Source organism: Ensifer adhaerens, from assembly GCF_013283195.1.
In the GTDB taxonomy this organism is placed as follows: domain Bacteria; phylum Pseudomonadota; class Alphaproteobacteria; order Rhizobiales; family Rhizobiaceae; genus Ensifer; species Ensifer adhaerens_G.
Window position 1 is genome coordinate 2,713,934 of record NZ_JABEKT010000001.1, and the last position, 54,744, is coordinate 2,768,677.

Consider the following 54,744-nt stretch of genomic DNA (forward strand, 5'->3'; position numbering starts at 1 on the left):
CCATCGAATCGGCCGTGTTCAGCATCTTGTAGGCAAGCAGACCGGGAAGGCCGGCAACCGCATACCAGAAGGCGGGAGCGACGACACCGTCGGAAAAATTCTCGGCAAGGCTTTCGATCGCGGCCCGGCAGACGCCGGGCGCATCGAGCGTCTTCGGATCGCGCCCGACGACCATCGAAACGGCGGCACGCCCACCTTCAAGGCCACCGTGCCGCAAGCCTTCGGCAACGCGCCCGACGTGGTCGCCAAGGCTCTTTTGTGCGAGAAGGACTGCAACGACGACGGCTTCGAGCAGAAAGCCAAGTACGCCCATCGTTCCGAACAATTTGTGCAGGACCGCCCCGACGACGGCGCTTGCAAGCAGCAGCAGGCCGATCGTGACGACACCACGCAGCTTCAAAGCTGCGGGTTCAATCGCATCATGCCTGTTCAGCGCACCATCCAAGACGGCAATCGCCTTGCCGAAGAAGACGACGGGGTGCGGCAGACGCGACCAGAGCCAGTCGGGATCGCCGACGACACGATCGAGCAGCAGCGCGAGCACCAGAATGACAAGGATCTCGCTCGACACTCAGCACTCCCCTGGGCGTGCTACGTCCCCGGGGCGTGCTACGTCCCCTGCACGCAGGGCGTTCCAGCGGCCCAAAGCGTCCGCCAGCCGCTGATCACCTTCGGCATCCGGCGCAAGCCCGATCCTGAGCCAACGGGCATCGTAGTCGAACTTGCGTGTCAGGATCTGTGCTTCGCAGAGATGCCGATGCAAGGCGCTCGCATCAGCATGTTCCACCAGCACGAACAGGCCAGTGCCACCGACGCGTTTGAGACCAGCATCGTCAAGCACTGCATCGAGGCCGGCGCGGCGCTCGAGAATTCCCGCAGCGATCGTTTCCGTTTCGCCTGACATCAGTGCCGTGGAGATGACCAGCGCCGGTCCGGACACCGCCCAGGGTCCGAGCCATTCGCGAAAAGCATCGAGCACGGCATCATCTGCCACGACGAAACCTAGGCGCAGACCGGCGAGACCAAAAAACTTCCCGAAGGAGCGGAAGACGACGAGGTTGTCGTTGGCGCCCACATGGCCGGCGACGCTCAAATCCGGCTGAAGATCGCCAAAAGCCTCGTCGACGACCAGCACGCCGCCGTTCGCCTTCATCACCGCCGCCATTGCCAGGATGTCTTCCGGCTGAAAGGCGCGTCCGGTCGGGTTGTTCGGGTTGACCACCACCGCAAGACCGTGGTCGGGTCCAAGCTCCTCGGCACGCTCAACCCGATCGACCGCAAGACCGGCTGCCATGAGCACGCGCGTATATTCGCCATAGGTGGGGCCGAAAACGGCAACCCGGCGGCCCGCCGGAACGAGGCGCGGCAGCAACTGGATCACCGATTGTGTACCAGGCACCGGCAAGGGCTGGACGCCGTTGGTGCTGTAATAGCTGGCGGCAGCCGCGCGCGCGCTGTCGATCGTCAGCTTGTCGGGCAGTCGATGCCAGGCCTGCTGCGGCACCGGCGGCAGCGCCACCGGCCGCGGATTGATGCCGGTCGACAGGTCGAGCCAATCCTCGAAGCGACCACCGAAGCGGGCGGCGGCTTCCGTGATGCCGCCGCCATGCACGATCGGCGCGCTCATGACCGATCCGCGATGTCGATGAGGTGCATGAAGGAACCGGCGACGTTGTCGCGCTTCAGGCCTGCCTGCCCGAGATCGACGCTGGCGGCATCGCTGACGGAAAACAACCGGTCGGCGTCACCTTCAGAGACGATGGTCGCGTAGTGGAATTCGTGCGCCGTCATGGGTCCATCGAAGAACGTGGTGTCGAGAGGCACGACACGGCGGTAGCCGAGGTGCCGCCTGCGCTCGGCAAAACTGGTGACGAGCGGCAGCAGGCCGAGCATCTGGTAGCGCGCGCCATCGGCGGCGACAAGCCCCTCGCCCAGCACCATGTAGCCGCCGCACTCGCCGAAGATCCGCGCGCCCCGCCTGGCGGCCGCGGCCATGCCGGACCGGAACGCTGTCGCCGCCTGCAGTCGGCCCGCATGAAGCTCCGGATAACCACCCGGCAGATAGACTGCGTCCGCAGCCGCGTCGGGACTTTCGTCGGCAAGCGGCGAGAAGAAGGAGATTTCCGCCCCGGCGCTGCGCCAGCCGAACAGGAGGTGCTCGTAACTAAAGGCAAACGCCACATCCCGCGCCACCGCGATATGCTGCCCGAACGGCTTGAACCTAGTGACTTCGGTCTGCGCCCGCTCGGAGGGCGAGAGGGCGGAGGCCGCACGGATCGCATCGAGATCGCAGGTCGCCTCGATCCGATCCGCCGCATAGTCGATAAATGTCTCGAGCGCACCATGTTCACCGGCCTGCACCAGGCCGAGATGCCGCTCGGGCAGTTTCAGGGCGCCATCCTGCCTGAGCACGCCGAAGACAGGCATGCCGACGCGCGTCAGCGCATCGCGCAGCATCATTTCATGCCGGTCGCTTCCGACCTTGTTGAGGATGACGCCGGCAACCCGGATATCTCCGCGGTAATCGGCATAACCGCGCACGAGTGCCGCGACCGAATGCGACATACGGGCACAATCGACCACCAGGATGACGGCAAGATCGAGCGCTGATGCAAGATCTGCCGGCGTGCCGCTGCCGTCAGCCGCGCCGTCATGCAAGCCCATCATCGCCTCGACAACCAGCGTGCGCCCGTCGCTTGCGGCGTGCGCAGCGTTTGCTGCCAGAAGGTCGGGGCGCATGGCCCACGGGTCGTAGTTGAGGCACGGCTCGCCGCTGGCGAAGGTGTGGAACGCGGGATCGATATAGTCGGGGCCCGCCTTGCCGGGCGCGATCACCATGCCCCGCCGCCGCATGGCGCGCATCAGGCCGAGTGTTACCGTGGTCTTGCCGGAGCCCGAACAGGGTGCGGCGATCAGCAATCCGCTCATGCGGGATCCCTGAGCTCGCGGCTTGCGAAGGGGTCGGCAACAAGCTGTCGCCCGCCAAGTGCGCCGATCCAATCTAGCGATGCCCTGAGGCGCACGACCTCGCCGACGACAACAATTGCCGGCGGCTGCAGACCGGAAGCGGTGACATCGACCTCGGCGCGCGCCAGCGTCGTTTCAAGCACCGTCTGTTGCGGTGTGGCCGCGTTGCAGACGAAGGCGACCGGCTCCTCCGGCGAGCGTCCGCCGGCAATGAGATTGGCGGCAATCGTGCCGATATGCTTCATCGCCATGTACATGACGATCACGGGCGAGCCCGAGGCGATGCCCTGCCAGTTGATCCTGTCCGGCACCAGGCCGGAAGAATCGTGACCAGTGAGGAAGGTGACAGCGTGGTTGACCTCGCGGTGCGTGACGGGAATGCCGGCATAGGCAAGCCCGCCGATCCCCGCGGTAATGCCCGGCACGATGCGGAACGGAATGCGGTTTTCAACAAGCGTAAGGGCCTCCTCGCCACCTCGCCCGAAGACGAAGGGATCGCCGCCCTTCAGCCGCAGCACGCGCTGGCCGGCGCGCGCCAGCTCGACAAGCCGCAACGAGATATCGCGCTGTTTTGGCGACGGCTTGCCGCCGCGCTTGCCAGCAAATTCGAGTACGGCGCCCGGCCGGGCGAGCTTCAGGCAATCCTCGTTGACCAGCGCATCGTGCACGATGACATCGGCCTGCCGCAGCGCATTGGCGGCATGAAGGGTCAAAAGGCCGGGGTCGCCGGGACCGGCACCGACGAGCCAGACACTACCGGGCTCAAGCTCGGGCAGACCGGAAAAGATCGTATCGCTCATGCCGCCACTCCTGCCATTCGCTTGTACGCTGCCGTTGACTTGCCTTGGCAACAAGCAGATTCAGACCGGCAAGAAATCCACATAGTCTTTTGAAATCGTTCGTACATTTCATGCAGGACATACCCAGGAAGAAAGCTCATGGCGCCACCGTTGTCGTCGTGCTCACCGGCAGGCGCTCGACAGGTCCGGCGATTGCAGCCGTCGCATGCGATGCGGTGAGTTTGCCAACGAGCAGCACACTTTTCGGCCCCGCACCGACGAGTGCCGCGCCTTCTGCAACGCCGTGGCAACCGGTGTGGGCAAAGACGATTGCCGAGGGGTTCTGCAGCCGGGGCGCCTCGGCCTCCAGTGTCTCCGCATCGAAGAACCGCGCCTCTACGGCAAAGTGTTCGGCGGCGGCATGAATCGCGGGCTCACCGCGCCTCGCATCAAGCGAGGCGACGAAGCCGATATCGGCTTTCGCGGCACCCACCTTCGCCAACGCTTTTTCGGCAAGGGCAATCACCTCATCTGCCGGCGTACCGCGCTCGCAGCCAAGCCCAAGCACGAGTGGTCCTGGCGGTGGCGGCGCTATGCTGGATGATATCATGCTCGACCTCGGCCCCCTCGCGGCAATCCACACGAAGCGCCGCCCGGCTCAAGTCCGGGTCGGTCTGGACAGCACCGGTTCAAGCCCCCTGCCTGGGTCGGCCGCACCGGACGCTCTTTCAGTCCGCCTGAAGCGGACGCCGTCGCACATCCCTCATTTTTACCGGAGGCAATCGCACGGGTCAAACCGGATTGCGCCATCGCCATGTCGCGTTTGGGGAAACCTGCCACCCACTTGCGGCGAGCGCAAAGCGCCAGAACCGGCAATCGACCGGAGACGGCAAAAGCCCACCAAGGCACGCAGAATACCAGAATAAGACACTGATTTTATGTGATAATCCACCTGTCTGGGCCGGCACAAAAGATGCGCCATGACAGAAGGCTTTGCATTTCGCCGCTGCCTCTGACACAAGGCGGGAAAGGCCTGCTTACTCCTCCCTCCCAGAGTCCCTCCCGTGCAAGATCTCGCTTTCCACCTGCTCGTGTTCCTTTTCGTTGCCGCCTTCGTTGCCGGCTTCATCGATTCGATCGCCGGCGGTGGCGGCATGATCACTATTCCCGCCATGCTGATTGCCGGCATCCCGCCGCTCCAGACGCTGGGCACCAACAAGCTGCAGGGACTTTTCGGCTCCGGCTCGGCAACGCTTTCCTATGCGCGCAAGGGCCATGTGAACCTGAAGGAGCAATTGCCGATGGCGCTGATGTCGCTGTTGGGCTCCGTGTTGGGCGCGCTGCTTGCAACCATCGTTCCCGGCGACGTTCTGAAGGCGGTCCTGCCCTTCCTGCTGATTGCCATCGCCCTCTATTTCGGCCTCAAGCCGAACATGGGCGACGTCGACCAGCACCGGCGCATCACGCCCTTCCTCTTCACGCTGACGCTGGTGCCGCTGATCGGCTTCTACGACGGAGTTTTCGGCCCCGGCACCGGTTCGTTCTTCATGCTCGGCTTCGTCACGCTTGCCGGCTTCGGCGTGCTCAAGGCGACGGCCCATACGAAGTTCCTGAACTTCGGCTCCAACGTTGGCGCCTTCGGTGTCTTCCTGTTCTTCGGCGCCATTCTGTGGAAAGTCGGCCTAATGATGGGCGTCGGCCAGTTCCTCGGCGCCCAGGTCGGCTCGCGCTATGCGATGGCCAAGGGCGCCAAGATTATCAAGCCGCTGCTGGTGGTCGTCTCGATCGCGCTTGCGATCCGGCTGCTCGCCGATCCTTCGCATCCGCTGCGGATCTGGCTGGGGCTCTGAGCCGGAGCGGCTTTGGCGTGGTTTGACAGAGCGCGGAGACCGGTCTTGCTGTCGCTGACGATGGCCGAGCGGCAGCCAGCGAAGACGTCGCAGCCTCGCGCCTCACCTCAGGGCACTCATGGAGATTTCGTGTAACCGGGCCGATGTCCGGTTTCTTCCTTCTGGCATCGTGGGACGCCAGCGCCCGGTGTTCGCCGCGTCCGCCGATCTGATGGGCTTGCCGGTTGAGATCATCGTCAGGCAATCTTCGATTGCTAAGGGTGAAGTCTCGCACGACGATATAACGCGACCGGGAAGCCAGGATGACCGCCGTGACGGAAGATCAGGTTCGGGCCGCTGGCCAGTCCGCAAAGTCCGCCAGCCGCCCCTTTTCCGCCTTCGAGCGTATGGTCGCCTGGCGCTATCTGCGCTCGCGGCGCAAGGAAGCCTTCATTTCGGTGATCGCCGGCTTCTCCTTCATCGGCATCATGCTCGGCGTTGCGACGCTGATCATCGTCATGGCGGTGATGAACGGCTTCCGAACCGAACTCATCTCGCGCATCCTCGGCATCAACGGCCACATGATCGTGCAGCCGATCGATGGTCCGCTCAATAATTATGCCGAGCTTGCCACGCGCTTTTCCGGCGTGAAGGGTGTGACGATGGCGATCCCGCTCATCGAGGGGCAGGTCCTGGCGCAGGGCGTGGGCGACAGCTCGACCGGCGCTCTCGTGCGGGGCATCCGCGCCGATGACCTCGGCAAGATGAAGTCGGTCTCCGAGCAGATCAAGTCCGGCGACCTCGTCGGCTTTGCCTCAGGCACCGGTGTCGCGATCGGTTCGCGCATGGCAGAAAAACTCGGCATCCAGGTGGGCGGCTCCATTACACTCACTTCGGCCACCGGCGACGTGACGCTGCCGCTCGTGAAAGCCTATACCGTTTCGGCGATCTACGAGATCGGCATGTGGGAATACGATTCGACCATCATCTTCATGCCGCTTGAAGAGGCGCAGCTGGTCTTCAACGCAGAAGGGCTTGCGCAATCCATCGAGATCTTCGTCGAGCACCCCGACGCCGTCGACGAAATGCGCCAGCCGGTCGAGGATGCCGCTGGGCGGCAGATCTTCATCAGCGACTGGCGCGACCGCAACCAGACCTTCTTCGCGACGATCGAGGTCCAGCGCAACGTGATGTTCATGATCCTGACGCTGATCGTGCTGGTCGCGGCGCTGAACATCATTTCCGGCCTGATCATGCTGGTGAAGGACAAGGGAAGCGACATCGCCATCTTGAGGACGATGGGGGCGACCGCAGGGTCCGTCATGCGTATTTTCTTCATGACCGGCGCAGCGATCGGTACGGCCGGAACCGTTGCTGGCGTGTTGCTCGGCGTTGTCGTCTGCCTCAAAATCGAAGCGATCCGGCAGTTTTTCTCCTGGATTTCAGGAACCACCATCTTCAGCCCGGAACTCTACTTCCTCAATCAGCTCCCGGCCGACATGGACGCCGCCGAGACCATGCTCGTCATCGGCATGGCGCTGAGCCTTTCCTTCCTCGCCACGATCGTCCCGGCCTGGCGCGCCTCGCGCCTCGATCCGGTTGAGGCCCTGCGGTACGAGTGACAAACCGAGCCAAAGCGCCCGCATTCGGTCGGCGTGATGACCGAGGCCGTGTGTCTCGCAGCTCTCGCGATATATCGGTTTGAGCGAACCTTCTGTCCGATACGTGGCAGCGCTGGAGCTCAGCAGCAAATGCCACGTGACGCTGGCGCCCCCGCGGACAGGCGGCTCGCGAGAGGTACACGACGACACCCGCCCGTGGCGATGATTTCAGCAAGAGGCAAAGCTGGGTCTGAAATGAAGGCGACTACCCTGCGCATAGGCGATGGTCATTGGGTGATCGCGATTGATTTCACACGAGGTTCGGGAGACAGAATGCGGCAGCAATCAGCCCGGCAAGAGTCGCATGGAAATCAACAGCATTAGAGACCGAGCCCAGGGCGTTACGGATGGACCGGTTTCTGAAGCCGAGGTTGAATTCGCGCGGGAGATTCTACGATCCCAAACTGGCAACATCGGAGACGCCCTCTATATCGTCGGCTATTGCGGTGCCCCAGCTGATGCTCAGTTGATCGAAACCTATCTCCATAACGAGGAGAAGGATGTCTACGGAGATCTCGCGCTCAAGGCACTTTGCCGCTATTTAGGCCTTGTTGTCTGGTACCGCGACCTGATCGTTAAGTTTGTTTTCGCGGATGATGATACTGACTTCTACGGAAGCAGGCTTGCCGGCATACAGGTGGCATCCGATTACCTGAAGAAAAGACGCGATAGCCTGATCACAGGCAAGCTTGTCTCCATTTTCTGCGATCTGCAGGATAAGGAGCGCGACGCGGCGCGTTATGCTCTTGTCGAGACACTTGGTCTGCGCAGTGTAATTGCCGATCCGTTCCGGCTTTCCGACGATGTTCCAGACGAAGACGCGCCTCGAATAGTCGAGGAAGCGTGCCGTCAGTTCGGACTCAGCCTTGGCGACCACGCAGCATTCTCGGCCTGAAAGCCTGGCCACCTCTCGCGGCCGCTGTCGAAATACGACACCTGCCGTATGTCGCCGGCTCGACAAGCGTCCTAGGCCAGATCTCCCGCACTCAGGCGGGAGGTCCGCATCCAGGAGATAAACAATGAAGATCATGATCGCCATAGTGGCATCCCTCGCGATGGCGAGTTCCGCCTTTGCCGCCGTCTCGTCGACGTCCGTCGAGAAGCGGGCATCGGTGAAGGCCAAGCAAGTTGAGTTGGCATTGGGCAAAAACCGTTCGGGCCAGACGACGCCTTCGAACGGCAGGACCTTTCGTTAGTCCGGCGTCATGCAGAAGGGCGGCCGAGGTCGCCCTGAATGTCTGCACTTTACCGCCGGGCGGGAGGCGGTGATGTCACCGCCAAGGCCGCGCGGGTGTCACCTTTCACCGGCAACTCGCCGGTGAAAATCTGGTAACCAAGATGAAAATCGAGTGAGTCAGCCCCTTGAACCTCTAGTCACTAGAGATTGCAACCTGCGAAAAATGCGTCGCGGAGAGTGGGTGGAGATCAGACAGGCCGCCTGACCACAAGCGCCGCATTGTCATTTCGCGCGCTCAGAGGTTCCGATGTTCACCACCCTTCCCGCCATCCTGATGCTCGTCGTCGGTCTTTTCACGCTGGCGCTGGCGGTCCTTCGCCGTCGACAATCCGGCCGCTCGCCCGTGGTCTTGACCTACGGCGACGACGCGGAAGGCTTTGCCGGGAAGCTCTTTCGCGTGATCGTGGCAGTGCTGGTGGTTCACCTGCTGGCAATTGCCGCCTTTCCCAAAGCAGTCAACGCCGCGCTCGGCCGGATCCCGCTGCTCGACACCCCGTCCATCTCCGCAATCGGCCTTGCCCTCATGGCGCTTGGCGGCGGGCTGACGATGCTGTCGCAATGGGCGATGCGGCATTCCTGGAAGATCGGCATCCCCGAAAAACAGGACGCGCCGCTCGTCACCTCCGGCCTCTACGCGTTCTCGCGCAACCCGATCTATGTCGGCATGGTGACGGCGCTGATCGGCACGGTGCTGGCCGTTCCCAACGTCATCTCGGTCGCGCTGGCGCTTTCCGCCTGGATCTCGATCTCCTACCAGATCCGCATGGAGGAGACGCACCTCTCCCGCGCCTTCGGCGAGGCGTATGGCGTCTATTGCCGGCGGGTCCGGCGCTGGGCCTGACGGATATCCCGCCCTCAGTCGGCGATGCATTCAGCGTCGGCCGAACGGAACGAATGGCCCCGGCGGATCAGGAAAACGGCCGAAAGACCGGCAACAACGCTGGACACGTCAAGCACGAGGAATGAGGTCACCGAAATCGGCACGACCTTCCACAGGATGCCTTGATTCAGGCTATGCGCGATCCCACCTCCGACGAGAAAGGCCGAGAGTGAGAGGATGACCACTGCAACACTCGACCGGACGGCTCTGTTCTTGAGAAAGTGATGGAGCAGCATTGTCATCAATGCCACGACCGCCCAGACCCGGTAATTCAAGAGCCATGTCTCGGCGGCGCCGACCTGCATAGCGCTGTCGAGGAACCACTGCGGCGCGATGCCAAGCATCGGTGCGGCGGCGGCGAAAAGACTGTAAAAGACCGCCGCTGCCGCCGGCGCAGCAAAGCCGGCGATCAGCAAGGCGCGCATCAATCCGCGCACCGAAGTGGCCTGCAGCGTACCCTGCTCGCCGATGCCGCGGCGCCCGGGAAACCAGATCGCGGTGCAGATGGCAGCTGACAGGGCACCGACAAGGCCACCGAAAGGCAATAGAAACGCCTGATTGCTGGCGGTGTCATCTGCGTAGTCAAACAGAAGCGTAAATATCGCGCCGACGTGCAAGCCGACGAAAAAGGCGAAAAGCCAGGCCGAACGGCGTGAGCGATTGGGTGTGAGCGCAAGAACCAGCGTGGCGCTGATTGCCGCCGCGTAAGCGCCACCGTAGTAGTATCGCAGCACTGCCCACAGCAGTTTCGATGCACCGAGGGCGCTTTCCGGACTGAAGAGCATCTCAAGAAACATCAGCGGGACGATAACGATCACGGGCCCAGCGAGAACGGAAAACCAGAAATAGCGCTCCTCCGCCCGCAGCTGGCGATTACGAACGAGGGCGCGCTCGCTAGGCGAAACTGGAGTGAGCCTCGAAGCGGTCGTTGCCCCCGGTTCGCCAGCGGCTCTATTGCGTTTTTGGTCCAGCCCCTCGCGCAGGAGCCATAGCGCCAAGCTCGCAGCAGCCATGAGCGCACCCACTCCAGCGATCACCTGGAAGCGAGACTCCAAAAAAATGTCAGTGAGCACCGGATAAGGTACGGCAAATCCACCCGGGTCCCAGCTCGCGAAACACATGGTCAGAACGTAGACCCCGATCAGGCCGGCAACAGCGGTGAAACCACACGCCAACGAAAGCGCCAGCAGCTGCCACGCGCTGCGGACATATCGACTGAGCGCGATCGTCAGCCGCGCCGCAATCATCGCCGGGAAAGTACTCAGGAAAGGAGCAAGAAACTCCGTAGGGTATCGCGCAGTCGATATCGCGACGTAGTAGACAGCAGCACAGAATGCCACCAGCGCTGCCGTCGTCCAGGCTGCAAAGGTAAGATAGTCCCTTTCAAGGCGCTTGCGCCAATCGTCATCAACCTGCATGTCGCCCCCGCTTGCCGCAACCATTTCGTGTATCAGGATTACGGCTTGACTGAGGCGAACATTCAGGGAACAAATTTGCGAGCGGCGCGTGATACCAAGCTCAAAACACCGCCAGCAACAGCGCCCCCGCAGCGATGAAGGCGACGCCGAGCCAGTTGATCAGGTTGAGCTTCTCGCCGAGAAACAAGACGCCGAAGATGGCGACCATGACGATCGAGAGCTTGTCGATCGGCGCCACCCGCGCGGCATCGCCGAGCTTGAGCGCCCGGAAATAGGCGAGCCACGAGGCGCCGGTGGCAAGGCCCGACAACGCCAGGAACAGCCAGGTGCGCCCCGGGATTTCCGAGGGCTTCTGCCATTGCCCTGTTGCAGCAACGATGCCGGCGAGCACGAAAAGGATGATGACCGTTCTGATGAGCGTGGCGAAGTCGGAGTTGATCTGCGCAACCCCGACCTTGGCAAACACTGCCGTCAGCGCCGCAAAGGCCGCCGACAGCAGCGCCCAGAACTGCCAGCTCTGGCTCATCAGAATTCGACGCCCTTCTGCGCCTTGATGCCGGAGCGGAAGGGATGCTTGATCAGCTCCATTTCCGTCACCAGATCGGCCGCCTCGATCAGATCTTCCTTGGCGTTGCGGCCGGTCAGGACCACGTGGGTCATGTGCGGCTTTTCCTCCTTCAGGAAGCGCACGACTTCGGCCACGTCGATGTAATCGTAGCGCAGCGCGATGTTGATTTCGTCGAGCAGCACCATCGAGTTGCGCTCGTCGCGGATCAGTTCCTTGGCCTTCTCCCAGGCCTTTTCCGCCATCGCCACGTCGCGGGCGCGGTCCTGTGTTTCCCAGGTGAAGCCTTCGCCGAGCGTATAGAACTGGCAGACATCGCCGAAATGTTTCTCGATCAGGTCGCGCTCGCCGGTCTCCCAGGCACCCTTGATGAACTGCACGACGGCGCAGGGCATGCCATGGGCGATGTGGCGGAAGATCATGCCGAAGCCGGCGGTAGACTTGCCCTTGCCCTTGCCGGTGTTGACGATGATGAGACCCTTCTCGTCGGTCTTCGTCGCCATGATCTTTTCGCGGGCGGTCTTCTTCTTCGCCATCTTCATCGCGTGACGCGCGTCGTCCTTCTCGGCGACGCCCTCACCCGTGCTCACCACATCTTCGCTCATGACGTTCTCCTGATCCTGTGATTCCATCGTCGGACCCGGGCGTAATGCTGACCGCGATCCCATTCTTTGCACTTGCGCAACTCCGTCCGGAAAACCGCTTCGCGGCTTCCCCTGACTTGCTCATTCGTTTCCGGCGCGAAGCCGCACTGCCGCCGTCGTGCGGCCGCTCAGTTCAAACCGCGCCGAGTTCGAGCGCGGGGTCCACAGATTGCGGTCGATCGCCTCCAGCAGCCTTTCGGACAGCTCGGCGAGCGCCGCCGGGTTCTTGTCGCGCAGGAAGTTCGACACGCGCTCATCGACGATGAAGGCCTGGTAGGCCGCCTCGAAATGATGGTCGCGCACCGCCCCCGTCGTCGCGGCAAAGGCGAACATGTAGTCGACCGTCGCGGCGATCTCGAAGGCACCCTTGTAGCCGTGGCGCATGACGCCATCGATCCATTTGGGATTGACGACGCGGGCGCGCACCACGCGACCGATCTCTTCCTCCAGCGAACGGATCACGGGCTTTTCCGGCCGGGAATGGTCGTTGTGGTAGATCGCCGGCTTCGCGCCGCTCAAGTGCTCTGCTGCAAGGCTCATGCCGCCTTCGAACTGGTAGTAGTCGTCGCTGTCGAGCAGGTCGTGCTCGCGATTGTCCTGGTTCTGGACGACGGCCTCGATCGTGCGCAGCCGCTCCTCGAAGAGGTCGCGCTCCGCCTTGCCCTCCTCGCCGGCGCCATAGGCATAGGCGCCCCAGGTAAGATAGGCGTCGGCGAGATCGGCGCGTTTGTCCCAACCCTTCTCGTCGATCAGCGCCTGCAGGCCGGCGCCATAGGCTCCGGGCTTGGCACCGAAGACGCGGTAGGAGGCGCGACGTGCGGCCTCCGCCGGCTCGACGCCCGACGCTTCCAAGCGCTTTGTCTCGGCGCGCATGCGCGCGGCGATCATGTTGTCGGCATCGTCTTCCTCCAGCGCGCCCACGGCGCGGATCGCCTTGTCGAACAACGCGATCTGATCCGGGAAGGCATCGCGGAAGAAGCCGGAAATCCTGAGCGTGACGTCGACGCGCGGTCGGCCGAGCACCGCAAGCGGCACGATTTCGTAGCCCATCACGCGGCGCGAGACCATGTCCCAGGTGGGTTTGGTGCCGATCAGCGCCAGCGCCTGGGCGATGTCGTCGCCGCCGGTGCGCATGTTGGCCGTGCCCCAGGCCGTGAGCCCGAAGGAGGACGGCCATTCGCCGTGATCCTGCAGGTAGCGGCGGATGAGCAGTTCGGCGGATTTCTTGCCAAGCTCGTAAGCCGCCGGCGTCGGCACCGAGCGGCTGTCGACGGAGTAGAAATTGCGCCCGGTCGGCAGAACGTCGGGCCGCCCTCGCGTCGGCGCACCGGATGGTCCGGGCGCCACGAAGCGGCCATCGAGGCCGGTCAGGAAACCGGCCATCTCGGCAGCACCGGAATTGACGATCGACGGCTTTAACCGTGTCTCGATTTCGCCGAGCACGGCGCTGGTGGCCGACCAGGCCGCCGGTGCCGGCGTCTCGCCGCTAACGAACGAAGCCGCCAGCAGTTCGATGCGCTCAACCGTATCGCCAGCCGTGCGCCAGGGCTGATCGGAAACCTCGGCAAGCAGGTGCGGGCGCAGCCCAATCCAGGCGTCGGACATCACGCAATCGAGCGGATCGAAGCCGAGGCCTGCATCCGCCGCGATCGCGCGCTGCAGGCTCTGGTCGGGGCCTTCGCCGAGGCCGCGCGGCACGCGGGCGAGCGCCACCGTCAAATCGGTCAGGAGCCGCCCCTCCGGCGCCACGCCGAAGATGTGCAGGCCGTCGCGGATCTGCATCTCCTTGAGGTCGCAGAGATAGGCGTCGAGCTTCTCCAGCGCCTTGTCGTCGCTGTCGCCCTTGTCGATGCCGGCGTCGTGGTCGAGGCCGATATCGCGCACCAGGTCGAGGATCTGACGGCTCAAGAGCCTCAGCCGGCGCGGATCGCCGCCGGCTGCATCGTAGTATTCGTCGACCAGCGCCTCGAGGTCTTTCAGCGGCCCGTAGGATTCCGCCCGCGTCAAAGGCGGCGTCAGATGATCGATGATGACGGCGCTGGTGCGGCGCTTGGCCTGCGTGCCCTCACCGGGATCGTTGACGATGAAGGGGTAGACATGCGGCAGCGGCCCGAAGATCGCCTCGGGATAACAGGTCTCCGACAGCGCCAAGGCCTTGCCCGGCAGCCATTCGAGATTGCCGTGCTTGCCCATGTGCACGATCGCCTGCGCGCCGAACCGGTTGCGCAGGAAGGCATAGAAAGCGAGATAGCCGTGCGGCGGCACGAGGTCGGGCGAGTGGTAGCTCTCCTTCGGATCGATGTTGTAGCCGCGCGCCGGCTGGATGCCGACGACGACGTCACCGAAGCGGGCGAGCGGCAGCGCAAACACGCCATCGAGGAAGAACGGATCGGCGTCCGGCGCGCCCCAGCGGCTAGTCACCTCATCCTGAATCTGTTTCGGAAGCGAATCGAAGAACGCTTTGTAATCGCTGATCGAAATGACTTCGCGGATCTCTCGGTCGCCGCTTGCGGCATTGGTCGGCCCGGCCATGAGATAGCGGATCAGCGCGTCGCCATCCTCCGGCACGTCGGTCACGGGATAGCCCTCGCTCGCCATGGCGCGCAGCACCTCAACTGTGCCGGCAGGCGTATCGAGCCCGACGCCGTTGCCGAGCCGTCCGTCGCGGTTGGGGTAATTGGCCATGATGATGGCGATCCGGCGTTCAGCCGGCTTGGCGCGGCGAAGCCTTGCCCAGTTGACCGCGAGCCGTGCGGCAAACCGCACCCGGTCGGCAAGCGGCTCATGCCCCACGATATTGGCTTCCACCTTGGGATCATAGATCGAGGCCGCCTTGAAGGAGACGGCGCGCGCGAGGATGCGGCCGTCGACCTCCGGGAGCGCGACATTCATGGCGAGGTCGCGGGCCATTAGCCCCTGCGGCGAGGTCGCCCATTGCGCCCGCGACGACCCCGAGAAGATCACCTGCAGCACCGGCGCGCCGGTCGATTCCAGCACGGTCGGCTGCCGGTCGGCGCCGGGAGACGAGACGGCAAAACCGGTGGCGTTCATCACCACGTCGGGTGCAGCCTCGGAAAAGATCGATTGCAGCGTGCCGACCGAAACGGCATCTTTCAGACTGGAGACGAACAGCGGCAGCACGCGCATGCCCTCAGCGGCAAGCGCCTCGATTAGCGCTTCAACGGGCCGCGTCTCGCCGCTCTGCACCAGGGCGCGATAAAAGCAGATCCCGATGGTCGGGGGTTCGAATCCCTCCCCGGCGACCGTCCTTTCCCGGACACGGATCTGCCATTCGCTGACGCCGATGACGCCCGCCCCCGGCCACCAGATGCCGGCCTTCAGAAGCGGCTTTGCAGGCTGGGGCTTCTCCGCGCCCGTGATCAGCGCCTCGGCATAGTCGAGGAACAGTCCGGCATTGTCGGCGCCGCCTTCGGTGAAATAGGCCCAGAGGCGCTGGCGGTCGTCGGCTTCCACCGTCGAAAACGGTTCGAGGCCAGGATCGGGCTTGTCGTCGCCCGGCAGCACCGCGATCTGGAAGCGGTGGGTGACGGCGGCGGCATGCAATGCTTCCAGCACGTAACGGAAATAGCTGGCGCCACCGAGCGGCCGGACCACAATGAGCCTGGCATGCCGCGCCGTGCGCTCGACGTAAGTGTCGACCGACATCGGGTGCATGAGGTTCATCAGGCTGGCGATACGCAGACCTGCCCCATCGTCGCGCCGACCATGGGCCGCGGCGATCGAGGAAAGCTCGGTGTCGGCGGCCGACAGGAAAAGCACGTCGGCCGGCGTTTGCCCCAGATCGATCGCTTCGTTGCCGTCGGCGATCGTTCCTTTCTGGGCGAGAAGCAGATGCATTGTTCTATCCGTTCAAGCCGTTCCAGGAAGGTTCGAAACGATCTTCCTGGAACTGCGTTGCTTCAAGGCGTCAGGCGAGCGCGGTGATGGCCGCGCGCACCGCAGCTTCGTCCATGTCGTGCAGGCCGATGACGACGAGGCGCGTTCCGCGCTTCTCGCCGGCAGCCCAGGCGCGGTCGTAATACTGGTCGATGCGGGCGCCGACAGCCTGGATCAAGAGGCGCATCGGCTTGCCGGGCACATCGGCAAAGCCCTTGAGGCGCAGCACGTCGTGCTCTGCGATCACGCCCTTGAGGCTGTCGATGAAGGCGGCCGGATCGGCAATTGCGCCAAGCTCGACGACGAAGCTGTCGAACTCGTCGTGAGAGTGCTCCTCGCCGGCTTCATGCTCCATCTCGTGGTGAGACTTGCGGTTGGCGATATCGCTTTCCGTGCCCACGCCAAGGCCGAGCAGGATGGCAGCGGCCACTTCGCCGTTCTTGGCTTCGATCATCGTCGGCTTGCGGCTGGTGCGCGAAGCCACTTCGTCGCGCACGGCCTTGAGGCCCGAGGCGTCGATCAGGTCGGTCTTGTTGAGCACGATCAGGTCGGCGGCGGTCAGCTGGTCCTCGAACAGTTCCTCGATCGGGCTTTCGTGGTCGAGATTGTCGTCCTCGACGCGCAGCGCATCGACCTTGTCGTGGTCGTCGGCAAAACGGCCAGCGGCAACGGCAGCGCTATCGACCACAGTGACGACGCCGTCGACAGTCACTTCGCTGCGGATATCCGGCCAGTTGAAGGCGGCGATCAGCGGCTGCGGCAGCGCCAGACCCGACGTTTCGATGATGATGTGGTCAGGACGGTTTTCGCGCTCGAGCAGCTTTGTCATGGTCGGGATGAAATCATCGGCAACCGTGCAGCAGATGCAGCCATTGGTGAGCTCGATGATGTCGTCTTCCGAGCAGGCTTCCGCGCCGCAGCCCTTCAGGACGTCGCCGTCGACGCCGAGATCGCCGAACTCGTTGATGATCAGCGCGATGCGCTTGCCGTCGGCATTCTGCAGCAGGTTGCGGATCATCGTCGTCTTGCCGGCACCGAGGAAGCCGGTGATGACGGTCGCCGGGATCTTGCCCTGGTTGGCTCTCGCAGTGGTCATGGATCAACCCTTCATTTTCAGCGGCAATCCGGCCGCGACAAAGTAAACTTCCGCGGATTTCTCCGCAACGATCTGGTGAAGCCGGCCGGCATGGTCGCGAAAGTCGCGGGCCATGCGGTTCTCGGGCACGATGCCGAGGCCGACTTCGTTGGACACAAGGATCAGGCGCGCCCGCGCCTCGGGCAGAAAGGCGGCAAGGGCAGCGAACTCCGCCGCCATGTCGCGTCCTTCCATCATCAGGTTGGTGACCCACAGCGTCAGGCAGTCGACGAGCACCACGCGCTTTTCGTCGTCGATGCGTGTCAGCAGCGAGACGAGATCGAGCGGCTCCTCATGCGTCGTCCAGCCTTCGCCGCGCCTTTCTTTGTGATGGTCGATGCGCTCGCGCATCTCGTCGTCCCAGGCCCGGCCGGTTGCGACATAGTGCATGGAGAGCCCGGAGGCTTCGACGAGCCTTTCGGAAAAACTGGATTTACCGGATCGGGCACCGCCGAGGACCAGAACCGGCCCGGCATGGGAATTGCTCATGTGCGTTGCGGCCTCACGTGCTCGGTCGCGAGTTCGAGCGGCAACAGCATCTCACCGCGCCAAAGGCGCGTTCGGAAAATGGTCGATAAGCCAAGACAACCTCCGTGATGGCGTGGGAAGCGGGCTTCCCTTCGGGCGGAATGCCCCTGTCGGACGGCAGGTCTCCTGGCTCACGGCGTCACGAGCCCAGACATCGCTTCGCGTCGTGACGCGAAAAACAACGCAAGGGCCCGAACGGCCCGCCTCACCTTCCCGGCGTTTTCATGTTTCGTGAAAGGCGGACGATTCGTAGAAGAAGAGGCGTCCAACCCGGCTGATCACGAAGCCACGCCAGTGGCTTTTCCGGCTGAATTCCAAACCGCCTTCGATTGCCCATGCAATCCAGAGGTAGCCGGTCTTCAGCCCGATGGCGAACCCTGACCGTTCTACAGTCGCGGGGTCGGCTGCGATAAGGATGCCCGATTTGGGTCCATCCGTCACATTCCCAATTATTCCCCCGCATCGCCACGATCCGGGGAAACCATCCAACGTCAGATGATTAGGAAGCGGGCGGTGCAAAGTCAATCGACGCGTGCGACACCTCCCCGGCCGAATTGCGTCGCGCGACGATTTGCCGAACGCGAAGTACCCCGGGGCCGCAAGTCGTCGTCACACGGCATAAGCGCTGCACCACGGCGGCGAACTTCATTTTAGCGATTGCAGATAATGCGATAAACTAGCCCAACAAGAGGCTTCGTTGATCCGGTAGGCAAATGGAACGCAGGCTCGCCGCCGTGATGATTGCCGACGTTTCCGGCTATGGACTGCTCACCCAAGCCGACGAGGAGGGTACATGCGCGCGATTTCAGGCCGATCTGCACGACCTGTTCGAACAACGGATCGCCGCGCACCATGGACGGCTGATCAAGACCATGGGCGACGGGTTGCTGGTCGAGTTCCACAGTGTCGTCGAAGCGGTCCGTTGCGCGGTGGAGGTTCAGCGCGCGAAATCCGATAGCCGCGGCTCCGAAGAGGGGCGGCTGGAATTTCGCATCGGCATCAATCTTGGCGATGTCATCGTTGAAGGCGACGACATTCAAGGCGATGGCGTGATCATTGCCGAGCGCCTGCAGAGCCTCGCCGAACCGGGTGGGATCGTCATTTCCGGCACCGCCTACGATCAGGTCGAGAAACACCTCGATGTCCGTTTCGTCTCTCTCGGCGAACAACGCCTGAAGCATATCGAAAAGCCGGTTCGGGCTTATCGCCTGGCGCTGAACGAAGCCCACGCGGGCAGCGCGAAAGCCGCAACGCGCCGCATGACGCGCTGGCCGGCACTTGCTACATCTGCTGTCGTGCTTGTGGCGGCGAGCGGCGTCGCCTGGTGGCAGCCGTGGGAGCCACCCGTGGAAACGCCCCAAGTCCGACTATCGAACCTGAGTGTTCCGGACAAACCGTCGATCGCGGTGCTTCCGTTTGCCAATGTGAGCGACGATCCGAGGCAGGAGTATTTCGCCGATGGCATGACCGATGGGCTCGTCACCGAGCTCGCCCAGGTCTCCGGCCTGTTCGTGATCGCGCGCAACTCGACCTTCACCTACAAGAACAAGGCGGTGACACCCAGGCAGGTGTCCAAAGAACTCGGCGTCAGATACGTGCTTGAAGGCAGTGTGCAGCGTGCCGGAGAGCAACTGCGGATCAATGCCCAGCTCGTCGATAGTCTCAGCGGCGGCCACGTCTGGGCCGGAAAGTTCGACGGTTCACTGTCCGATGTCTTTGCGCTGCAGGACGAAGTGATGCGGGGCATTGCCGACGCGCTGGCACTTCGGCTGGACCCGGACCAGCAGATGGCCTCCGGGCGCAAGGAAACGATGGTGCCCGCGGCCTTCGACGCGTTCCTGCGCGGCTGGGAGCATCACCGACGCACCACCCCGGAAGACTTTGCAAAGGCAGTGCCCTATTTCGAGCAGGCGATTGCGCTCGATCCCGCCTATGGGCGCGCCTACGCCGCCGCGGCCATGGTCTACGCGCGCATCTGCATGTGGCGCTGGCATTATCAGCTGGGCATCTCGCGGACCGAAGCGAGAGCCAAGGCGACGCAATATCTGCGGATCGCCCAGAAGCACAAGACAGCGCTCGCCTATCAGGCGTCCGCTCTCCTGTCCGAAGCGGACTGGCAATATGCCGACGCGCTGGCCGCACTCAAGGAAGCGATCGCGCTTGAACCGGGCGACTCCTGGAGCTACGCGCTGACGGCCCTCGTGCTGACCTCCGTCGGCCGTCCGGCGGAGGCTCTGCCCTACATCCGCACGGCCATGCGCCTCGATCCGCATTCTCCGTCCTTCTTCATCTACGTCCTTGGGCTGACGCAATTCGGCCTCGAGGATTTCGAGGCGGCAGCGGCAGCAACGAAGCGCAGCATCGAACTCAACCCTCAGGATGACGGCTCATTCCTTCTTCTTGCCTCCGCTTCCGGGCACCTCGGTCGCCGCGCGGAAGCGGAGGCGGCCATAACCCGTTTCAACGGGCTTCGCCTCGCACGCGGCGGCACTGCGGCCAGCATCGCGACCAGCCCGCCCCTGGACCTGGCAACGCAGGAGGACAGCGCACGCTTCTATCGGGGACTGCGGCTGGCGGGCCTGCCCGAGACCTTGATGAACACCGACTTCATCGCCGCCAACAGACTGGAAGCCGACGAAGCCCGCTCACTTCTCCTCGGGCATCGGCTGCATGGACGCATGCTGGATTCGGGCGAGGAACACGAGGCTGTGATTTCGATCGCGGGCATGGCCACTCTGACGGGAGACTGGGCCTCCATCGGCGCCGGTCGCATGACGGACGTCGAGGTCAAATTTGACGGGGACGAGGTTTGCTTCCTGTGGCTCAAGACAACGAACCTGTGCGGGACGGTGCTGCGAAATCCCGGAGGACTTCGCGCCAAGGAAAACGAGTTCATATGGTATCACGGCGACAGGGCCTTCACGTTCTCGCAGGTCCCCTAGCAGCTCGATATCGACACAAGTGCCCCTTGTGGCATCCCTGCGCATTTGCCGGCGTGCCAAACTTCAGGACACGCACTGCCGTTGACCGGAGCCAGATCGATCGCAAGCGCCTGCGGATGATTGTTGGCGGCCATATCGGGCCCCAAACGGCGCAGTCCGTCTGTCGAAACGCAGCGATCAAGCAGGAACATATGTCAACCTCATCACGTCTTCGCCAACGTGATCGGTGGAAACAAGGCGCAGTGGTGGTCGCGGGCCGGCGAAGAATGGCGTGCCGCTACCAAGCACGACGGGGTGGAAGTAGAGCCGATACTCATCGATAAGGCCGAGTTCGGTTAGGCTTCGGGCCAGATCCGGTCCGGAGACGGCAATCTCTCCAGTGAGCCGGGCTTTCAGGCCACCGATCACCGCCTCAACGTCACCTTCGACAAGCGTGGCGTTGGGGCCGACAGACTTCAGTGAGCGCGACACGACCCACTTCGGCTGGCGCCGCCACGCCGCCGCGAATGCCTGCCGCTCCGTGTCCCATTCAGGATGGTCTTCGTCCCAGTAACGCATGATCTCGTACATGCGGCGACCGTAAACGCTGCCGGTCAGGCCACGCACGTGGTCTATCCAGTGACGAAAGAGCACGGGGCCAGGCGCGAACCCCTGGTAGTCGACATAGCCGTCCAGAGACTGGTTCATTCCAAACACAAGCTTCGCCATGCTGCAAACCTCCCGCGGGGTGGTCAGAATAGCGTGAGGCGACAGGACGCAAAAGTGAGGTTGGGCATAAACGGTGCGCCGCCTTGTCGGAGCGACCAACGAACAAACAAACGCTACCGCCCCAGAAGCCCATCCAGCCAACGCCCGTCGAGCACGGCTTCAAGCTCGCCGGCGACATCGTCGAGCGCCGCATCCACCGACTGGCGATAGTTGGTCGCTCCGCCTTCGATGCCGAAACTCTTCAGAAGCGCCGCGCGATAGGCGTCGCTCGCAAACAGGCCGTGCAGGTAGGTGCCCATCACCCGGCCGTCGGCAGACAGCGCACCGTCCGGGCGGCTGTCGATGCGCACCGATGGGCGGTCGCAGTCTGCGCCTGTCGTCCGGCCGAGATGGATCTCGTAGCCTTCCAGCGCAACGTCGTGTTCCAGCGACCAGGCGCGGCTGTTGCGGAGCGTCTTTTCCGGCGCCATCTCGGTTTCGACGTCGAGCAGCCCGAGCCCGGCGACCTCGCGGTCGCTGCCCTCTATGCCGAGCGGATCGGTGACGCGCGCACCCAGCATCTGGTAGCCACCACAGATACCGATCACGCGGCCCCCGCGTCGCACATGGCGCTTGAGATCCTGGTCCCACCCCTCGGCCCTGAAATCCTTGAGGTCGCTGATCGTCGATTTCGAGCCGGGAATAACGACCAGCCCGGCATCGGCCGGAATCGGGCTTCCCGGCCTGACGAACACGAGATCGACCTCCGGCTCGGCAGCGAGCGGATCGAGATCGTCGAAGTTGGCAATCCGCGACAACACAGGAACGGCGATCTTGAGCGCCCGCCCCCCGCCGCGTGCCAGCCTTTCAAGAACCACCGAATCCTCAGCCGGCAGCCGCCCGGCGGCCTTCAGCCACGGCACGACGCCGAAACAGGGCCAGCCGGTGTAGCGACCGACAGCGGCGATGCCATCATCGAACAGCGTGACATCGCCGCGGAACTTGTTGATCAGATAACCGCTCACCATGCGCCGGTCCTCGTCAGGCAGGATCGCATGGGTGCCGACCAGCGAGGCTATGACGCCGCCACGGTCGATATCCCCGACCAGCACGACGGGCACATCGGCGCGCGTCGCAAATCCCATATTGGCGATGTCGCCGGCCCTCAGATTGATTTCGGCAGGCGATCCCGCCCCCTCGACCACGACGAGATCGGCGCCGGCTGAAATCTGCTCGAAGCTTTCCATCACCGCGCCAAGCAACTTCGGCTTCAGCGCCTGATACTCCCGGCCCTTCGCCTGCCCCGCGACCTTGCCCTGCACGACGATCTGGCTGCCGACATCCGACTGCGGCTTCAACAGCACCGGGTTCATGTGCACCGACGAAGGCACGCGCGCCGCCAGCGCCTGCAGCCATTGCGCCCGGCCGATTTCGCCGCCGTCATCGGACACTGCTGCATTGTTCGACATATTCTGCGGTTTGAACGGCATGACCTTCAACCCGCGATTGGAGGCGAGCCTGCAGAGGCCCGCCACCAATACCGATTTTCCGACATCCGAGCCGGTTCCCTGAAGCATGATCTTGCGTGTCATGGCGCCACCGGTAACACCGAATTGACCATCGGCAAAGGCCTGCTTTGACACGATTTCGCCGCATTTGCGGCGCGTCGATAACAGTCTGTTTCGGTCGCTTATCAAGCTTGTCGAGTTTCTCTCCGAAACTAGCGTAAATGCGACATCCTGTGACGAGTTTGGTATTCAATTTCGCGCGGCGCGAGCCTATATCAGCGCCACCGAAACACACCCGGATAACAACACGTCCGGCCTCTCAAGGTCCATGTCCATGCTGTACATCTTCAGCAAACCGAATTTCGTTCAGATTGCCTGGAACTCCAAGGCACCCGTCAGCCAGTCGCGCGTTCGCAACGTCGTGCTCGATGCTCCCTTTGGACCACTTGGGTTTATCCGCACGTCCAACGTCGGTTGACTTTGCGGCCCGTTGATCGGGCGCGCTTTTGGCAATGGCTTTGCACTCCAGCAGCTAACGCCTTCTCCTCCAGCCGTCTCCCCTGTGGAGACGGTTTTTTTTGGCCGAATGACCGGGAAACCCGAGGCTCCCGGTTTGTGCATGTCGATCTCACAAAACCGCGACGCACTTTTGCGCGACATGCCCGAAAACGCGAAAACCGCATCAACCTCCTTCGAGGGATGCGGCTTCCAAAAAACGCTGGTCACTCCGGCAATACACACCGAAGGCTCGCTTCACACCCGGGACGCACTACCTTGATCCGGGCCGGCGGCCGTTTCCCGCCGCGCAACAACAATTAGCCGGACATCGTTACCGGATGGTTATTGAGAATTTAACGAAAGATGAATCGCGGCTTTTTTTGAACTTTTTCGCGACATCGGCAGAAAATACCGGTGACGCATTCGCGACAGGAAAAGTCCTGATTGCAACAGATCAAAAATGGGCATCGCCGCGACCGCTATATTTTGCGGCACTAATTGTCGCAAATGCTTAAATTTGGGCGCCCTGAAGCCAAAAAATTCCTCTTCGATCATGTCGCAGACAGACGCCGCGGGCACGCGGACCCGGCCGTTTTCCGATTCAAGAGGTTGATTTCCCAACGAGAATACTTAGGCTTGCAGATCGGTATAGAGGAAATCCGGCCGGCGACAGGGTTCCGCGGCAAGGACACAAAAATTCCCATGACCGTCGCAGCGGGGGCTACCCTTGGCTTGTCTTTTGCCGAACCCCAGGCTGCTCATTTGGTTCGGGTGAACGGGATGCGAGGGCGTCCCCACGATGCCCGTTTGATCGTTGGCTGCAGTTAAAGACTGGGAGGTCTTGCAACATGAAGAAACTCCTCGCTTCCACCATCCTCGCCGCCGGCCTGTATGCCTTGGCGGGTTCCGCGCAAGCCGCGGAATGCGGAGAAGTCAGCATTGCCGAGATGAACTGGGCGTCTGCGGGCGTTGCCGCTCACGTGGACAAGTTCATCCTCGAAAACGGTTACGGTTGCACCGTGACGCTGGTCACCGGCGACACGATGCCGACCTTCGCCTCCATGAACGAAAAGGCCCAGCCGGATATGGCGCCGGAACTGTGGGTCAACGCCGTTCGCACGCCGCTCGACGCGGCCATCAAGGAAGGCCGGCTGATCGAAGCTGCCAAGATCCTGAGTGAAGGCGGCGTCGAAGGCTGGTGGATCCCGAAATTCCTCGCCGATGCCAACCCCGACATCAAGACCGTGCAGGACGCACTGAAACACCCCGAGCTTTTCCCGGCGCCGGAAGACGCCTCGAAGGCCGCCGTGCACAATTGCCCGTCGGGCTGGAACTGCCAGGTCTCGACCGCCAACCTCTTTAAAGCGATCGATGCTGAAAAGCTCGGATTCCAGCTGGTCGACACCGGCTCGGCCGCCGGTCTCGATGGTTCGATCGCCAACGCCTTCGCCAAGAAGACCGGCTGGCTCGGATATTACTGGGCACCGACCGCCATTCTCGGCAAGTACGAGATGACCCGCCTCTCCTTCGGCGTCGATCACGACAAGAAGGAATGGGACGCCTGCTCGGCCGTTCCCGATTGCCCGAGCCCGAAGGTCAATTCCTACCCGGTCTCCGACGTCTTCACGGTCGTGACCAAGTCCTTCGCCGACAAGGCGGGCGTTGCCATGGATTACGTCAAGGCACGCAAGTGGGACAACGGCACGGTCAACAAGGTTCTTGCCTGGATGGACGAGAACCAGGGTACGAACGAGGATGCTGCAAAGCACTTCCTCGAAGAGTTCCCTGATATGTGGACCCAGTGGGTCGCACCCGACGTTGCCGAAAAGGTAAAGGCTGCGCTCTGATTTCAGCTGATGTTGCAGGCGCCCGCGTGAAATGCGGTCGCCTGTATCTGCGCCTTCGCCTTCGGGAAAGGCAGACTGCATGGCGCTCGATGCTCCCGACGACGAACGGGAGCCGTTCGCGTCGCATTCAGGTAAGCGGGCGTCACGTTCCGCTGTCACATTCCTCACGCCGGGACCCGAAGAGGTCACCCGTTAAGTCTGCGCAAGGATCGGCAACGACCGGTCCACTGACGCAGTCGGCGTCATAAGACTTCCGGCCAAGAAGGGGAAAAATATGGCATCCATCTGCAGTGTCTTGCCAGCGTTGCTTTGCAAGTTCCCTGCCATTGACGACGGAACGATCCGGCTCGCCCGCAAAACCATCGACGATGGTTTCAAAGGGTTCGTTCGCTCCTATGGCGACGCCATCGATACGGTCGTGCAGCCGCTACAATGGTTTTTGAACTACCTCGAAGGCGCGTTCGTGGCGTCGCCCTGGATCCTCGTGCTGATCGTCATGGTGGCTGTGGTCTATTACGGCAGCCGCAACATCAACATCACCATCGGAACGGCGCTGTCGATGATCGCTATCGGCCTGGTCGGCCTGTGGAACGACACGATGATCACGCTGGCGATGGTCACCGTCTGTACGCTGATCTCGATCCTGATCGGCATTCCGATCGGCATTCTGATGGCCCGCTCCGACCGGGTGCAGGCGATCGTCAATCCTGTGCTCGACGTGATGCAGACGATGCCGAGCTTCGTCTACCTCATCCCGGTTGTCATGATTTTCGGCATCGGCAAGGTTCCGGGCCTGATCGCCGTCGTCATCTATGCCGTGCCGCCGATGATCCGGCTCACCAATCTCGGCATTCGTCTTGTCGACCAGGAAGTGCTGGAAGCCGCCGACGCCTTCGGCTCGTCCGCCTGGCAGAAGCTGAAGAACGTGCAGATGCCGCTGGCGCTGCCCACGATCATGGCCGGCATCAACCAGACCATCATGATGTCGCTGGCGATGGTCGTGGTCGCGTCGATGATCGGCGTCGGTGGCCTCGGCAAGAACGTGCTGCAGGCGATCGCCAACCAGTTTTTCACCGTCGGTTTCCTCAACGGCTTCGCCCTTGTCGGTATCGCCATCATTTTCGACCGTACCAGCCAGGCCTTCGGCAGGCGGCTGCAGAAGCATTCGGAGGTTATCCATGGCTAGTCACGCGATCGAGGTGAAGAACCTCTACAAGATCTTCGGCCCCAATGGCGGCGACTATGTCGATGCGGTCAAGCGGGGCCTGGGCAAGGCGGAACTCAACGAGAAACACGGCCACGTTCTCGGCCTGCAGGACATTAACATCTCGATGCCGGCCGGCGGCGTGATGGTGGTCATGGGGCTTTCGGGCTCCGGCAAGTCGACGCTGATCCGCCACATCAACCGGCTCATCGACCCGACCGCAGGCGAAGTGCTCTATGACGGCGTCGACGTCTGCAAGATGAGCGACAACGACCTGCGCGAATTCCGCCGCCACAAGACGGCGATGGTGTTCCAGAAGTTCGCGCTGCTGCCGCACCGCACCGTTCTCGACAACACCGTCTATGGTCTCGAGATCCAGGGCGTCGGCAAGGCGGAAAGCGAAAAGCGCGCGCGCGGCTGGATCGAGCGCGTCGGTCTCCAGGGCTTCGAGAACCATTATCCGAATCAGCTGTCCGGTGGCATGCAGCAGCGCGTGGGCCTCGCCCGGGCGCTGACCAACGACGCCGACATTCTCCTGATGGACGAAGCCTATTCGGCGCTCGATCCACTCATTCGCGTCGACATGCAGACGGTGCTTCTCGACCTGCAGAAAGAGCTGAAGAAAACGGTCGTCTTCATCACCCACGATCTCGACGAGGCGCTCCGGCTCGGCGACAAGATCGCCATCCTGCGCGATGGCCGCGTGGTGCAGCAGGGAACCGGCCAGCAGATCGTGCTCTCACCCGCCGACGACTACATCACCGCCTTCGTCAAGGAAGTGAACCGCGGACGCGTCATCAATGTCGAGACGATCATGCGACCGCTTACGGGCAATCCGGAGGGCCTGCCGCTGGCAATGGGCATGGTGCTGGAATCGGCAGCGCGCGCCATGACCGGTGCCCACGTCAACGCAGCCCATGTCGTCGATGAGAACGGCCGCCCGATCGGCGCGCTCGACCTGCCGACGATCATCTCGGCGATGGTGACGCCCACAAGCCACGAGGACAAGAGAGCCGCGTAAGGCTGCGGGTCAAAGCCCGACATCCAGGGCGCTCGGCTTTTTCCTCCTGGAGGATCTAGCCGCAGCGCCCTTCGCATTTCACGAAATTGGATCGTCAGGCGTGGCACGCGGTGTTGCGGGAACCGCATGCCGTTTTGTCAACCACGCGGGGCCAGTGCCAGCCTCGCGTTGACCGAAAATAGGGAACCCTCAGCCTTCAGTTGGTCTTCGTGGTTTCGGCTGCTGCCGGCTCGACGGTGCTTGCGGACGAGAGCGAATCGCTCCTGGCAGGGAAATACTTGTCGAGCAGGCCGATCATCTGGTTGTCGCGCTTCTCAGCGGTTTCGCCGCCCATGACGACGCCGACGAGGCGCTTGCCGTCGCGGGTTGCCGAGGTCACCAGGTTATAGCCTGATGCCTTGGTGTAACCGGTCTTGATGCCGTCGGCACCCTCATAGCGGTTCATCACGCCGTTGTGGCCGCGAAGTTTCATGCCCCTGAACTCGATCCTGCGGTTCGAAAACAGCGCAAACTCTTCCGGGAAATCACGCATGAGCGAGATGCCGAGCGTCGCCATGTCACGCGCGGTCGTCACCTGCTCCGGATCAGGCAGACCATTGGCGTTCTTGAACACGGTGCGAGCCATGCCGAGCTGGTGTGCCTTCTCGGTCATCACCTTGGCGAACGCCGTTTCCGTACCGGCCAGCTGCTCGCCGATGGCAATGGATGCATCATTGGCCGACAGCACGATCATGCCCATCACGGCTTCGCGCACGGACACGGTGCGTCCGACGCCGACGGCGAGCTTGAAGGGCTCCTTGCTGTTGGCATTTTCCGACATGGTCAACCGCTGGTCCCAGGTCAGCCTGCCGTCACGAAGGGCTTCGAATGCCAGATAGATCGTCATCATCTTGGTCAAGGACGCGGGGTAATTCAGCTCGTCGGCATTTTCGGCCTCGAGGACCGTGCCCGTCTGAGCATCGAGAATAAAATGGGCCTTTCCGGCAAAAGCGGAGGACGCACCGCCAAGCAGCAGACCGAGTGAAACCGCGGCCGACGCGAGTGTCCGGAGTGTAAAATGCATGATGTTCTTCTCGTTTGAGGCTATCGATCAGCGCGCGAGATCCGCGGGCAGGCTGGCGACTACATAAGTGCGCCCTTTTACAGCGATCGCCAGCAGGCCGCAATCGCCTATGGGCTGCGGCCTTTCGTCGTGAACACCCGCCCGGATTTGGCCACAATGGCTCCATTCGACGGCAGGCTTCCGCCCGAGATCGACCCCTTCTAACCGTTGCGCGACGCGACCGCCCTCGCCCCGAAAGGCCAGCCGGACAGAAACGGTTTCTCGATGAAACGATAGGTCAGATACGAGGCGACGAGCACTGCGGCCGTTGCTGCAAGCGTGACCAAGGTCGCGAAACCCTGGCCGAGCGCCAGCACCGTGTCGCCATCGGCGGCGACATGGGTCGGCACCTTCAGGCCGAAGCGCAGAACCTGGGTCACCACCCAACCGACGATGGAATGGGTCAGGTAGACGCTGTAGCTGACGGTGCCCAGCCACACGAAGAACGGCCACTCGAGAAAGCGTCGCAGGGACGTATCCGCCTCAAGGCTCGCAACGGCCACGATCGTCAGCGCGAAAAGCGGTGGCAGGAGAATCTCCGCGTGGGTACCGCCGAGACCCCAGATTGCCGCAACGACGAGAGCGAGCGTGCCGGCCGCCATCGGCGTGGCCGCCTTTCGGGGAACCCGGACGTGGAGCGAGGCGGCCCATGCCCCCAGGAAGAAGGAAAATACGCAGCGGATGATCGCAAAGATCGGATCGGTCTCGAGCCGCCCGCCCTCCAGGGCCAACAGGACGACGGCCGCCCCACCCGCCAGAACAAGGCACCAGCGCATTTCCAGCCGCGACAGCCCCATGGTCAGGGCGAAGATCAGATAGGTCCAGAATTCGACCGAGATGGACCAGCTCGGAATGTTGAACCCGAGTTCGTTCAGGACCACGCCCTGCAGCAGAAAAAGATTGGCAAGGAAGGCGCTCGCGTCGGAGACGACGAAGGCGGGGTTGTTGGAAACGATCCCGGTTCTCTGTTCAAAAACGTATTTGAGGCACTCGATGCCGAGGAAGATCAGCAGCGTGAACAGGTGAAGCGGATAGAGCCGCCAGAACCGCCGGCGCTGAAAGCTTGCAACCTCGGCGGGGGTCGACAGTCGGTTGGCATAGTTGAGCGCAATAACGAAACCACTGAGCACGAAGAAGAAGTCCACCATCAGGTAGCCATGCCGGATGAAGGCGTTTTCGCTGAGCAGGCTGCCATAGCGGAAATGGTGCACGGCAACGGCAAGGGCCGCGAATCCGCGCAGGGATTCAAGTGCCAGAAGCTTGGATTTCTTCGCCATTGGGGAGAATGCTCCATCCCTGACGGCTTGCGCCGCCATTTCATCTCGTTGCGCCGCAAGCTTGGATTTTCTGCTTCGAAGGATGCAGGCTCCGCAAGGACAGTCCTGCCGCAGTTTCGCCCGCGAAGGCTTAAAATCCGGTAATGAGCGTTGGCGCAACGCGGAAGCCTGACGGGTCCGGGCGAGGCAAAAAGAGGTCGGCCCTGAGGATACGGTCCCGGAATGAGCCGATGCGTCGTTTCACCCGACCTTAACCCAATTGCGCCATGCTTGATGGCAAGTCTTGGGCCCGCTCGGCGCGGCTGCAGACGTAGACTGCAAAACAGAAGGTGGCGCCCTGTTGGCGGCGTCCTTGCCCCAGTAATCCCGGCGCCCCCATGCAAGCGACCCCAGCCACGGCAAACTCTCCTTCACGACGGCACCTTGTGCCGGCGGGGTTGAGCGACGACGCGGGGCTTGCACTGCTGACACGGCATCTGGCGTCGCTCCTGTCCGGTTTCGGGCTCTTTCTCATGGTCTTCACGTTCATGCCCTTTCAGGGCGCGATGGAGACGGACCCGAACGCCGCCAACGACGGCAACATCATCAACCAGGTCGGCTACATCGTGCTCGGCGCGGTCTATCTCTTTGCGATGTTGCTCGTGGTCGACAAGCGGGTGCTGGCGCGGCTCGTCTCGCCGGCCTGGGTGGCAATCTTCGCTATCGCCTACTTCTCATGTCTGCAGTCCTACGATCCGGCAGCATCTGCCCGTGGCCTGACCCTCAGCCTCGTGGCGATGATCATGGTGGCGGGTGTGCTGGTATTGCCGCGCAGCGAAGAGGATTTCGTTCACGCCGGCGCAAATGCGATCCTGCTGCTCATCCTGATCGACTATGCGGCACTCGTCGTTGCGCCGGACCTCGCCATTCACTCGGCCGCCGGCGGCGAACCCTGGCATGCGGGCTTCTGGCGCGGACATCTCTTGCACAAGAACGTTTCGGCGCCGGTCTTTTCCATCCTGTGCATGTTCGGCATCTATTGCCTGCGCGCCGGCGCCCCGCTTCGCGGCTGGGCGATCACGCTCCTTTCCATCAATTTCGTGCTGCATACCGGCTCGAAAACCACCATCGGCTTCCTGCCGATCGCCATTGCGCTGGTGCTTGCCGGACGCGCCGTTCGCAGCCCGGGCCTGATGATCGTTGCCCATCTTGTCATGTCGGTCATGATCTTCGGCCTGACGCTCGGCACGATCTATTCCGACACCCTGCTCGCTGCCACCAAGGCCATCATCGACGACCCCACCTTCACCGGCCGCGACGATATCTGGAAGTTCGCCAGCGACAGCATCGCCGGGCACCCCTGGTTCGGCCAGGGCTACTCCAGCTTCTGGCTCTCGCCCGTCATCATGGGGCTCGAGGCGAATTTCGAAGCGAATTGGGACGTGCGCGGCATCGTCGCCGGCCACAACAGCTACCTCGACGCGGTGCTGACATTCGGCGTGCCGGGCGGCATCGCGATCAGCCTGCTACTCTTCGTCAATCCGCTTTTCGATTATATCCGCGCCTCGCGCCGCCCGGAGGGCCGCGCCTTTGCCGACTTCTGCGTGATGGTCGTGATCTTCATGACCTACAACGCCATGCTCGAAAGCTTCTTCCTCAACCGCGCCGACCCGATGTGGCTGTTGACCGCGCTCGCGATCTTCGGCCTGGGCCTTGCCGGGCGCATGGGCCTGCGCCGCCAACAATAGTCGCCGGCCGACCGCAGGGATGCTTGCAAAGACATAAAGATATCTTTATATCTCATTGCATTCATTCTAGCCGGGAAAAGCCGATGACCCTTGCCGCCAATGTTCTGTCCGATCTCATCGCCGAAAAGGGCGTCCTTCTTGCCGATGGCGCCACCGGGACCTCGCTGTTTGCGATGGGCCTCGAAGCCGGCGAAGCGCCCGAGATCTGGAACGAGACCCGGCCGGAGAACATCACCAAGCTGCACCAGGATTTCGTCGACGCCGGCGCCGACATCATCCTGACCAATTCCTTCGGCGGCACCCGCCACCGTCTGAAGCTGCACCACGCCCAGGATCGCGTCCACGATCTCAACAGGCGCGCAGCCGAGATCGCCCGCGCCGTCGCCGACAAGGCGCCGCGCAAGGTCATTACCGCCGGCTCGGTCGGCCCGACCGGTGAACTGCTGATCCCGCTCGGCGCGCTGTCCTACGAGGATGCGGTCGCTGCCTTTGTCGAGCAGATCGAAGGCCTGAAGGCCGGTGGCGCCGAAGTCGCCTGGATCGAGACCATGTCCTCGCCGGACGAAATCCGCGCCGCCGCCGAAGCCGCCGCCAAGGTCGGCCTGCCCTATGTCTATACCGGTTCGTTCGACACCGCCGGCAAGACCATGATGGGCCTGCACCCCAAGGACATCCATGATGTCGCCAAGGATCTCGGCGATGGCCCGGTCGCCGTCGGCGCCAACTGCGGCGTCGGCGCGTCGGACATCCTCTCCTCGCTGCTCGACATGACTGCGGCAAATCCTGAAGCAACCGTGATCGTCAAGGGCAATTGCGGTATTCCGGAGTTCCGCGGCTCCGAGATCCACTATTCCGGCACACCGCCGCTGATGGCCGAATATGCACGGCTGGCAGCCGATGCCGGCGCCAAAATCATCGGCGGCTGCTGCGGCACCACTTGCGGCCACCTCGCCGCCATGCGCGTGGCGCTCGACGAGCATTCGCAGCGCGAACGCCCGACGCTCGATATCATCATCGAAAGGATCGGCCCGTTGCGCAACAAGACCGCCAACGAAGGCCCATCGGCGCCCGCCCGCGAACGGCGCAGCCGCCGCGGCTGAGAAGGCCTCCGCTCAGACAAGAAAACGCTCCGGCATCATCCGATCCGGAGCGTTTTCATTTTCGGTGCTCTGACCCAACACGCGCAGGCGCTTGCTCCAAAGCAAGGTCGATCGACGCCATCACAGGAGTGACGGCGCCGGCGAAAATCAGGCGCTTCTCTTCATTGCACCGCCGCTCTGCAGATGCTGGCGCCATGCCGCGAGCCCGACTTCGATATCCTTACGGCCGAAACCGACACGAAAGCGATCCTGGGCGACCGGCAGCAGATCGGAGACGAACAGGCTCGAAGGCAACAGCAGGACACCCGCCTCCTCCACCAGCTGACGGCAATGGGTCTCGACGCCATCGGACCCGAGGTAGCGGGCAAAGCCGACGCAGCCACCGTCCGGCTCCCGCCATTCGTAGAGATCGGGGAACTCGGCAAAGAAGGCGCCGAGCTTTTGAAGGTTTTCGGCGCAAAGCGCGCGGTTGCGATCAAGCAAATGCTCGCGCGCCTTGAGCGCAATGGTCGCCAGCACTTCCGAAGGTCGCGAATTGCAGATCGACAGATAGTGCTTCATCTTCTCCATGCGTTCGAGCAGATGATGATCGCGGCAGGCGATCCAGCCTATGCGCAGGCCCGGCAGGCCATAGGCCTTGGACATGACGTTGAGCGAAATGCCACGGTCGAACAACTCTGCCGCCTGCGGCAATCGCAGCGCCGGGTCGCGCTCAAGCCCGCGATAGACCTCATCGCTGAAAAGGTGGATGCCACGTTCGGCGCAAAGTTCGGCGAGCGCCTTGAATGTCTGCTGATCGGCGATCGAGCCGGTCGGGTTGTTGGGGAAGTTGACGGCGATCAGCTTTGTGTTCGGCTTCAGCGCCGAATGAACGTCCGCAAGGTCCAGGCGCCAGTTGTTTTCCGGGCGCAGCGGCACGCCGGTGACCGAGGCCGCTATCGTGACCGGCAGCGTTTCCATCGATTGGTAGTTGGGCACGGTGACAATGGCATGGTCCTCAGGACCGAGCAGCGCAAGCATGGCGCAGTAAAGTCCCTCCTCCGCCCCGGCAAAGCAGAGGATATCCGCAGCCGAAAGCCCCTGATAGGTCGATGCAATTGCTAAGCGCAACGCCGGCGCACCATAGGTTTCGGTATAGCCGAGCGTCAGCTTGTCCCAGGCTTCCCGGTCCGTATCGTCGGCGAGCGCCAGCAATTCGCCTATGCCGATGGTTTCGGCGTCGCTGGCGGTCATATGATGGCGCGCCTTGAACTCCCAGCGGGAGAAATGCGTTTCGAGGCGGAAGTCTGGCAAGGTTGTCATATCGTGTCCTCCGGTCGCCGCGCCGCGCGGACGGGCGACATGATTGTCTTCGTCGTGATCAGGAAAGGTCGCTGCGGGCGGCAGTGAGATAATTATAGATCGAGGCGCGCGAGGTGCCGATCAGGCTGGCAAGGTGGTCTACGGCGTTGCGGGTCTTGAACAGGCCGCGCTCTTCGAGTGCCGCCACAAGTGCTACGCGATCCGACCGCTTCAGCGCAGAGAGCGCGAGCCCCTGCTCCTTCAGCCAGTCGTGCAGCGAGGCATTGATCTCCTCGCGCCAGTCGCGCGAAAACAGCGCCTGCGGCCGCGGCTGCTCGGCGCCGGCAAAGGCGGAAAGCAGCTTTACGGCGTTGTCGATCATCGAAACGTCGAGATTGATGCAAAGCAGACCCGCCGCGTCACCCTTGGCATCTCGCAGCACCGCCGAGACCGACTTGATGCGCCGGCCATCGGCGCCGGTCTTCTCATAGGACCCAAGCACGCTCTCCGTACCGGAAACTGTGCCGAACTCTTCCTCGATCAGCGAGTCTTCGCCGACGGCACGCCCCGACGAAGCGTTCCAGATGGCAGCGACTGTGCCGCTCTTGAGGTCATGCAGCACGACCTCGGCATGCGGATAAAGCAAGGCGCTGATGGCCGCAGCCGTTGGCGCGTGCATGGCGATGTCGAAGGCGATGGTGGGTTCAATGTTCATACGACAGGCATGATCGATTCTAGACTTTTTGTCAATTCTAGACATTTCGTGTAATTCAAATATTCACCAATGCTTGCGCACGCGGCCGGCCTGTCCTATCCCGAGGGAGACGAGATTCGCCTGGAGAGACTGACATGAATGCCGGACCCGCTTCCTTTCCCGACAGGGACACCGTTGCCGACAAACTCTCGGCATTTGGCGAGGCAGATCAGGCTTTTGTTCGGCTGCTGATGGAAAATCCCGAGCAGGACGATCGGCTGCTGGATGGCCTTTACCGTTATCTCGATATCGCCTCCGAAGCGCGCTTTCTCAATACGCTGAAGCTCGACAAACTCGGCCAATGGCTCGGCAATGAGGCGCCCGCCCGGCTGCAGATGCGGCTGATGGAAGCCGCCCGCGCGAGCCAGCATCCGGCCTATCAGGCATTCAAGACAGGCCTCACGAAATCCGGCGGGCTGGAGCGCGCGTTTCCGAAAGTGTGAGGAATGCCCTCGGAGGGGGAATAGCCCCTCACCCTAGCCCTCTCCCCGCTCGCGGGGAGAGGGAACGTGCCACGCGACAGGAGCTCACCTGCGCTGCCCCAAAAGAGGAGCGAAATCATCGCCCCGGATCCCTTCTCCCCGCAAGCGGGGAGAAGGTGGCGGCAGCCGGATGAGGGGCCGCGCCAGGCGTCACTATCGACATGTGTCGACGTTGACGCCCTAGCCTCAATTGGCCGAGCTGCCACCGCCGGAAAGTCCCTTGGCGAGCCGAACCAGATTGACGAACTCGCCGCGATAGCCGAACGGATCCGCCCCCTTCGATGCTGCCGCCAGCTCGATGACTGCGTCATAGGAATAATCCTCAACCGCCGTCACGCCCGAAAGCTTCTGCCCGAAGGCGGCCACCGCCACCGAGAAGCGCACATCGTTCGGTGCCTCGCCGAGCGAAGGCACGGCATTTCCTTCTGTCACCGGTGTGGTGATCAGTTCGCTACGGTCGCTATCCGGCTTCTTGTAGCGGATTTTCAGGAACGCCAGTTCGCCGGCATTGGCCGTGGCGCCAGCCTCCGGCTTATCGGCCGCCTTGTAGCGCAGGTCGTCGTTGAGCACCGCCGGGCTGCCCTTCGGTGTTACCTCGTAGATCGCGGTCACGCTGTGGCCCGAGCCGATGTCGCCGGCATCGACCTTGTCGTTGTTGAAGTCTTCCCGTTTGAGCGCGCGGGTCTCGTAGCCGATCAGCCGGTATTCGGCGATTGCAGCCGGGTTGAATTCCACCTGCAGCTTGACGTCCTTGGCGATCGGGAAGAGCGACGAGCCCGCCTCCTCCACCAGCGTCTTCTGCGCCTCCGCCAGCGTATCGATATAGGCGGCGGTGCCGTTGCCGTTCTGGGCGATCGTCTGCATCAGCGCGTCGTTGTAGTTGCCGCGGCCGAAGCCAAGCACCGAGAGGAAGATGCCGCTCTTGCGTTTCGCCTCGATCATCTCTTTGAGCTCGTCATCGCTGGCCGGACCGACATTGAAGTCGCCGTCGGTCGCCAGCATCACCCGGTTGACGCCGCCCTTGACGAAGGCCTTCTCCGCCAGCCGGTAGGCCGCATCGATGCCTTCGGCCCCGGCGGTCGAGCCCCCCGGCTGCAGCGTGTCGATTGCCTGGAGTATCCTAGCCTTGTCCTTGACCGTGGTCGGCTCCAGCACCGTGCCGGCGTTGCCGGCATAGGTGACGATCGACACCGTGTCTTCCGGCTTCAGCTTCTCGACGAGCAACCGGAAGGCGGCCTTCAAAAGCGGCAGCTTGTCCGGCTCGTCCATCGAGCCTGAAACGTCGATCAGGAACACCAGGTTCGCCTTCGGCGCCTCTGATGGCACCACGTCGTAGCCCTTGACCGCTACATGCATCAGCCGGGTGCCGCCGTTCCAGGGTGTCGGCATGACCGTCACCGTCGCCTTGAACGGCTCGGCGGCAGATGTCGGACGCGGCCAGTCATAGGGGAAGTAGTTGACCATCTCCTCGACGCGCACGGCATCGCGATCCGGCATCTGGCCTTCCATCAGCGAACGACGAGCGAAGGCGTAAGACGCCGTGTCGACATCGATCGAAAAGGTCGAGACCGGATCGGTGGCAACGCTCTTCATCGGATTGCTGTCAGCCTTGGCGAAGCGCTCGCGGTTTTCCGGCTGTACCGGCTGGATCTCACGCGAAACGACCGGCGCCGGCAGATAGGTCAGCCGGCCCTGCGCGCCGCCTTCCGCCGAAAGCTGTGCGGCGCTGTCACTCATCGCCTGGTTGGCCATGGCATCCGCTTCGGTCTCTGCGGCAGGCGCAGGGCTCGCGACTTGCGGCGCGGATTGAACCTCGACGGTCTTCTGTTCACGGGCGCGTGCAAGCAACTGGGCAATTTCCGGCTCGTCGGCCGTTGCCTGTGCCTTGCTGTCGGTGTCTTCAGGCGCAGGCGAGCCGGAACCCTCCAGCTTTTTGGCCGCCGCCAAGCTCTCATCCGCAGTCGCTGCCGTCGAGGACGGCTTCGCAACAGGCGCTGCCTTCTGCTTCGGCTCTTCCTTGACGGCGATTTCCGTGCCGATGTCGCCCGGCAGGGTCGTGCTACGCGTTAGTTCCAGCGTCAGAAAGGCGGCGGCGGGCACGACGAGCAGCGTGGCGAGTGCCGATCCGGCAAGCAGTTTCCTGTTCATGATGGGGCTCCATATCCGGTTGAAGATGGAGCTTTGACGAACCGGCGGCACCGATCCTTGGGTGGCGGTCGAATTTTCTTGCGTCTCGTCGAATGCCTGCATGGCGGCGGCAAGCGCGCGGACGCGTGCTTCGTTCGAAGCCTTTGGCGGGACCCGCCCGGAGAGCTTGTCGAATTCGTCGGTCATGATCACACGGCCTCCTTGCCAAGCACTGTCTTCAGCCGCTTGCGCGCCTCATGCACATGCCAGGACACGGTCGCTTCCGAGCACCCGAGCACGTCGGCGGCAGCGGCATGGCTCATCCCCTCGGCATAGACGAGCAACACCGCGTCGCATTGTTTTTCCGGCAGCGCCCTTACCGCCGTCCACAGCGCCTCCTGGCGCTCGTGCTCGTCCGTTTCGCCGCCGCCAAGAACCGCCTGCTCGCTGGCATAGGCCTGCATCCTGTTGCTGTCACGCATCTGGCGTCGCTTATGGTCGCGGGCGGCATTGAGGGTCAGCGTGTAGAGCCAGGTGCGAAAGCGGCTGGTGCCGCGAAAGCCGCGAATGGCAGAGCCGAGCCGCACACAGACATCCTGGGCGATATCTTCCGCATCCGCCGCATTGCCCGACCAGCGCCAGGCGACGGCATGGACAAAATCATAGTTCCGCTCGACCAGCTGGCCGAACGCCCGTCTGTCTCCAGACACTGCTTTTTCGACGAGTTCAGCGTCCAATGGCGTGCCCGCTCCCAACTGTTTCAAACCTTAGACGTTGCACGACGAGAATTCCTTGGGCCGCCGACGAAAAAAATCGTCACGGACCCATAAAGAAAAGCTAGCGCGGGAATTTCCCGACGACGGCAATCATCGGCCCCATCGGGAACAACCGGTCGTGCCGGTTGATATCGGGCGCATAGAGGCTGGAGATCGTGCCGTCGAGAAAGAGCGCGTTGGGGCAATCGAGCGCGTCGCGGAAGAGCGTCGCGAAGTCGTGAAACCGCACCGGCCGCTTCGACACGGCGAACACCACCTCGCCCGTTGCCGTCACGCCGACACCGTTGCGGGTTTTCAGGCTGGTGCTATCGGGCAGGAAACGCGGATGCAGCGCCCCGTCGATCACCAGCATCGGGCCGGACTGGGTGGCAAACCGCGGGGTAATCCTGGCATCGCGATAGGCATCAGCCGCCATCACGCCTGCCTTGCCGTCATCGACATAGAAGACGCCGTTCGGCAGCAAATGGAAATTGCCCCAACCGGTGTTGGTGTTGAGCGGCGCCTGCTCGCGCCCCTCCTCGATATGGAGACCGACGGGCGACAGGTCGTCGTGATACATGCCACCGTTCATGGCAAACAGCATGTATTCTTCGCGGTGGCGCAGCTCCAGCGACAAGGCCCGGAACGAGCGGAAGGGAACGCCCGCCTGGTCCTTGTTGTAGAGGCGGATGTCGTTGTCACCAGGGTCGACGGCGCAGGCGATATAGTCCTGCCCGAGATGGCTGACATCCCGGCAGGCACCGAGCGCTGGGCCGGCAAGACCAGCGGAGAGAACGGCACCGACGAGAAAAGGTTTTGGGAAAAGCGGCATGAAAAACACCCAATGGAATCAGTCGCCCAGCATCATCCAGATTGCGGCGGTTCTGGCGCAGGGACAAAGAAAAAGCTGATAGAGGTCAGCGACCTAGGTTGCCTTGCCAAAGTTGCATCAGGAACTTGTCTTCCCCGCTGAGTGGAATATCCTGAACGCATGATGACTTCTCCGTGTCCCGTTTACATTTTCCGAGGCGCAGGTTTCGCCCCGTCCGGCAACACAGTCATTAGCGTTGCGCCGCTGGACTGCGTTGTCGCGGTTTACGGTGACGGAGGCGTCGTTGGCGAAGGCAGCCTGTCTTCTGTCTTTGGTGGTGCGGCGGTCTTCAAGAACGATGCGTCCGGGGAATGCTTCGTCGGCGTATGGGGAGACCGCAACGCCTCACGCTTTCGCAGCGAGCTTCGGGCTCACATGAAAATTGCTGTCTACAAGGAAGCCCCAGATGCTCGACTTTCGTTCTGGGGAACGGAGAAGGAGCGCCCTAAAAGGCCTGCGCGCGAATGAGGGGCATCCAACACGCGGGACGTGCCGACGTTCAATCCCTGTGACAAGCACAGGGAATGAAGTGCCGAGGATGTCGACGGCAATGTTGTGCTGCACTCAACCGCCGGCAAGTAGCCCGGCAATGCCGGCCAGCGCGAAGCAACCGGCCGCCGCCGCAAGACCGAAAAGTGCCGCCAGACAAGCAAGGCCGGCAACGCCGCGGCGCAGGTAAGAGTTGGGATCGCTGGACAGGATCTCGCTCGAAAGCCTGGTCAGCAATCGTTTTTCCTGCAGCGTGAAGCGCAGGTTGCTGGCGTGCTTGCGCGCCACCCGCTGGACGTCACCGTAGTTGTTGGCGATGGCAAAGAAGGTGAGCAGCAGGCCGAGGCAACTGACGACAAGCGCCGCCTTGCGCAGAAAGTCGATTGCCTCGGGCAACAGATTGGCGCCCACAACGGAACGTTCGAACAGCCCGTCGAAGCCGGCGATACAGGCGGCGATCACGGCGGCATGGGCAACGCCAACGGCAAGGAGACGCTTGTAGGCCTCATCAAGAAGCTGCGAATTGGCAGCGTGGATGCTGTCCAGACGCGAGACCTGCGCATCGACTTCCTCCCGCGACAATCGCGGGGGAAAGTTGCTTGCCGATACCACTGGGCTGCGCGTCATGAGATGGTCTCCAATGCCACACCGTCCAAATCGATATAAATTTGGAAATTTTACGTTTCCAGAAAACCTCGAATTTTAGTCATTTCCGGCATTTGCACGCGGTTCTTTCCACAGTTTGGTGGCAGCAACCCACGCTCAAAGGTCCAGTGCGGCCATGTGAAAGTGTAGCTGATCGGGCGGATAGCGATAGTCCCGCCCAACGGGACAAGCATCACGGGAAAGACATCCGTGCACAAGACAGCCCTCCCTGCCCGCCTCTGTCCGGAGATAGCTGCGACAGCGGCCGACATCGAACTGCAGGCCTTCGAGCGCGCCGGCGGGACAGGCGGGAACGCACGGCTTTTCCACGCAGCTGTCGCAAGGATGCCCCGCGGACCAATCGCCGCCGGCGGGTAGAGACCTGTCGAAGGCCAATGCTCCGCGATAGCCGTGCCAGAGCCCGTAACGCGGGTGGATGAGAATGCCTGATGGAGACGCCTTCAGCCCTTCCGCGCGCATCGCCCATTGCTGGAACGGTTGCCAGGGCGGATCCGACGGGAAATAGGCGGTCGCCCCGTAGACCCCGGCGATCTCCCCGATCACCGTCTTCGACCAAGTGTCGAGCGGATCGGTCCCGCCACGATCAGGCGCCTCCTCGCGCCAGCGCACGAACGGCTGCCAGAGCGAGCCGCCGATATTGCCGATCAGCGCCACGCTTGCCGCCGGGCGGCCATCCGCCAGCAATGGTGCTGCATCGCCGGGCACAAAGTTCAGCGTACCGCGCAAAAAAAGTCCGTGCGGCCGGAGAGCCGCACGGACGGTTTCAAGATGAGTGTCCGCGGATGCGGAAGGCGCCGTCATTTCGGTTTCGGCCCCTGTAGATCGTAATGCGGGCGCCAGACCTCCTTCTGGATCATGTCAGCCACTTGCGCCGCGCCGCCTTGCTCCCTGGCTCGCTCGGGACCCTTTCAGGTGAAAGCGTCGGGCATCGAATCCTTGCGCTGATCGATGAAAGCCTTGAGCGCATCGTCGATCGCGGGATCGAGGTACGGCGCCTCATAGTGTTCGAGCCAGCTGCGGCAAAGCGCATTGGCGCGCTGCTCGATGCGCTTTTCGCCTTCCACTTCCCACTGTTCGTAGGAGTTGTTGTCGGCAAGCGGCGACCGGTAGAAGGCCGTCTGGAAGTTGGCCTGGGTGTGGGCGCAGCCGAGATAGTGGCTGCCGGGGCCAACTTCGCGGATGGCGTCCAGTGCCTGGGCGTTTTCCGAGAGATCCACGCCTTCGGCCATCTTCTGCATCATGCCAAGCTGGTCCTGGTCGATCATGAACTTCTCGTAGGACGAGACCAGACCGCCTTCCAGCCAACCGGCCGCATGCAGCACGAAGTTGGTGCCGGCAAGCAGTGTCATGTTCAGCGTGTTGGCCGATTCGTGCGCTGCCTGAGCGTCCGGCACCTTGGAGCCGCAGAGCGAACCACCGGTGCGGAAAGGCAGCTTCAGGCGACGGGCGAGCTGTGCCGCGCCATAGGAGACCAGCGACGGCTCCGGCGTGCCGAAGGTCGGCGCGCCCGACTGCATCGAGATCGAAGCGGCAAAGGTGCCAAACAGCACCGGCGCGCCCTTGCGGATCAGCTGGGTGAACGAGGCGCCGGCCAGAACTTCGGCCAGGATCTGCGTCAGCGTGCCGGCAACCGTGACCGGGCTCATGGCGCCCGACAGGATGAACGGCGAAAGCACGCAGGCCTGGTTGTGACGGGCGTAGACCTTAAGCGCGCCCACCATGGTCTCGTCAAAGACCATCGGCGAGTTGGCGTTGATCAGGTTCAGGGTGACGCAATTGTTTTCGACGAACTCGTCGCCGAAGACGATTTTCGCCATGGCGATCGTGTCCTCGGCCCGCTCGGGCGCCGTCACCGAGCCCATGAACGGCTTGTCGGAATACTTGATGTGGCTGTAGACCATGTCGAGGTGACGCTTGTTCACCGGAATGTCGACCGGTTCGCAAACCGTGCCGCCAGACGAATGTATCGATGGCGCCATGTAGGCGAGCTTCACGAAATTGCGGAAGTCCTCGATGGTCGCGTAACGCCTGACGCCTTCGAGGTCGCGCACGAAGGGCGGGCCATAGACCGGCGCGAAGATCGTCGCCTTGCCGCCAACCTGGGCGCTGCGGGCCGGGTTGCGGGCGTGCCAGGTAAATTCCGACGGCGCCGTTTTCAGAAGCTCGCGGCAAAGACCCTTCGGAAAGTGAACGCGCTGGCCGCGCACGTCGGCGCCCGCCTGCTTCCAAAGCTCAAGCGCCTCAGCATCGTCACGGAACTCGATGCCGATTTCCTCGAGAATCGTATCGGCATTGCGTTCGATAAGCTCCAGCCCCTCTTCGTCCAGGACCTCGTATTCGCGAATCTTGCGCTGGATATAGGGCAGCGACGGCCCTGCGCCGCCGCCGGTGCGCGAGGCACGCCGTGCCGCCGCTCCCCGCCCCTCGCCTCGCGAGCGGCGACCGCCACCCTCAACCGCGTCCTGATCTGTCACGTCGCTCATTTACTCATTCCTCTCCCGCGCATTTCGATATCTTGCGCCTTCAAGCACCGATTGGCCCTAATGCTACCAAGCCGCAGTTACTGTACGGGTCTCAATGCGCCAACGAGTGGCGCAACTCGAACACTGCGATCTGCGTCATGGCCGACCAAAAACCGCATGGCGCGAATATATTGTTTTTGTTAAGAATATACAGGCCTCGAAAGAAGCTGCCCTGCCGTCGCTTTTTGTCATATGCGACGTCGCTTTCGAAAACAGATTTTTACACGTCGACCGCTATTGATTGATGAACGTGTCCGGATTTTAGCCCGGCCGTGCCAGGAACCGAGGAACCCTACTATGGCAGACGATGAAATCATTCTCGAGGACCTTTCCGACGAGGAACTTGTGCAGCAGATGCATGACGACCTCTATGACGGCCTCAAGGAGGAGATCGAGGACGCAACCAACATCCTGCTCAAGCGTGGTTGGACGCCCTACGACGTCCTGACGCAGGCACTGGTCGAAGGCATGCGCATCGTCGGCGTCGACTTCCGCGACGGCATCCTGTTCGTGCCGGAAGTTCTGCTGTCGGCCAATGCGATGAAAGCCGGCATGTTCATCCTGCGGCCGCTTCTCGCCGAAACCGGCGCGCCGAAGCTCGGCAAGATGGTGATCGGCACCGTCAAGGGCGACATTCACGACATCGGCAAGAACCTCGTCGGCATGATGATGGAAGGCGCCGGCTTCGACGTCGTCGACCTCGGCATCAACAACCCGGTCGAAAACTACCTGGAAGCGATCGAGCGCGAGCAGCCCGACATCCTCGGCATGTCCGCGCTCCTGACCACGACCATGCCCTACATGAAGGTCGTGATCGATACGCTGAAGGAAAAGGGACTGCGTGACGACTACGTCGTTCTCGTCGGCGGCGCGCCGCTCAACGAGGAATTCGGCAAGGCTGTCGGCGCCGACGCCTATTGCCGCGACGCGGCCGTGGCTGTCGAGACCGCCAAGGACTTCATGAAGCGCAAGCACAACCTGCTCGCTGCCGGCTGAGGCCTCTTCACGAACACGAAAGCCGGCCGCAGCAGTGACGCTTGCGGCCGGCTTTTTCATTGACGGTCATGAAAACGGTAGGCCTTTGCGACGGGGGCATCCGCCGCGGGGCGACCGGCGCGATCTGAACATCGGCGGCCGTTCCACGTCAAAGAGGACGCGGAGCACCGGGAATCAAAGCGCTGGCAAGATCGCCGCGCGGCAGGCTACGGACATCAGTTGGCGGCGTTGGCCACCTTCTTGCCGGCCGACTGTGTCGCGTTGACGGTGTTTGCGGTATCCTGACCGATGCCACGGATTGTGTTGCCGCAGGCGCTGAGCGTCGCCAGAGCGATCAGGATGACACTGACGGTCGCAACAGTTTGTTTTTTCATGACAAGCTTCCTTCATAATGGTGGGCAAGTGGAATCGAGATGGAAAAAGTATCGCGCACAATAGAACGCACACAACCGGAAAAAGTTCACGTCATCGGTTGCGGCGCAATCGCGCGCGAAATTCTCGCCATCTGTCAGGCAAACCAGCTCGACCATGTCGACCTCGCCTGTCTTCCCGCCATCTGGCACAACACACCCGACAAGATCACCCCGGGTGTCAGGGAGGCGATCGTCAAGGCGCGGCAGGAGGGCTTTCAGCGCATCTTCGTCGCCTATGCCGATTGCGGCACCGGCGGCCACCTCGACCGGCTCTGCGAGGAGGAAGGCGTCGAACGCATCCCCGGCCCGCACTGCTATTCCTTCTTTGCCGGCAACGATGACTTTGCCAGCCGCTGGGACGATGATCTGACGGCGTTCTTCCTCACCGACTTCCTCGCCCGCCAGTTCGAGGCCTTCGTCGTCGAGCCGCTCGGGCTCAAACGGCATCCGGAGCTTCGGGACATGTATTTCGGCCATTACCGCAAGCTCGTCTACCTCTCGCAGCAGGAGGACGAAGCGCTGCAGGCAAAGGCGAAGGAGGCAGCCGACTATCTTGGCCTCGAATACGAATACCGCTTTACCGGCTATGGCGATCTGACGGCATCGCTCCTGAGCGCGTGATCCGGCAACCGACCGACGCCACGATGTGGCCGAGACACAAACAGCTGGCGTCAGCTCGCGAGCAGGATCGAAGCCTGCACCGTGTCGTCCGCAGAGCCTGACCCGGTCGGCCCGCGCCATGTGCCGTCAAAGATCGAGACGGTGTTGCGCCCACCCCGCTTGGCTTCATAGAGCGCGGCGTCCGCCGCGCGAAGCAGGTCTTCCAGAGAGGCTTCAATCGGTTTTCCCAAGGCGACCCCGAGGCTTGCGGTGACGACCTGCCCATCGGCAAGACCACGATTGCGGATCCCAAGCGCCTCGATCGCGGCCCTGATCCTCTCGGCCACGTCGCTTGCCTGCTCCCGTTCGACATCGGTCATCAGCACCAGGATCTCTTCGCCGCCAAAGCGGAAGGTTTCGCCCGCGCCAGCAACCTCGCGCAGGATGCAGCGGCAGACGGCACGCAGGCAATCGTCGCCTTCGATATGGCCGTGAACATCGTTGAACAGCTTGAAGCGATCGATATCTAGCATGATGACCGCGACCGTGGCCGCGGCATCTTCCCCGCTCCAGATCGTCTGGCGAACCCGCGCCAGCGAATGGCGGTTGAAGAGACCGGTCAGCTCGTCGCGCTCGGATTTGCGCTCCAGTTCGGCGTGCAGCAGGCTGCCGCGCAGCTGATGGAGGAAATTCAGCCGGTCCTTGTGCTCCATGAAGTAGGCGCTCATCGCCAGAAAGATCGTCAGCGTCACGTAGAAGGTGATGATGCCGGTATAGGTCACGTCGTCGAAGGAGCCGTTCAACTTGGTGGTCGTGAATTGTACGGCGCACATGAGCGCCAGACCGAGCACGATGGTGGCAAACCTTGGACGTAGAGCAATGACGAAGAACAGGAATGCGGCGACATTGCCGTTCTGATAGACGAACAGGTAGGGACTGCTGCTGAAGACCGCGACCGACATCGGCAGGGAAACCCCGAGCACGGCGACGGAGATGGACAACAGATCGTAGTTGCGGGCACTCGGCCAGCGCCTGAGCGCCAGTACGCTGATCAGGGCGAAGGGCGTGAAGATGCCGAACCGAACAAGCACGAGCTGCCAGAACACATCCGGCATCATCGTCGCGTCGCCGAAATACACGCTGTCGTAGATCAATGTCCCGATAACCGCCCAGACAACGGCGAGCCTGCCCCGGCTTGCGGCGTAGTCACGAAGGAAGGCCGCCTCGATAGCGGGCGCAAAACGCAGGAGTTTAAATCCGCGGCCGATCTGGCGGTCAACGTCTCCTAGCGTCACGACGCTCATCATCGGTTCTCCGGCCTTTTGAAACGGGCAACCGACTGGTGACACAAATAACTGAAGATGCCCTAAAGAGACGCCACCCTGGTTGATACCTGCTCAAGCTCAAGCACGTTTCCCTCGGGGTCCCGTGCATAAGCGATCAGAAATGGCTTTTCCGGCGTCCCGAAGTCGGTGATTTCACCGATCTGCACTCCGCCGGCTTGGATGATGTCCGAGAGCGCGGCGCTGATATCATCCATCTGAAATGACAGGTGCCCAAAACCAGGTTCGTTCACCCTTGGCTGATCCCGGTCATGCGTGACCTTGTGCTCATGTATCTCCAGGAAAGGGCGTTCGAGTTCGGGGAATTTGAGCCATATCGCGTATATCTCGCAGTTCGAAAGGCCATTGCCTCGAGAGACTTTTTCACCTGACAGCATCCTGGGTTCACGCAGGGGTTCGCACTTCAGGACATCGATGTAGAATCCCGCGAGCGCGCCCGCATCTCGGGCGACCAGGTTGATGTGAGCAAGTCTCATGACGGTTGATATCCTCGGCTATGAGGCAACCATATCCATTGGTGAAGGATGGCGAAAGACGTCGGTTCGGCGCGGACTGCGGTCAACGGCGCCATTTCATCCCGCCGAAGAGAGGGCTCGAAAAGAGCTTGATCGCGAGATGCCGATCGGAGATGCGCCAGTGGCGGGCCAACAGCATCGTGGCGACGTCGACCGCGAGGGAACTCTCCATCGCGGTCGAAGAACTGCGGACAGCATTGTGTTTACGGGCGGCTATCCGGCCTTCTTGACCGCCGGGATGACCCAGGAACCATCCAGGATGGATGGCGGACTGTCGTCGGGCCAGTAGAGCCGCATCATCAGGATGAATTTGTCCTTCGGCGCAGGCAGCCAGTTGGCTTCCTTGTCCGCACCGGGGGTTTCGTGCTGGATGTAGATATCCGTCGATCCGTCCGGATTTACCTTGGGGTTCTGCCGCGCGCTGATCGAGTAGCGGTTGATCGGGTTTTCCACGAAGAAATACTGATCGTTGTACATCGTAATCGACCAGAACCCTCGTACAGGCGGCAACTGCCCCTTGGGAAAGTTGACGACGTAGTTGTTCGACCCGTGATAGCTGCGAGCGATGAGGCCATCCTTCGACTTCAGTGACGTCGGATAGACCGCGTCTTGCGGACGATTGGCGCCAAGGCCGATGGCGGTTATCAGCGCGCGCTGGAGATAGTTGGTCCCGTAAATGCCGGTCGCGGTCGTGTAGCCCCAACCGTTGATGTCCTTGATATCGCCATCGCTGAACTTGAAGTGCAGCATGATGCGGTGGAAAGCGAACTCGGGAATGCGCTTGACGAATGCCGCATCCAGCTTGTCCTTGTCGAAGGCTTGGCCCGGAACGATACCGATCTGCGCGAACTTCGCGACCGTCCCGGCGTCCGCGGCTGTCGGCGGATTGGCCTTCATCAGTTCGCTCAGAAGGGTGAAATACTCGACCGCATCCATACCGTTGACCTGCTCGCGCACGGCGGTCTTCATGTCGATACCGGGGTCGACCTTGCCGGGCGGTGGCGTCCAGTCCTTGCCGTAAGCGCTGAGCGGCACGAGCTTGCACTGGTCCTGCAATGCGTGAACGGCCTTGTAGTCTTCCGGTGTACCGTCGCAATAGATGCGGCCGAGAATCCAGATCAGGTTCGTTGCCGACCTGTACTCGGTGACGCCGTCGGGCAGTTGACCCTGCCAGCCGGGGCCGGTGATGGCGTAGGATTGCGCGTCGCCGCCTGTCGTTCGTTTTCCCGGCACCTGGAACACCGTCGTCCATCCGTCGAGCATCGGAAACAGAAAGTAACGATCCTTCATGTCCGGGATCGAGAGTACCCACGGCTCCTCTTCGACATTGACGAACGCGGTCGTATAGAGCGTGTCGGCATTCGGCGCGGTGACGTCCTTGAAGGACGCGTTCGGATATTCGCGAAGCTTGATGATGTGGCCCATCGGGCCTTTGCTACCCACGGGCTTTTCGACATTGGTGACGACGCGGCGTGTTATTTCCATCGTCACCAGGGGGTATCCATAGATGTAGGCTTCGACCGCGAGCCAGAATTCGTCGGCAGCTTCGATCGGATCGATAAGCGGTGATTCAAAGGCATTCGCTGGTGAAAATGAAGCGCTGGCAAGTAAACCCATTGCTCCCATCGCGACGGTGCGTCGTGTCAGATCCATGTTCGCCTCCTATTTGCCCTCATGGCGCCAGGACGTTAGCACATGCTAATCAATACCACTAGGCATTGTGCACCGCGAAATCACATCCTGAAAACGCAAGCGCCGAATTCGGCTTTGCACTGGCGGACATCATAGCAAGCGTGCCGGTGCATCCGATCACTGAAAGCCAAATGGTTCAACGCGCATACGACGCCGACGGTCTGGAGCCCACGACAGCAGACCACGACCGGAAACGGCGCAAAACACCGATGCCGAAAGAAAAGAGCGTCATGATAACGCAATGAATGAACATATTTTTATGTAATTTCGAGCACCATCCCCCGAATGAACAATACGGATAAAGATCATTTCCGATATTACACAACGCTGAATATCAACTTCAGAACAAGATTTACGACAACATTCCCAAGACAATAAGAATTTTTGGAGAATTGAACTTCGCGTCCATGAGTTTCACCATTCGATATTTTTTGGGAACCAAGTTCTGCCCAGTCCGTTTAGAAAGGACACATACCTTTCTGACGCTTCCTCTGCCGCCTGACAAATGGCCGTCTTTGCGCCGAGATCCGACACGCGGGAGCGTTCAATGACAAGGCATATCAAATATGAAAAAGAGGCGCTGCTGCGCGGCTGGGATGCCGTCTACGATCTGGAAGAGTTCATTCTGGCCTACAGCCTGGCGCCGCTCGCGGCGCGTGAAATCTTCGCGAAAGCCGGCCCCCGCAGGCTCGATCTCGCTAACGCTATGGACGCCCGAAAGCTGGTAACGGCACGACACTCGATGATAACGCGCTTATGATCCGCGCTTGACTGATGTCGGTTGCCTCCGTGCGACATTGCGCGCAGGGTATTTGGTCGACAGCGATTGAAGCGGGCGCTGTCGCGAACGGGTCTATGTGCCCGTGCCCCAACAAAAGGAGGACGTCATGTCTTCCAGCCATCCCAAATATTATCTTGATGCAGACGACCTCAACCTGTTGGTCGAGGTGCTCACGGCCGCCGGCTTCTATGGAACCACGGCCAAGGCAGATCCAAGCGGAAGGAACGCCGCGACGCGCTTCCTGATGGCAGCGCTCGAAAACGGCATCAATAGCCGGGAAATGCTCGCTGCAGCGCTTGTCGAGCGTGGCAGTGCGTCGAACGGAGAGCATCAGACGCCGGCGCAGACGAAAGCCGAAGCGATCGATCGATGGGATGATGAAGGCGGCGCAGTCTCAATCGTCCCCGAGATCTCCCGCCGGACCGCCCCTTGAACGTCAACGGGGCGGCCATCAGCTTCTTTGTTCCAAACGGGAGAATGCGATGCACACACTACCCAGCCTGACGGGCCACCATCTCAGCCCCAGCGAACTTTCAGTGGTGCGGCGGGTTTTCGAAGCGACCTGTTTGAAGACACGACTCCAGGAACGCGGCATACGGGCCGATCGCCTGGCGAGGTTCATCATGGATGAACTCCGGTTCGGCAACACCGATGAATCGTCTCTTCTCGAATGTGCCCTTTGGCACGAGACGCGGCGCATTCCATCCGCAGCCAAGAGCCATTCGATCGTCGACATCCGTACAGCAAGAACCCGCGAGGGCCGCGATCCCGGCCAAACGGTAAAAACGGGTGCTCCTCATCATCGAGACACTCGCTAGCCGTCTAGCCCCACGCAGCTAGCGCCGTCCTCCAACCATCTGACCTCAAATTACCTGGCCGCCCCTCACGGGCAGCCAGCACGACCAGGCACGTCGCCTGGAGCATGGCAGAGAACCCTCTAACCACAGGAGCCATCATGGCCAAGGAAATCAAAACACTGGACGTGCTTTTTCACAACACATTGAAGGACGTCTACTTCGCCGAGAGCAAGATCATCGACACGCTGCCGAAAATGCGGGATGCCGCCAAGAGCAAGCCGCTCAAGGATGCGTTCATCAAGCATCTCACAGAGACCAAGGTTCACGTCGAGCGGCTGGAAGAGGTCTTCAAGATCATCGGCAAGAAGCCAGAAAAGAAGACATGTGACGCCATCATGGGCATTACCAAGGAAGGCGCCTCGGTCATGGACGAGTACGAAGGCTCGCCCGCGCTCGACGCCGGATTGCTTGCTGCCGCACAGGCTGTCGAGCATTACGAAATGTCACGCTATGGCACATTGCGCACCTGGGCGCTGGAACTGGGCATGAAAGATGCCGCCAAGCTTCTTCAGACGACGCTCGACGAAGAACAGGCAACGGACATTGCTCTGACCGCGATCGCCACCAAGGTCGTCAACCAGAATGCAGAAAAAGCGGCTTAGCCCAAAAAGCCGGCTTGACCCTATAGAGCCGGCCAAATGCCTAGTATCGATCAAGGCCTGAATCTCAAGCAGGCATCAAGCAACGAAGGGCGGCCCTGTGGCCGCCCTTCGTCAATCGGGTTTTAAGTGTCGGCAATTTACTTGGCGCGGCGCCAGACACCGTTGACGCCGTCACCCTTGACGTCTCCGGCCTTCTTGTCTTCGGCATACGTATAAAGCGGCTTGCCGTCGTAGGCCCACATTTCCTTGCCGGCCGTGTCCTTGACCAGCGACCACTCGCCTTCCGCCTTCGATTTCGCGGCGGCATGGAACGCCGGCCACATCTTCAGGCAATCGGCGTCGCAGTTCGACTTGCCCTTGGTGTCCTTGTCGAACGTGTAGAGGGTCATGCCGTTTCCTGTGGTCATGACCTTGCCCACCTTCGTGTCGACCATCTTGGCCGGTTCGGCGGCATAAGCCGACCATGACGTAGCAGCGGCTACGCCCAATGCGATTAGAAGCGTTTTCATGATTTTTTCCCATCGGGGATGCCAGCGGAATGCCGGTAGTGCCCGAAGTCTAACGCACAGGAACGCGTAGCTTCAGTGGCGGTTCCATGACGGCACCAACTTGACGGGCTGAAAGCAAGCCCGCACCTGTGCAGAGACGGGCAGAACCAGACAGGCCCGCAGGTCGGCAACGTTCTATGATGTTCACTGGGTCAGGCTGTCAGACTGCGTTGTCGGCGCGGCCCCTGTGAACATGATAGTCACAGGCCTGAATGCCCAGACCAGTAGGATAGTCATGGTGACGATGAGCAGAGAGAAAACGAGACGAGTTGACATGGCGCCTTCCTCCATATTCGGAGCGCTGTGAATGCAGGTTGCAGCATTCGTCGCCGTTGTCAGGTCGAACTTTTCTGGCAAGGAGACGCGCGGGCGCCTTCCTTATGGCCTCGCGGTCCGTGCGGTCCAGGAGCATTTTCAGGTATCCGGTCGCCGCATAGCAATGGAAGAAAGTGTACCACATTTCTTGCTTGCGAGGGGCGGCAGAATTACCGGGTCAAACGATCAATTGCACGATGTGGGAGAACGGCGTCATCGCCCACCGGCCGTTATCGTCCTTGGCCGTTCTGTAAATGATGAAATCACGGCCGATGGTGAATTTCCCATGCATGGTGATCTCGTTACCTGTTGAGAGCACGGCTCGAAGCTCGGTTGCTTGACGTTTCTCAATTTGGTCACTGATCAAATCGGCGAGGACCTGATCCACAATACCAGGCTTTGAATCAATCAATGGACCACCCCCGATTTTTTTTGAGACACCGTGCGGATGCGACGACGTCGGCACGGCAAACGTGACCACCCGGAATTTGCCGCAACTCATGTTTGAGCTTAGAGCATCCTGCTTTCAAGTGGAATCACCGGCCGCGGCCAAGATGCTCCGGAATCAACTTGGCGGAATGTCCCCGGTTCTGAACCACCCTCGCCCTGGCCAGGTGGCCCCCACCGTTCGCTCGGGAGCTTCTGGTGGTTCATCGCCACGTCGATCCGGTCTTCGTCGCATTCCAGGCCACAGAGAACAGCTGATCCCTCGGCGGAGAAAGCTGCAACTCCAGAGGGATATCGATCAAGCCGGACGAATAGCAGAGCGCACTTCGGCCAGCATGCACGACCGCCTCAATTGAAACTCAATCGACGCGCTATGGTAGAACCAAGTTGATTTGGCCGAATGTGGCTTTCGCGGTATCAGAACGTCGAACCGCCCCAATCCCCTAAATTCTCGACAGACAGCAAGCTCGGTTTCAGTGCTTGCGGCAAGCGCTTCGTGACGAGGCAGATCTCTTTCGATCCGTTTGTTCGTCCGCTCCATTGCAACGAGCATCATTCATCCGTCGGCAGCCAGCGCGAAAGTGCGCGACGGCTGTTCCTGCCGGTTGCTCTTACGAACGCTTGAGGAGGATCGAGACTACTATGAATACGCTCTCTTTCACGAAACGCATCATCCGCGGCCCGGCCGACGCGCCGCCGATCCACCGTTTTCACGTTGGGCAGCTCGTGCGCTCCAAGGGGGCGTTGACGCGGGAATCGATGACCGGCGAAACCTACCGCATTACCGCGACCCTGCCGATCCGCGACAATGCGCTCCAGTATCGCGTGCAGAGCAGCCGCGAAATCCATGAGCGGGTGACGGATGAGGGCAATCTCGAAATGATCGTCGGCACCGGCAAGGATGGGCCAGCCCTCGCCGAACGGACGTTCAGGCGAACGCATATCCTGTGAGGACCAACGTGCAGGCCATGCGACGGGTTCAGCTACAGGAGGCGATCATGAAGTACCACATACCGGCTCAGATCTACCTCTTCGACTATCGTGGCCTGTTTGCCTGGATCGCCGTTGCGGTCGCCATCGCTGTCGTCATTGCCACGATCCTTTTTGGCCGGATCCTGTGACGGCACATCACGAAGCCGAAGACCTATCCGCACTCACCACCCGGCCGACCGCTTGCCGCGGCGGTCTATAGCCTGAAAGGACCATCCCATGACGCTGAGCTTCCCAAACCAAAGCCGAAGTTTCGACGATACAAGAAAAGCCGTTCGCTTCCTCGGCCACGATGGCATGTTGGAAGTGCCCTTCTACGTCGAGGCGGAAGCACTCGCGCACGGCGCACCGACCCGAACGACCGAGGCGGCCTGCCTGAACGCGTTCGACGCCGCACGCACCAAGATCTACGACGTCGCAAAAGCAGCCTACGCCCACGGGCGCCGGACGATTTACGTCCTGACGGCCGCGGACTTCCGCTAGGATCAACACCACAGCACATCGCCGGCCTGCAGGCCAAAACCTGTATCGCCTCCGATGGGCCCGTCCTTAAGCCGCCGGTAACGGGGCAGCCGCCATACCTGTTGCTTGCAACGCATCAGGGACCGGCATGGTGGACGCACAACACGAAACGAACACAACCGGCAAACAGCCGGGCCGCGTCGTTATCATGACGGCAGGCGGTGAAAATCCGTGGATCATGATCAATGCGCTCGCCGCGCGTTTTGACGATATCGTCGTTCTCCAGGAACAGCCGGAATCCAAGGGACTATTCCTGCGCCGGCGGGCACGAAAGCTCGGCTGGCCGATGGCCCTCGGACAACTGGCGACCATGGTTGCCTCGCGTTTCGGCAAGCGCTTTACCCGGAAGCGGGCGCACGAAATCCTGCGGCTCTACGGCGCATCGGCAACACCCGACCCGCGTGTGCCAGTGCGGCAGATCGTTTCCGTCAATGACAACGAGGCGGTCGCCCATATCCGGGAGCTCGCACCAAAGGTCGTCTTTCTGATCAGTTGCCGCATGCTGAAGCCGGCGGCCCTGGCGCAGATCCCCTGCCCTGTGATCAATTTCCATGCCGGCATCAATCCGCGCTATCGCGGCCTGATGGGCGGCTATTGGGCCCGCGTCAGTCACGACGTCGGCAATTTCGGCGCGACCGTGCATCTGGTGGACGAAGGCGTCGACACCGGCAGCATCCTCTACCAGTCGCGCCAGACGCCTGATCCCCGCGATACCATGCACACCTATCCGCTGCTGCAGACGGCCGCTTCGACCGACATCGCCATCGCCGCCCTCGACGACGCCCTCAAGGGCCGGTTGCGGCCACTCGATGTCGCAGGCCCGTCGCAACAATGGTATCATCCACCGATCTGGACCTGGCTATGGACCGGAATTCGGCGCGACATCTGGTAGGAAAAACGCCCGCAATCGACCGCTGGTTGCTTGCCGCATCTGGCCGCCCGCTGGCCCTAAGACCCTGAAATTTCTGGTACTCCCCAGGCGATGGATATCCCGAAGCGCGGGCTTGTCCGCATCGCCGCAACGCGTAAAGTGCCAGGGGCTTGCGACGTTCTGGGCCGGCGTCGTTTTTGGACATATCCAACGTCGTGGCGAGATGAGCCACGACGCCCGGACATAAGCATTGTCGCAGGAAGAGGAGAACGACACCCGATGGCAGATCGCATAATCGTCTACTGGCGCGACATCCCGGCCCAGGTCATCATCAAGAAGGGCCGCACGACCGCCAAGCGCGAGCTTTCGCTGCGCTTCACCGAGGCGATCGACATGTGCGCCATGCGCACGGGTGCCGCCGAGACCGACGACTACCTCGCGGAATGGCGCAAGGCGGAGCCCGAGCCCGTCTCCGACGACCTGGAGGCGGAAGCCGATCGCGCCGCCGCCGAACTCGAAGCGGCCTTTGATCGTGAACGCCTGGTCGCTCTCGTCAAATCCGGGGGCCGCGACAATGGCTGAGCCGAAGGTTGCAGGAGCGGCGGAGGCGAAGATCGTCAAGGGCAATGCAGCGGCCGCCGCCAAGGCTGCGACCGGCGCCTTTACGCCATCAGGCGTCTCGCCGAGCCGTCGCTCGCGCCACAAATACACGGTTCGCCTCTGGGCCGTGCGCAACTCGCGCTTCCTCGAATGGTTCTACAACCGCTTCGCCGACCTGTTCCTGCTTCTGCATCCGCTCTGGAACGCGATCGGCTACGGACGCGTCGAGCGGCCGGTGACCTTCGTCGAACG

Annotated in this window: 55 protein-coding genes and 1 riboswitch (2 of these 56 only partly in view); of the genes, 26 read left to right on the forward strand and 29 right to left on the reverse strand. The window is 62.0% G+C overall.

Features of this window, described 5'->3' with window-relative positions:
- From cbiB to LPJGGPFB_RS12910, 5 genes are all read right to left on the reverse strand, one after another.
- Positions 1–571, reverse strand: the 5' portion of a protein-coding gene (gene cbiB, locus LPJGGPFB_RS12890; protein WP_173420264.1) for an adenosylcobinamide-phosphate synthase CbiB. 404 nt of this gene lie to the left of the window's left edge; the window shows 571 of its 975 coding nt (coding positions 1–571); it begins with the start codon at positions 569–571; its stop codon lies off the left edge, out of view.
- Positions 572–1,627, reverse strand: a complete 1,056-nt coding sequence (cobD, locus tag LPJGGPFB_RS12895; RefSeq protein WP_173420265.1) for a threonine-phosphate decarboxylase CobD — start codon at positions 1,625–1,627, stop codon at positions 572–574.
- Complete coding sequence (locus LPJGGPFB_RS12900) at positions 1,624–2,928, reverse strand: cobyrinic acid a,c-diamide synthase CobB (protein WP_173420266.1); 1,305 nt, start codon at positions 2,926–2,928, stop codon at positions 1,624–1,626. Before LPJGGPFB_RS12900 ends, cobD begins: the two co-directional genes overlap by 4 nt.
- Positions 2,925–3,767, reverse strand: coding sequence for a uroporphyrinogen-III C-methyltransferase (gene cobA, locus LPJGGPFB_RS12905; RefSeq protein ID WP_173420267.1), 843 nt, complete (start codon positions 3,765–3,767; stop codon positions 2,925–2,927). Before cobA ends, LPJGGPFB_RS12900 begins: the two co-directional genes overlap by 4 nt.
- 136 nt (positions 3,768–3,903) lie before the next feature.
- Positions 3,904–4,356, reverse strand: coding sequence for a cobalamin biosynthesis protein (locus LPJGGPFB_RS12910; protein ID WP_173420268.1), 453 nt, complete (start codon positions 4,354–4,356; stop codon positions 3,904–3,906).
- A 454-nt stretch (positions 4,357–4,810) separates the two neighbouring features.
- On the opposite strand from LPJGGPFB_RS12910, the gene LPJGGPFB_RS12915 reads away from it, so the two are divergent.
- From LPJGGPFB_RS12915 to LPJGGPFB_RS12935, 5 genes are all read left to right on the forward strand, one after another.
- Complete coding sequence (locus LPJGGPFB_RS12915) at positions 4,811–5,596, forward strand: TSUP family transporter (RefSeq protein WP_173420269.1); 786 nt, start codon at positions 4,811–4,813, stop codon at positions 5,594–5,596.
- A gap of 302 nt (positions 5,597–5,898) precedes the next feature.
- Entirely contained in the window at positions 5,899–7,197 is a 1,299-nt protein-coding gene (locus tag LPJGGPFB_RS12920) for a lipoprotein-releasing ABC transporter permease subunit (RefSeq protein WP_173420270.1), read from the forward strand.
- A 343-nt stretch (positions 7,198–7,540) separates the two neighbouring features.
- Entirely contained in the window at positions 7,541–8,131 is a 591-nt protein-coding gene (locus tag LPJGGPFB_RS12925) for a hypothetical protein (RefSeq protein ID WP_173420271.1), read from the forward strand.
- A 124-nt stretch (positions 8,132–8,255) separates the two neighbouring features.
- Positions 8,256–8,432: a hypothetical protein gene (locus tag LPJGGPFB_RS12930; RefSeq protein WP_173420272.1), complete on the forward strand. Its 177-nt coding sequence runs from the start codon at positions 8,256–8,258 to the stop codon at positions 8,430–8,432.
- A gap of 288 nt (positions 8,433–8,720) precedes the next feature.
- Positions 8,721–9,314, forward strand: a complete 594-nt coding sequence (locus LPJGGPFB_RS12935) for a methyltransferase family protein (protein ID WP_173420273.1) — start codon at positions 8,721–8,723, stop codon at positions 9,312–9,314.
- Positions 9,315–9,328: 14 nt separating this feature from the next.
- Here LPJGGPFB_RS12935 and LPJGGPFB_RS12940 read toward each other — a convergent pair whose 3' ends face one another.
- The 6 genes from LPJGGPFB_RS12940 to cobU all read right to left on the reverse strand — a co-directional run bounded on the left by LPJGGPFB_RS12940 (position 9,329) and on the right by cobU (position 17,501).
- Positions 9,329–10,771: a hypothetical protein gene (locus tag LPJGGPFB_RS12940; protein ID WP_173420274.1), complete on the reverse strand. Its 1,443-nt coding sequence runs from the start codon at positions 10,769–10,771 to the stop codon at positions 9,329–9,331.
- Positions 10,772–10,871: 100 nt separating this feature from the next.
- Complete coding sequence (locus tag LPJGGPFB_RS12945) at positions 10,872–11,297, reverse strand: EamA family transporter (RefSeq protein ID WP_173420275.1); 426 nt, start codon at positions 11,295–11,297, stop codon at positions 10,872–10,874.
- A complete protein-coding gene (gene cobO, locus LPJGGPFB_RS12950) occupies positions 11,297–11,941 on the reverse strand; it encodes a cob(I)yrinic acid a,c-diamide adenosyltransferase (RefSeq protein ID WP_112815655.1) in 645 nt (214 codons plus the stop codon). The genes LPJGGPFB_RS12945 and cobO overlap by 1 nt, the downstream gene beginning before the upstream one ends.
- Positions 11,942–12,061: 120 nt before the next feature.
- A complete protein-coding gene (cobN, locus tag LPJGGPFB_RS12955; RefSeq protein WP_173420276.1) occupies positions 12,062–15,838 on the reverse strand; it encodes a cobaltochelatase subunit CobN in 3,777 nt (1,258 codons plus the stop codon).
- Positions 15,839–15,908: 70 nt separating this feature from the next.
- Positions 15,909–16,973, reverse strand: coding sequence for a cobalamin biosynthesis protein CobW (gene cobW, locus LPJGGPFB_RS12960; RefSeq protein ID WP_173420277.1), 1,065 nt, complete (start codon positions 16,971–16,973; stop codon positions 15,909–15,911).
- Between the two features lie 3 nt (positions 16,974–16,976).
- On the reverse strand, positions 16,977–17,501 hold the full coding sequence (gene cobU / locus LPJGGPFB_RS12965; protein ID WP_173420278.1) for a bifunctional adenosylcobinamide kinase/adenosylcobinamide-phosphate guanylyltransferase: 525 nt from the start codon (positions 17,499–17,501) through the stop codon (positions 16,977–16,979).
- Positions 17,502–17,639: 138 nt separating this feature from the next.
- A riboswitch (cobalamin riboswitch) is annotated at positions 17,640–18,041 on the reverse strand.
- Between the two features lie 212 nt (positions 18,042–18,253).
- Between cobU and LPJGGPFB_RS12970 the strand changes: the two genes are divergently transcribed.
- On the forward strand, positions 18,254–20,482 hold the full coding sequence (locus tag LPJGGPFB_RS12970; protein ID WP_173420279.1) for an adenylate/guanylate cyclase domain-containing protein: 2,229 nt from the start codon (positions 18,254–18,256) through the stop codon (positions 20,480–20,482).
- A 177-nt stretch (positions 20,483–20,659) separates the two neighbouring features.
- Here the strand turns inward: LPJGGPFB_RS12970 and LPJGGPFB_RS12975 are convergent, their stop codons facing one another.
- Both LPJGGPFB_RS12975 and LPJGGPFB_RS12980 read right to left on the reverse strand, forming a co-directional pair.
- Complete coding sequence (locus LPJGGPFB_RS12975; protein ID WP_173420280.1) at positions 20,660–21,190, reverse strand: dihydrofolate reductase family protein; 531 nt, start codon at positions 21,188–21,190, stop codon at positions 20,660–20,662.
- A gap of 113 nt (positions 21,191–21,303) precedes the next feature.
- A complete protein-coding gene (locus LPJGGPFB_RS12980) occupies positions 21,304–22,761 on the reverse strand; it encodes a cobyric acid synthase (RefSeq protein ID WP_173421032.1) in 1,458 nt (485 codons plus the stop codon).
- Between the two features lie 250 nt (positions 22,762–23,011).
- Between LPJGGPFB_RS12980 and LPJGGPFB_RS12985 the strand changes: the two genes are divergently transcribed.
- From LPJGGPFB_RS12985 to LPJGGPFB_RS13000, 4 genes are all read left to right on the forward strand, one after another.
- Positions 23,012–23,155, forward strand: a complete 144-nt coding sequence (locus LPJGGPFB_RS12985; RefSeq protein ID WP_107027614.1) for a hypothetical protein — start codon at positions 23,012–23,014, stop codon at positions 23,153–23,155.
- 868 nt (positions 23,156–24,023) lie between these two features.
- On the forward strand, positions 24,024–25,022 hold the full coding sequence (locus tag LPJGGPFB_RS12990; protein WP_173420281.1) for an ABC transporter substrate-binding protein: 999 nt from the start codon (positions 24,024–24,026) through the stop codon (positions 25,020–25,022).
- Between the two features lie 274 nt (positions 25,023–25,296).
- The gene (locus LPJGGPFB_RS12995; protein ID WP_173420282.1) at positions 25,297–26,208 is read left to right on the forward strand and encodes an ABC transporter permease; all 912 of its coding nucleotides are present in this window, start codon (positions 25,297–25,299) and stop codon (positions 26,206–26,208) included.
- Entirely contained in the window at positions 26,201–27,247 is a 1,047-nt protein-coding gene (locus tag LPJGGPFB_RS13000; protein WP_173420283.1) for a quaternary amine ABC transporter ATP-binding protein, read from the forward strand. Before LPJGGPFB_RS12995 ends, LPJGGPFB_RS13000 begins: the two co-directional genes overlap by 8 nt.
- A gap of 196 nt (positions 27,248–27,443) precedes the next feature.
- Here the strand turns inward: LPJGGPFB_RS13000 and LPJGGPFB_RS13005 are convergent, their stop codons facing one another.
- Together LPJGGPFB_RS13005 and LPJGGPFB_RS13010 are read right to left on the reverse strand one after the other, a co-directional pair.
- A complete protein-coding gene (locus LPJGGPFB_RS13005) occupies positions 27,444–28,310 on the reverse strand; it encodes a D-alanyl-D-alanine carboxypeptidase family protein (RefSeq protein WP_173420284.1) in 867 nt (288 codons plus the stop codon).
- A 200-nt stretch (positions 28,311–28,510) separates the two neighbouring features.
- Positions 28,511–29,626, reverse strand: a complete 1,116-nt coding sequence (locus tag LPJGGPFB_RS13010; protein ID WP_173420285.1) for an acyltransferase family protein — start codon at positions 29,624–29,626, stop codon at positions 28,511–28,513.
- Positions 29,627–30,003: 377 nt separating this feature from the next.
- On the opposite strand from LPJGGPFB_RS13010, the gene LPJGGPFB_RS13015 reads away from it, so the two are divergent.
- Together LPJGGPFB_RS13015 and bmt are read left to right on the forward strand one after the other, a co-directional pair.
- Complete coding sequence (locus tag LPJGGPFB_RS13015; RefSeq protein WP_173420286.1) at positions 30,004–31,353, forward strand: O-antigen ligase family protein; 1,350 nt, start codon at positions 30,004–30,006, stop codon at positions 31,351–31,353.
- A gap of 83 nt (positions 31,354–31,436) precedes the next feature.
- On the forward strand, positions 31,437–32,453 hold the full coding sequence (bmt, locus tag LPJGGPFB_RS13020; RefSeq protein ID WP_173420287.1) for a betaine--homocysteine S-methyltransferase: 1,017 nt from the start codon (positions 31,437–31,439) through the stop codon (positions 32,451–32,453).
- 147 nt (positions 32,454–32,600) lie between these two features.
- On the opposite strand, the gene LPJGGPFB_RS13025 is transcribed toward bmt, so the two are convergent.
- Both LPJGGPFB_RS13025 and LPJGGPFB_RS13030 read right to left on the reverse strand, forming a co-directional pair.
- Positions 32,601–33,755: an aminotransferase class I/II-fold pyridoxal phosphate-dependent enzyme gene (locus LPJGGPFB_RS13025; protein WP_173420288.1), complete on the reverse strand. Its 1,155-nt coding sequence runs from the start codon at positions 33,753–33,755 to the stop codon at positions 32,601–32,603.
- 58 nt (positions 33,756–33,813) lie between these two features.
- A complete protein-coding gene (locus LPJGGPFB_RS13030) occupies positions 33,814–34,449 on the reverse strand; it encodes a helix-turn-helix transcriptional regulator (protein ID WP_173420289.1) in 636 nt (211 codons plus the stop codon).
- 134 nt (positions 34,450–34,583) lie between these two features.
- Here LPJGGPFB_RS13030 and LPJGGPFB_RS13035 point away from each other — a divergent pair, with 134 nt between their 5' ends.
- A complete protein-coding gene (locus LPJGGPFB_RS13035) occupies positions 34,584–34,931 on the forward strand; it encodes a hypothetical protein (RefSeq protein WP_173420290.1) in 348 nt (115 codons plus the stop codon).
- A 225-nt stretch (positions 34,932–35,156) separates the two neighbouring features.
- Here LPJGGPFB_RS13035 and LPJGGPFB_RS13040 read toward each other — a convergent pair whose 3' ends face one another.
- The 3 genes from LPJGGPFB_RS13040 to LPJGGPFB_RS13050 form a co-directional block, all read right to left on the reverse strand.
- A complete protein-coding gene (locus LPJGGPFB_RS13040) occupies positions 35,157–37,304 on the reverse strand; it encodes a vWA domain-containing protein (RefSeq protein ID WP_210264386.1) in 2,148 nt (715 codons plus the stop codon).
- A 2-nt stretch (positions 37,305–37,306) separates the two neighbouring features.
- Positions 37,307–37,834, reverse strand: a complete 528-nt coding sequence (locus tag LPJGGPFB_RS13045; RefSeq protein ID WP_173420292.1) for an RNA polymerase sigma factor — start codon at positions 37,832–37,834, stop codon at positions 37,307–37,309.
- 100 nt (positions 37,835–37,934) lie between these two features.
- Positions 37,935–38,684: a phosphodiester glycosidase family protein gene (locus LPJGGPFB_RS13050; RefSeq protein ID WP_173420293.1), complete on the reverse strand. Its 750-nt coding sequence runs from the start codon at positions 38,682–38,684 to the stop codon at positions 37,935–37,937.
- Between the two features lie 159 nt (positions 38,685–38,843).
- Between LPJGGPFB_RS13050 and LPJGGPFB_RS13055 the strand changes: the two genes are divergently transcribed.
- Entirely contained in the window at positions 38,844–39,191 is a 348-nt protein-coding gene (locus LPJGGPFB_RS13055) for a hypothetical protein (protein WP_173420294.1), read from the forward strand.
- 96 nt (positions 39,192–39,287) lie between these two features.
- On the opposite strand, the gene LPJGGPFB_RS13060 is transcribed toward LPJGGPFB_RS13055, so the two are convergent.
- The 3 genes from LPJGGPFB_RS13060 to LPJGGPFB_RS13070 form a co-directional block, all read right to left on the reverse strand.
- Entirely contained in the window at positions 39,288–39,839 is a 552-nt protein-coding gene (locus LPJGGPFB_RS13060; protein WP_173420295.1) for a hypothetical protein, read from the reverse strand.
- A 135-nt stretch (positions 39,840–39,974) separates the two neighbouring features.
- Positions 39,975–40,679 (reverse strand): ferredoxin, encoded by a 705-nt coding sequence (locus LPJGGPFB_RS13065; protein WP_173420296.1) that lies wholly within the window; start codon positions 40,677–40,679, stop codon positions 39,975–39,977.
- A 107-nt stretch (positions 40,680–40,786) separates the two neighbouring features.
- Positions 40,787–42,361: a trimethylamine methyltransferase family protein gene (locus tag LPJGGPFB_RS13070; RefSeq protein ID WP_173420297.1), complete on the reverse strand. Its 1,575-nt coding sequence runs from the start codon at positions 42,359–42,361 to the stop codon at positions 40,787–40,789.
- A 336-nt stretch (positions 42,362–42,697) separates the two neighbouring features.
- On the opposite strand from LPJGGPFB_RS13070, the gene LPJGGPFB_RS13075 reads away from it, so the two are divergent.
- A complete protein-coding gene (locus LPJGGPFB_RS13075; RefSeq protein ID WP_077503856.1) occupies positions 42,698–43,396 on the forward strand; it encodes a corrinoid protein in 699 nt (232 codons plus the stop codon).
- Between the two features lie 215 nt (positions 43,397–43,611).
- Here LPJGGPFB_RS13075 and LPJGGPFB_RS13080 read toward each other — a convergent pair whose 3' ends face one another.
- On the reverse strand, positions 43,612–43,770 hold the full coding sequence (locus LPJGGPFB_RS13080; RefSeq protein ID WP_173420298.1) for an entericidin domain-containing protein: 159 nt from the start codon (positions 43,768–43,770) through the stop codon (positions 43,612–43,614).
- A 39-nt stretch (positions 43,771–43,809) separates the two neighbouring features.
- Between LPJGGPFB_RS13080 and LPJGGPFB_RS13085 the strand changes: the two genes are divergently transcribed.
- Positions 43,810–44,430 carry a DUF1638 domain-containing protein gene (locus tag LPJGGPFB_RS13085; RefSeq protein ID WP_173420299.1) on the forward strand — a complete coding sequence of 207 codons (621 nt, stop codon included), beginning with the start codon at positions 43,810–43,812 and terminating at the stop codon, positions 44,428–44,430.
- A gap of 50 nt (positions 44,431–44,480) precedes the next feature.
- Here the strand turns inward: LPJGGPFB_RS13085 and LPJGGPFB_RS13090 are convergent, their stop codons facing one another.
- The 3 genes from LPJGGPFB_RS13090 to LPJGGPFB_RS13100 all read right to left on the reverse strand — a co-directional run bounded on the left by LPJGGPFB_RS13090 (position 44,481) and on the right by LPJGGPFB_RS13100 (position 47,920).
- The gene (locus tag LPJGGPFB_RS13090; protein WP_173420300.1) at positions 44,481–45,713 is read right to left on the reverse strand and encodes a GGDEF domain-containing protein; all 1,233 of its coding nucleotides are present in this window, start codon (positions 45,711–45,713) and stop codon (positions 44,481–44,483) included.
- Positions 45,714–45,775: 62 nt separating this feature from the next.
- Complete coding sequence (locus tag LPJGGPFB_RS13095; RefSeq protein ID WP_173420301.1) at positions 45,776–46,228, reverse strand: VOC family protein; 453 nt, start codon at positions 46,226–46,228, stop codon at positions 45,776–45,778.
- 252 nt (positions 46,229–46,480) lie between these two features.
- Positions 46,481–47,920, reverse strand: coding sequence for a DUF1254 domain-containing protein (locus tag LPJGGPFB_RS13100; RefSeq protein WP_173420302.1), 1,440 nt, complete (start codon positions 47,918–47,920; stop codon positions 46,481–46,483).
- 586 nt (positions 47,921–48,506) lie between these two features.
- Here LPJGGPFB_RS13100 and LPJGGPFB_RS13105 point away from each other — a divergent pair.
- From LPJGGPFB_RS13105 to LPJGGPFB_RS13120, 4 genes are all read left to right on the forward strand, one after another.
- A complete protein-coding gene (locus LPJGGPFB_RS13105) occupies positions 48,507–48,719 on the forward strand; it encodes a hypothetical protein (RefSeq protein WP_173420303.1) in 213 nt (70 codons plus the stop codon).
- Between the two features lie 127 nt (positions 48,720–48,846).
- Positions 48,847–49,173: a hypothetical protein gene (locus tag LPJGGPFB_RS13110; RefSeq protein WP_173420304.1), complete on the forward strand. Its 327-nt coding sequence runs from the start codon at positions 48,847–48,849 to the stop codon at positions 49,171–49,173.
- Positions 49,174–49,222: 49 nt separating this feature from the next.
- The gene (locus LPJGGPFB_RS13115) at positions 49,223–49,558 is read left to right on the forward strand and encodes a hypothetical protein (protein ID WP_173420305.1); all 336 of its coding nucleotides are present in this window, start codon (positions 49,223–49,225) and stop codon (positions 49,556–49,558) included.
- Positions 49,559–49,695: 137 nt separating this feature from the next.
- On the forward strand, positions 49,696–50,199 hold the full coding sequence (locus tag LPJGGPFB_RS13120; RefSeq protein ID WP_173420306.1) for a YciE/YciF ferroxidase family protein: 504 nt from the start codon (positions 49,696–49,698) through the stop codon (positions 50,197–50,199).
- A 137-nt stretch (positions 50,200–50,336) separates the two neighbouring features.
- On the opposite strand, the gene LPJGGPFB_RS13125 is transcribed toward LPJGGPFB_RS13120, so the two are convergent.
- Both LPJGGPFB_RS13125 and LPJGGPFB_RS13130 read right to left on the reverse strand, forming a co-directional pair.
- Positions 50,337–50,708 (reverse strand): COG4315 family predicted lipoprotein, encoded by a 372-nt coding sequence (locus tag LPJGGPFB_RS13125; RefSeq protein WP_173420307.1) that lies wholly within the window; start codon positions 50,706–50,708, stop codon positions 50,337–50,339.
- 532 nt (positions 50,709–51,240) lie between these two features.
- Positions 51,241–51,471 (reverse strand): hypothetical protein, encoded by a 231-nt coding sequence (locus LPJGGPFB_RS13130; RefSeq protein WP_171986890.1) that lies wholly within the window; start codon positions 51,469–51,471, stop codon positions 51,241–51,243.
- Positions 51,472–52,151: 680 nt separating this feature from the next.
- Here LPJGGPFB_RS13130 and LPJGGPFB_RS13135 point away from each other — a divergent pair.
- The 6 genes from LPJGGPFB_RS13135 to LPJGGPFB_RS13155 all read left to right on the forward strand — a co-directional run.
- Positions 52,152–52,460: a hypothetical protein gene (locus LPJGGPFB_RS13135; protein WP_173420308.1), complete on the forward strand. Its 309-nt coding sequence runs from the start codon at positions 52,152–52,154 to the stop codon at positions 52,458–52,460.
- Between the two features lie 47 nt (positions 52,461–52,507).
- Positions 52,508–52,630 carry a hypothetical protein gene (locus LPJGGPFB_RS33455; protein WP_268833748.1) on the forward strand — a complete coding sequence of 41 codons (123 nt, stop codon included), beginning with the start codon at positions 52,508–52,510 and terminating at the stop codon, positions 52,628–52,630.
- Positions 52,631–52,718: 88 nt separating this feature from the next.
- Positions 52,719–52,982 (forward strand): DUF1488 family protein, encoded by a 264-nt coding sequence (locus tag LPJGGPFB_RS13140; protein WP_173420309.1) that lies wholly within the window; start codon positions 52,719–52,721, stop codon positions 52,980–52,982.
- Between the two features lie 127 nt (positions 52,983–53,109).
- Entirely contained in the window at positions 53,110–53,913 is an 804-nt protein-coding gene (locus LPJGGPFB_RS13145; RefSeq protein WP_173420310.1) for a formyl transferase, read from the forward strand.
- Positions 53,914–54,171: 258 nt separating this feature from the next.
- Positions 54,172–54,474, forward strand: a complete 303-nt coding sequence (locus LPJGGPFB_RS13150) for a virulence factor (RefSeq protein WP_077503872.1) — start codon at positions 54,172–54,174, stop codon at positions 54,472–54,474.
- A protein-coding gene (locus tag LPJGGPFB_RS13155) for a methylenetetrahydrofolate reductase C-terminal domain-containing protein (RefSeq protein ID WP_173420311.1) crosses the window boundary here: on the forward strand, positions 54,467–54,744 show its 5' end (the start). Its footprint extends 331 nt past the window's final position; 278 of the gene's 609 nt are visible here — the first part of the coding sequence; the start codon lies at positions 54,467–54,469; its stop codon lies off the right edge, out of view. The genes LPJGGPFB_RS13150 and LPJGGPFB_RS13155 overlap by 8 nt, the downstream gene beginning before the upstream one ends.

Bases quoted from the DNA above. Each gene is read 5' to 3' on its own strand.
- cobD (WP_173420265.1), bottom strand. From the start codon at position 1,627: ATGAGCGCGCCGATCGTGCATGGCGGCGGCATCACGGAAGCCGCCGCC.
- LPJGGPFB_RS12900 (WP_173420266.1), bottom strand. From the start codon at position 2,928: ATGAGCGGATTGCTGATCGCCGCACCCTGTTCGGGCTCCGGCAAGACC.
- cobA (WP_173420267.1), bottom strand. From the start codon at position 3,767: ATGAGCGATACGATCTTTTCCGGTCTGCCCGAGCTTGAGCCCGGTAGT.
- LPJGGPFB_RS12910 (WP_173420268.1), bottom strand. From the start codon at position 4,356: ATGATATCATCCAGCATAGCGCCGCCACCGCCAGGACCACTCGTGCTT.
- LPJGGPFB_RS12920 (WP_173420270.1), top strand. From the start codon at position 5,899: ATGACCGCCGTGACGGAAGATCAGGTTCGGGCCGCTGGCCAGTCCGCA.
- LPJGGPFB_RS12925 (WP_173420271.1), top strand. From the start codon at position 7,541: ATGGAAATCAACAGCATTAGAGACCGAGCCCAGGGCGTTACGGATGGA.
- LPJGGPFB_RS12930 (WP_173420272.1), top strand. From the start codon at position 8,256: ATGAAGATCATGATCGCCATAGTGGCATCCCTCGCGATGGCGAGTTCC.
- LPJGGPFB_RS12935 (WP_173420273.1), top strand. From the start codon at position 8,721: ATGTTCACCACCCTTCCCGCCATCCTGATGCTCGTCGTCGGTCTTTTC.
- LPJGGPFB_RS12940 (WP_173420274.1), bottom strand. From the start codon at position 10,771: ATGCAGGTTGATGACGATTGGCGCAAGCGCCTTGAAAGGGACTATCTT.
- LPJGGPFB_RS12945 (WP_173420275.1), bottom strand. From the start codon at position 11,297: ATGAGCCAGAGCTGGCAGTTCTGGGCGCTGCTGTCGGCGGCCTTTGCG.
- cobO (WP_112815655.1), bottom strand. From the start codon at position 11,941: ATGAGCGAAGATGTGGTGAGCACGGGTGAGGGCGTCGCCGAGAAGGAC.
- cobN (WP_173420276.1), bottom strand. From the start codon at position 15,838: ATGCATCTGCTTCTCGCCCAGAAAGGAACGATCGCCGACGGCAACGAA.
- cobW (WP_173420277.1), bottom strand. From the start codon at position 16,973: ATGACCACTGCGAGAGCCAACCAGGGCAAGATCCCGGCGACCGTCATC.
- cobU (WP_173420278.1), bottom strand. From the start codon at position 17,501: ATGAGCAATTCCCATGCCGGGCCGGTTCTGGTCCTCGGCGGTGCCCGA.
- LPJGGPFB_RS12970 (WP_173420279.1), top strand. From the start codon at position 18,254: ATGGAACGCAGGCTCGCCGCCGTGATGATTGCCGACGTTTCCGGCTAT.
- LPJGGPFB_RS12975 (WP_173420280.1), bottom strand. From the start codon at position 21,190: ATGGCGAAGCTTGTGTTTGGAATGAACCAGTCTCTGGACGGCTATGTC.
- LPJGGPFB_RS12980 (WP_173421032.1), bottom strand. From the start codon at position 22,761: ATGACACGCAAGATCATGCTTCAGGGAACCGGCTCGGATGTCGGAAAA.
- LPJGGPFB_RS12985 (WP_107027614.1), top strand. From the start codon at position 23,012: ATGCTGTACATCTTCAGCAAACCGAATTTCGTTCAGATTGCCTGGAAC.
- LPJGGPFB_RS12990 (WP_173420281.1), top strand. From the start codon at position 24,024: ATGAAGAAACTCCTCGCTTCCACCATCCTCGCCGCCGGCCTGTATGCC.
- LPJGGPFB_RS12995 (WP_173420282.1), top strand. From the start codon at position 25,297: ATGGCATCCATCTGCAGTGTCTTGCCAGCGTTGCTTTGCAAGTTCCCT.
- LPJGGPFB_RS13000 (WP_173420283.1), top strand. From the start codon at position 26,201: ATGGCTAGTCACGCGATCGAGGTGAAGAACCTCTACAAGATCTTCGGC.
- LPJGGPFB_RS13005 (WP_173420284.1), bottom strand. From the start codon at position 28,310: ATGCATTTTACACTCCGGACACTCGCGTCGGCCGCGGTTTCACTCGGT.
- LPJGGPFB_RS13010 (WP_173420285.1), bottom strand. From the start codon at position 29,626: ATGGCGAAGAAATCCAAGCTTCTGGCACTTGAATCCCTGCGCGGATTC.
- LPJGGPFB_RS13015 (WP_173420286.1), top strand. From the start codon at position 30,004: ATGCAAGCGACCCCAGCCACGGCAAACTCTCCTTCACGACGGCACCTT.
- bmt (WP_173420287.1), top strand. From the start codon at position 31,437: ATGACCCTTGCCGCCAATGTTCTGTCCGATCTCATCGCCGAAAAGGGC.
- LPJGGPFB_RS13025 (WP_173420288.1), bottom strand. From the start codon at position 33,755: ATGACAACCTTGCCAGACTTCCGCCTCGAAACGCATTTCTCCCGCTGG.
- LPJGGPFB_RS13030 (WP_173420289.1), bottom strand. From the start codon at position 34,449: ATGAACATTGAACCCACCATCGCCTTCGACATCGCCATGCACGCGCCA.
- LPJGGPFB_RS13035 (WP_173420290.1), top strand. From the start codon at position 34,584: ATGAATGCCGGACCCGCTTCCTTTCCCGACAGGGACACCGTTGCCGAC.
- LPJGGPFB_RS13040 (WP_210264386.1), bottom strand. From the start codon at position 37,304: ATGACCGACGAATTCGACAAGCTCTCCGGGCGGGTCCCGCCAAAGGCT.
- LPJGGPFB_RS13050 (WP_173420293.1), bottom strand. From the start codon at position 38,684: ATGCCGCTTTTCCCAAAACCTTTTCTCGTCGGTGCCGTTCTCTCCGCT.
- LPJGGPFB_RS13055 (WP_173420294.1), top strand. From the start codon at position 38,844: ATGATGACTTCTCCGTGTCCCGTTTACATTTTCCGAGGCGCAGGTTTC.
- LPJGGPFB_RS13060 (WP_173420295.1), bottom strand. From the start codon at position 39,839: ATGACGCGCAGCCCAGTGGTATCGGCAAGCAACTTTCCCCCGCGATTG.
- LPJGGPFB_RS13065 (WP_173420296.1), bottom strand. From the start codon at position 40,679: ATGACGGCGCCTTCCGCATCCGCGGACACTCATCTTGAAACCGTCCGT.
- LPJGGPFB_RS13070 (WP_173420297.1), bottom strand. From the start codon at position 42,361: ATGAGCGACGTGACAGATCAGGACGCGGTTGAGGGTGGCGGTCGCCGC.
- LPJGGPFB_RS13075 (WP_077503856.1), top strand. From the start codon at position 42,698: ATGGCAGACGATGAAATCATTCTCGAGGACCTTTCCGACGAGGAACTT.
- LPJGGPFB_RS13080 (WP_173420298.1), bottom strand. From the start codon at position 43,770: ATGAAAAAACAAACTGTTGCGACCGTCAGTGTCATCCTGATCGCTCTG.
- LPJGGPFB_RS13085 (WP_173420299.1), top strand. From the start codon at position 43,810: ATGGAAAAAGTATCGCGCACAATAGAACGCACACAACCGGAAAAAGTT.
- LPJGGPFB_RS13090 (WP_173420300.1), bottom strand. From the start codon at position 45,713: ATGAGCGTCGTGACGCTAGGAGACGTTGACCGCCAGATCGGCCGCGGA.
- LPJGGPFB_RS13095 (WP_173420301.1), bottom strand. From the start codon at position 46,228: ATGAGACTTGCTCACATCAACCTGGTCGCCCGAGATGCGGGCGCGCTC.
- LPJGGPFB_RS13100 (WP_173420302.1), bottom strand. From the start codon at position 47,920: ATGGATCTGACACGACGCACCGTCGCGATGGGAGCAATGGGTTTACTT.
- LPJGGPFB_RS13105 (WP_173420303.1), top strand. From the start codon at position 48,507: ATGACAAGGCATATCAAATATGAAAAAGAGGCGCTGCTGCGCGGCTGG.
- LPJGGPFB_RS13110 (WP_173420304.1), top strand. From the start codon at position 48,847: ATGTCTTCCAGCCATCCCAAATATTATCTTGATGCAGACGACCTCAAC.
- LPJGGPFB_RS13115 (WP_173420305.1), top strand. From the start codon at position 49,223: ATGCACACACTACCCAGCCTGACGGGCCACCATCTCAGCCCCAGCGAA.
- LPJGGPFB_RS13120 (WP_173420306.1), top strand. From the start codon at position 49,696: ATGGCCAAGGAAATCAAAACACTGGACGTGCTTTTTCACAACACATTG.
- LPJGGPFB_RS13125 (WP_173420307.1), bottom strand. From the start codon at position 50,708: ATGAAAACGCTTCTAATCGCATTGGGCGTAGCCGCTGCTACGTCATGG.
- LPJGGPFB_RS13135 (WP_173420308.1), top strand. From the start codon at position 52,152: ATGAATACGCTCTCTTTCACGAAACGCATCATCCGCGGCCCGGCCGAC.
- LPJGGPFB_RS33455 (WP_268833748.1), top strand. From the start codon at position 52,508: ATGAAGTACCACATACCGGCTCAGATCTACCTCTTCGACTATCGTGGC.
- LPJGGPFB_RS13140 (WP_173420309.1), top strand. From the start codon at position 52,719: ATGACGCTGAGCTTCCCAAACCAAAGCCGAAGTTTCGACGATACAAGA.
- LPJGGPFB_RS13145 (WP_173420310.1), top strand. From the start codon at position 53,110: ATGGTGGACGCACAACACGAAACGAACACAACCGGCAAACAGCCGGGC.
- LPJGGPFB_RS13150 (WP_077503872.1), top strand. From the start codon at position 54,172: ATGGCAGATCGCATAATCGTCTACTGGCGCGACATCCCGGCCCAGGTC.